At 45.2% G+C, this 57,422-nt stretch carries 58 protein-coding genes (1 of these 58 running past the window's edge); 31 read left to right on the forward strand and 27 right to left on the reverse strand.

The genetic code is table 11. The annotated features are described in order from the left end of the window. Positions 1–62: 62 nt before the first annotated feature. The 6 genes from ACQEXT_RS11315 to ACQEXT_RS11340 all read left to right on the forward strand — a co-directional run bounded on the left by ACQEXT_RS11315 (position 63) and on the right by ACQEXT_RS11340 (position 4,595). Positions 63–1,529, forward strand: a complete 1,467-nt coding sequence (locus tag ACQEXT_RS11315; RefSeq protein ID WP_426952081.1) for a methyl-accepting chemotaxis protein — start codon at positions 63–65, stop codon at positions 1,527–1,529. A gap of 380 nt (positions 1,530–1,909) precedes the next feature. Next, positions 1,910–2,122, forward strand: a complete 213-nt coding sequence (gene cspE, locus ACQEXT_RS11320; protein ID WP_138971670.1) for a transcription antiterminator/RNA stability regulator CspE — start codon at positions 1,910–1,912, stop codon at positions 2,120–2,122. Between the two features lie 372 nt (positions 2,123–2,494). Further along, positions 2,495–2,644 (forward strand): hypothetical protein, encoded by a 150-nt coding sequence (locus tag ACQEXT_RS11325; RefSeq protein ID WP_171052167.1) that lies wholly within the window; start codon positions 2,495–2,497, stop codon positions 2,642–2,644. 13 nt (positions 2,645–2,657) lie between these two features. Beyond that, a complete protein-coding gene (locus ACQEXT_RS11330; protein ID WP_138971672.1) occupies positions 2,658–2,858 on the forward strand; it encodes a hypothetical protein in 201 nt (66 codons plus the stop codon). 299 nt (positions 2,859–3,157) lie between these two features. Continuing rightward, entirely contained in the window at positions 3,158–3,751 is a 594-nt protein-coding gene (locus tag ACQEXT_RS11335) for a LysE family translocator (RefSeq protein WP_426952084.1), read from the forward strand. 19 nt (positions 3,752–3,770) lie between these two features. Then, entirely contained in the window at positions 3,771–4,595 is an 825-nt protein-coding gene (locus ACQEXT_RS11340) for an AraC family transcriptional regulator (RefSeq protein ID WP_426952086.1), read from the forward strand. A gap of 246 nt (positions 4,596–4,841) precedes the next feature. On the opposite strand, the gene ACQEXT_RS11345 is transcribed toward ACQEXT_RS11340, so the two are convergent. Then, positions 4,842–6,680, reverse strand: a complete 1,839-nt coding sequence (locus ACQEXT_RS11345) for a hypothetical protein (protein ID WP_426952088.1) — start codon at positions 6,678–6,680, stop codon at positions 4,842–4,844. Between the two features lie 672 nt (positions 6,681–7,352). On the opposite strand from ACQEXT_RS11345, the gene ACQEXT_RS11350 reads away from it, so the two are divergent. Further along, a complete protein-coding gene (locus ACQEXT_RS11350; protein WP_426952089.1) occupies positions 7,353–8,087 on the forward strand; it encodes a DUF4760 domain-containing protein in 735 nt (244 codons plus the stop codon). Between the two features lie 182 nt (positions 8,088–8,269). Here ACQEXT_RS11350 and ACQEXT_RS11355 read toward each other — a convergent pair whose 3' ends face one another. From ACQEXT_RS11355 to ACQEXT_RS11370, 4 genes are all read right to left on the reverse strand, one after another. Beyond that, positions 8,270–8,563, reverse strand: a complete 294-nt coding sequence (locus tag ACQEXT_RS11355; protein WP_426952091.1) for a hypothetical protein — start codon at positions 8,561–8,563, stop codon at positions 8,270–8,272. Positions 8,564–8,624: 61 nt separating this feature from the next. Then, positions 8,625–8,966: a hypothetical protein gene (locus tag ACQEXT_RS11360; protein ID WP_426952092.1), complete on the reverse strand. Its 342-nt coding sequence runs from the start codon at positions 8,964–8,966 to the stop codon at positions 8,625–8,627. A 24-nt stretch (positions 8,967–8,990) separates the two neighbouring features. Continuing rightward, positions 8,991–9,122: a hypothetical protein gene (locus ACQEXT_RS11365; protein WP_426952093.1), complete on the reverse strand. Its 132-nt coding sequence runs from the start codon at positions 9,120–9,122 to the stop codon at positions 8,991–8,993. Beyond that, positions 9,119–9,538, reverse strand: coding sequence for a pyocin activator PrtN family protein (locus ACQEXT_RS11370; RefSeq protein WP_426952095.1), 420 nt, complete (start codon positions 9,536–9,538; stop codon positions 9,119–9,121). Before ACQEXT_RS11370 ends, ACQEXT_RS11365 begins: the two co-directional genes overlap by 4 nt. Positions 9,539–9,732: 194 nt before the next feature. Here ACQEXT_RS11370 and ACQEXT_RS11375 point away from each other — a divergent pair, with 194 nt between their 5' ends. The 4 genes from ACQEXT_RS11375 to ACQEXT_RS11390 all read left to right on the forward strand — a co-directional run bounded on the left by ACQEXT_RS11375 (position 9,733) and on the right by ACQEXT_RS11390 (position 12,817). Next, entirely contained in the window at positions 9,733–10,425 is a 693-nt protein-coding gene (locus ACQEXT_RS11375) for a helix-turn-helix domain-containing protein (RefSeq protein ID WP_138971677.1), read from the forward strand. A 202-nt stretch (positions 10,426–10,627) separates the two neighbouring features. Next, positions 10,628–11,020, forward strand: a complete 393-nt coding sequence (locus ACQEXT_RS11380) for a DUF4440 domain-containing protein (RefSeq protein WP_138971678.1) — start codon at positions 10,628–10,630, stop codon at positions 11,018–11,020. Between the two features lie 474 nt (positions 11,021–11,494). Further along, on the forward strand, positions 11,495–12,424 hold the full coding sequence (locus ACQEXT_RS11385) for a ParA family protein (RefSeq protein ID WP_140271896.1): 930 nt from the start codon (positions 11,495–11,497) through the stop codon (positions 12,422–12,424). After that, positions 12,425–12,817 (forward strand): hypothetical protein, encoded by a 393-nt coding sequence (locus ACQEXT_RS11390; protein WP_426952098.1) that lies wholly within the window; start codon positions 12,425–12,427, stop codon positions 12,815–12,817. A 36-nt stretch (positions 12,818–12,853) separates the two neighbouring features. On the opposite strand, the gene ACQEXT_RS11395 is transcribed toward ACQEXT_RS11390, so the two are convergent. Together ACQEXT_RS11395 and ACQEXT_RS11400 are read right to left on the reverse strand one after the other, a co-directional pair. Then, the gene (locus ACQEXT_RS11395; RefSeq protein WP_426952099.1) at positions 12,854–13,150 is read right to left on the reverse strand and encodes a hypothetical protein; all 297 of its coding nucleotides are present in this window, start codon (positions 13,148–13,150) and stop codon (positions 12,854–12,856) included. A 165-nt stretch (positions 13,151–13,315) separates the two neighbouring features. Beyond that, complete coding sequence (locus tag ACQEXT_RS11400; RefSeq protein WP_426952100.1) at positions 13,316–13,456, reverse strand: hypothetical protein; 141 nt, start codon at positions 13,454–13,456, stop codon at positions 13,316–13,318. A 145-nt stretch (positions 13,457–13,601) separates the two neighbouring features. Between ACQEXT_RS11400 and ACQEXT_RS11405 the strand changes: the two genes are divergently transcribed. Further along, positions 13,602–13,763, forward strand: coding sequence for a hypothetical protein (locus ACQEXT_RS11405; RefSeq protein ID WP_167489421.1), 162 nt, complete (start codon positions 13,602–13,604; stop codon positions 13,761–13,763). A 335-nt stretch (positions 13,764–14,098) separates the two neighbouring features. On the opposite strand, the gene ACQEXT_RS11410 is transcribed toward ACQEXT_RS11405, so the two are convergent. Continuing rightward, positions 14,099–14,485 (reverse strand): hypothetical protein, encoded by a 387-nt coding sequence (locus ACQEXT_RS11410; protein WP_426952102.1) that lies wholly within the window; start codon positions 14,483–14,485, stop codon positions 14,099–14,101. A 242-nt stretch (positions 14,486–14,727) separates the two neighbouring features. After that, positions 14,728–16,572 carry an ABC transporter ATP-binding protein gene (locus tag ACQEXT_RS11415; RefSeq protein WP_331416797.1) on the reverse strand — a complete coding sequence of 615 codons (1,845 nt, stop codon included), beginning with the start codon at positions 16,570–16,572 and terminating at the stop codon, positions 14,728–14,730. 314 nt (positions 16,573–16,886) lie between these two features. On the opposite strand from ACQEXT_RS11415, the gene ACQEXT_RS11420 reads away from it, so the two are divergent. After that, positions 16,887–17,864, forward strand: coding sequence for an arginine deiminase-related protein (locus tag ACQEXT_RS11420; RefSeq protein WP_426952104.1), 978 nt, complete (start codon positions 16,887–16,889; stop codon positions 17,862–17,864). 100 nt (positions 17,865–17,964) lie between these two features. Here ACQEXT_RS11420 and ACQEXT_RS11425 read toward each other — a convergent pair whose 3' ends face one another. After that, a complete protein-coding gene (locus ACQEXT_RS11425) occupies positions 17,965–18,630 on the reverse strand; it encodes a Crp/Fnr family transcriptional regulator (protein ID WP_426952105.1) in 666 nt (221 codons plus the stop codon). Positions 18,631–18,842: 212 nt separating this feature from the next. Here ACQEXT_RS11425 and add point away from each other — a divergent pair, with 212 nt between their 5' ends. Next, the gene (gene add, locus ACQEXT_RS11430; protein WP_426952106.1) at positions 18,843–19,835 is read left to right on the forward strand and encodes an adenosine deaminase; all 993 of its coding nucleotides are present in this window, start codon (positions 18,843–18,845) and stop codon (positions 19,833–19,835) included. Between the two features lie 80 nt (positions 19,836–19,915). On the opposite strand, the gene ACQEXT_RS11435 is transcribed toward add, so the two are convergent. From ACQEXT_RS11435 to ACQEXT_RS11470, 8 genes are all read right to left on the reverse strand, one after another. Further along, positions 19,916–22,033 carry a TonB-dependent receptor gene (locus tag ACQEXT_RS11435; protein ID WP_426952108.1) on the reverse strand — a complete coding sequence of 706 codons (2,118 nt, stop codon included), beginning with the start codon at positions 22,031–22,033 and terminating at the stop codon, positions 19,916–19,918. Between the two features lie 120 nt (positions 22,034–22,153). Then, a complete protein-coding gene (locus ACQEXT_RS11440; RefSeq protein WP_426952109.1) occupies positions 22,154–23,464 on the reverse strand; it encodes a lysine N(6)-hydroxylase/L-ornithine N(5)-oxygenase family protein in 1,311 nt (436 codons plus the stop codon). 66 nt (positions 23,465–23,530) lie between these two features. Further along, on the reverse strand, positions 23,531–25,294 hold the full coding sequence (locus tag ACQEXT_RS11445) for an IucA/IucC family protein (RefSeq protein WP_426952111.1): 1,764 nt from the start codon (positions 25,292–25,294) through the stop codon (positions 23,531–23,533). Then, complete coding sequence (locus ACQEXT_RS11450; RefSeq protein WP_426952113.1) at positions 25,294–26,211, reverse strand: GNAT family N-acetyltransferase; 918 nt, start codon at positions 26,209–26,211, stop codon at positions 25,294–25,296. Before ACQEXT_RS11450 ends, ACQEXT_RS11445 begins: the two co-directional genes overlap by 1 nt. Beyond that, positions 26,204–27,994: an IucA/IucC family protein gene (locus ACQEXT_RS11455; RefSeq protein ID WP_426952115.1), complete on the reverse strand. Its 1,791-nt coding sequence runs from the start codon at positions 27,992–27,994 to the stop codon at positions 26,204–26,206. The genes ACQEXT_RS11450 and ACQEXT_RS11455 overlap by 8 nt, the downstream gene beginning before the upstream one ends. A 191-nt stretch (positions 27,995–28,185) precedes the next feature. Continuing rightward, complete coding sequence (fhuB, locus tag ACQEXT_RS11460) at positions 28,186–30,180, reverse strand: Fe(3+)-hydroxamate ABC transporter permease FhuB (RefSeq protein ID WP_426952117.1); 1,995 nt, start codon at positions 30,178–30,180, stop codon at positions 28,186–28,188. Then, a complete protein-coding gene (locus ACQEXT_RS11465) occupies positions 30,180–31,076 on the reverse strand; it encodes an ABC transporter substrate-binding protein (protein WP_426952118.1) in 897 nt (298 codons plus the stop codon). Before ACQEXT_RS11465 ends, fhuB begins: the two co-directional genes overlap by 1 nt. Before the next feature lie 18 nt (positions 31,077–31,094). After that, a complete protein-coding gene (locus ACQEXT_RS11470; RefSeq protein ID WP_426952119.1) occupies positions 31,095–31,862 on the reverse strand; it encodes an ABC transporter ATP-binding protein in 768 nt (255 codons plus the stop codon). 145 nt (positions 31,863–32,007) lie between these two features. Here ACQEXT_RS11470 and ACQEXT_RS11475 point away from each other — a divergent pair, with 145 nt between their 5' ends. Beyond that, the gene (locus ACQEXT_RS11475; protein WP_426952121.1) at positions 32,008–33,222 is read left to right on the forward strand and encodes an MFS transporter; all 1,215 of its coding nucleotides are present in this window, start codon (positions 32,008–32,010) and stop codon (positions 33,220–33,222) included. Here ACQEXT_RS11475 and ACQEXT_RS11480 read toward each other — a convergent pair. Then, a complete protein-coding gene (locus tag ACQEXT_RS11480) occupies positions 33,219–33,944 on the reverse strand; it encodes a siderophore ferric iron reductase (protein ID WP_426952123.1) in 726 nt (241 codons plus the stop codon). The two genes, ACQEXT_RS11475 and ACQEXT_RS11480, sit on opposite strands and share 4 nt — an antisense overlap. Before the next feature lie 130 nt (positions 33,945–34,074). Next, entirely contained in the window at positions 34,075–34,995 is a 921-nt protein-coding gene (locus tag ACQEXT_RS11485) for a DUF368 domain-containing protein (RefSeq protein WP_138972660.1), read from the reverse strand. Positions 34,996–35,652: 657 nt separating this feature from the next. Between ACQEXT_RS11485 and gltS the strand changes: the two genes are divergently transcribed. Beyond that, a complete protein-coding gene (gene gltS, locus ACQEXT_RS11490) occupies positions 35,653–36,879 on the forward strand; it encodes a sodium/glutamate symporter (RefSeq protein WP_426952125.1) in 1,227 nt (408 codons plus the stop codon). 60 nt (positions 36,880–36,939) lie between these two features. Here gltS and ACQEXT_RS11495 read toward each other — a convergent pair whose 3' ends face one another. Further along, the gene (locus tag ACQEXT_RS11495; protein WP_426952126.1) at positions 36,940–37,674 is read right to left on the reverse strand and encodes a flagellar brake protein; all 735 of its coding nucleotides are present in this window, start codon (positions 37,672–37,674) and stop codon (positions 36,940–36,942) included. Between the two features lie 500 nt (positions 37,675–38,174). Between ACQEXT_RS11495 and ACQEXT_RS11500 the strand changes: the two genes are divergently transcribed. Then, positions 38,175–39,353, forward strand: coding sequence for an MFS transporter (locus tag ACQEXT_RS11500; protein ID WP_426952127.1), 1,179 nt, complete (start codon positions 38,175–38,177; stop codon positions 39,351–39,353). 17 nt (positions 39,354–39,370) lie between these two features. On the opposite strand, the gene ACQEXT_RS11505 is transcribed toward ACQEXT_RS11500, so the two are convergent. Further along, the gene (locus ACQEXT_RS11505) at positions 39,371–40,294 is read right to left on the reverse strand and encodes a LysR substrate-binding domain-containing protein (protein WP_426952128.1); all 924 of its coding nucleotides are present in this window, start codon (positions 40,292–40,294) and stop codon (positions 39,371–39,373) included. A 211-nt stretch (positions 40,295–40,505) separates the two neighbouring features. On the opposite strand from ACQEXT_RS11505, the gene ACQEXT_RS11510 reads away from it, so the two are divergent. From ACQEXT_RS11510 to ACQEXT_RS11525, 4 genes are all read left to right on the forward strand, one after another. Beyond that, positions 40,506–41,312 carry a 2OG-Fe dioxygenase family protein gene (locus ACQEXT_RS11510; protein WP_426952129.1) on the forward strand — a complete coding sequence of 269 codons (807 nt, stop codon included), beginning with the start codon at positions 40,506–40,508 and terminating at the stop codon, positions 41,310–41,312. Next, a complete protein-coding gene (locus tag ACQEXT_RS11515) occupies positions 41,257–42,162 on the forward strand; it encodes a DMT family transporter (RefSeq protein WP_426952131.1) in 906 nt (301 codons plus the stop codon). The genes ACQEXT_RS11510 and ACQEXT_RS11515 overlap by 56 nt, the downstream gene beginning before the upstream one ends. Positions 42,163–42,292: 130 nt before the next feature. Continuing rightward, the gene (locus tag ACQEXT_RS11520; RefSeq protein ID WP_426952132.1) at positions 42,293–43,291 is read left to right on the forward strand and encodes a succinylglutamate desuccinylase/aspartoacylase family protein; all 999 of its coding nucleotides are present in this window, start codon (positions 42,293–42,295) and stop codon (positions 43,289–43,291) included. 212 nt (positions 43,292–43,503) lie between these two features. Then, the gene (locus ACQEXT_RS11525; protein WP_426952133.1) at positions 43,504–44,601 is read left to right on the forward strand and encodes an ElyC/SanA/YdcF family protein; all 1,098 of its coding nucleotides are present in this window, start codon (positions 43,504–43,506) and stop codon (positions 44,599–44,601) included. 205 nt (positions 44,602–44,806) lie between these two features. Here the strand turns inward: ACQEXT_RS11525 and ACQEXT_RS11530 are convergent, their stop codons facing one another. After that, positions 44,807–45,745, reverse strand: coding sequence for a helix-turn-helix domain-containing protein (locus ACQEXT_RS11530; protein WP_138972669.1), 939 nt, complete (start codon positions 45,743–45,745; stop codon positions 44,807–44,809). 123 nt (positions 45,746–45,868) lie between these two features. On the opposite strand from ACQEXT_RS11530, the gene ACQEXT_RS11535 reads away from it, so the two are divergent. The 5 genes from ACQEXT_RS11535 to ACQEXT_RS11555 all read left to right on the forward strand — a co-directional run bounded on the left by ACQEXT_RS11535 (position 45,869) and on the right by ACQEXT_RS11555 (position 49,161). Further along, complete coding sequence (locus ACQEXT_RS11535) at positions 45,869–46,279, forward strand: rhodanese-like domain-containing protein (protein WP_138972670.1); 411 nt, start codon at positions 45,869–45,871, stop codon at positions 46,277–46,279. 106 nt (positions 46,280–46,385) lie between these two features. Further along, entirely contained in the window at positions 46,386–46,565 is a 180-nt protein-coding gene (locus ACQEXT_RS11540; RefSeq protein WP_138972671.1) for a hypothetical protein, read from the forward strand. Positions 46,566–46,574: 9 nt separating this feature from the next. Continuing rightward, positions 46,575–47,783: an MFS transporter gene (locus ACQEXT_RS11545; RefSeq protein WP_426952134.1), complete on the forward strand. Its 1,209-nt coding sequence runs from the start codon at positions 46,575–46,577 to the stop codon at positions 47,781–47,783. 78 nt (positions 47,784–47,861) lie between these two features. Then, on the forward strand, positions 47,862–48,590 hold the full coding sequence (locus tag ACQEXT_RS11550; protein WP_269375809.1) for a sulfite exporter TauE/SafE family protein: 729 nt from the start codon (positions 47,862–47,864) through the stop codon (positions 48,588–48,590). Between the two features lie 142 nt (positions 48,591–48,732). Next, the gene (locus ACQEXT_RS11555; RefSeq protein WP_138972674.1) at positions 48,733–49,161 is read left to right on the forward strand and encodes a YccF domain-containing protein; all 429 of its coding nucleotides are present in this window, start codon (positions 48,733–48,735) and stop codon (positions 49,159–49,161) included. Between the two features lie 258 nt (positions 49,162–49,419). Here ACQEXT_RS11555 and ACQEXT_RS11560 read toward each other — a convergent pair whose 3' ends face one another. The 4 genes from ACQEXT_RS11560 to ACQEXT_RS11575 all read right to left on the reverse strand — a co-directional run bounded on the left by ACQEXT_RS11560 (position 49,420) and on the right by ACQEXT_RS11575 (position 53,154). Next, positions 49,420–50,286, reverse strand: a complete 867-nt coding sequence (locus tag ACQEXT_RS11560; RefSeq protein ID WP_426952136.1) for a glycerol kinase — start codon at positions 50,284–50,286, stop codon at positions 49,420–49,422. 166 nt (positions 50,287–50,452) lie between these two features. Beyond that, positions 50,453–51,589, reverse strand: a complete 1,137-nt coding sequence (gene nagA, locus ACQEXT_RS11565; RefSeq protein WP_426952137.1) for an N-acetylglucosamine-6-phosphate deacetylase — start codon at positions 51,587–51,589, stop codon at positions 50,453–50,455. Between the two features lie 3 nt (positions 51,590–51,592). Then, positions 51,593–52,456 (reverse strand): N-acetylmannosamine kinase, encoded by an 864-nt coding sequence (locus ACQEXT_RS11570; protein ID WP_269375801.1) that lies wholly within the window; start codon positions 52,454–52,456, stop codon positions 51,593–51,595. Beyond that, positions 52,444–53,154, reverse strand: a complete 711-nt coding sequence (locus ACQEXT_RS11575; protein ID WP_426952139.1) for a putative N-acetylmannosamine-6-phosphate 2-epimerase — start codon at positions 53,152–53,154, stop codon at positions 52,444–52,446. Before ACQEXT_RS11575 ends, ACQEXT_RS11570 begins: the two co-directional genes overlap by 13 nt. 248 nt (positions 53,155–53,402) lie before the next feature. Here ACQEXT_RS11575 and ACQEXT_RS11580 point away from each other — a divergent pair, with 248 nt between their 5' ends. From ACQEXT_RS11580 to ACQEXT_RS11600, 5 genes are all read left to right on the forward strand, one after another. Further along, positions 53,403–54,368 carry a sialic acid TRAP transporter substrate-binding protein SiaP gene (locus tag ACQEXT_RS11580; RefSeq protein WP_269375799.1) on the forward strand — a complete coding sequence of 322 codons (966 nt, stop codon included), beginning with the start codon at positions 53,403–53,405 and terminating at the stop codon, positions 54,366–54,368. Positions 54,369–54,432: 64 nt separating this feature from the next. Continuing rightward, a complete protein-coding gene (locus ACQEXT_RS11585; protein ID WP_426952141.1) occupies positions 54,433–54,942 on the forward strand; it encodes a TRAP transporter small permease in 510 nt (169 codons plus the stop codon). A 9-nt stretch (positions 54,943–54,951) separates the two neighbouring features. Continuing rightward, positions 54,952–56,235, forward strand: coding sequence for a sialic acid TRAP transporter large permease SiaM (siaM, locus tag ACQEXT_RS11590; protein WP_331416820.1), 1,284 nt, complete (start codon positions 54,952–54,954; stop codon positions 56,233–56,235). A 27-nt stretch (positions 56,236–56,262) separates the two neighbouring features. Next, on the forward strand, positions 56,263–57,153 hold the full coding sequence (locus ACQEXT_RS11595) for a dihydrodipicolinate synthase family protein (RefSeq protein WP_426952143.1): 891 nt from the start codon (positions 56,263–56,265) through the stop codon (positions 57,151–57,153). A gap of 199 nt (positions 57,154–57,352) precedes the next feature. Beyond that, positions 57,353–57,422, forward strand: partial view of a MurR/RpiR family transcriptional regulator gene (locus ACQEXT_RS11600; protein WP_426952144.1) — the 5' portion only. 767 nt of this gene lie beyond the right edge of the window; only the first 70 of its 837 coding nucleotides appear in the window; its start codon is at positions 57,353–57,355; its stop codon lies off the right edge, out of view.

Below are 57,422 nucleotides of genomic sequence, written 5' to 3' on the forward strand. Positions count from 1 at the left end.
CTGAAACTCAGTATATTGCTTAATGACCGAACAATCTTGGGCTGCCATGTCTTCCAACCGAATTGAGCAACAAAGCCTACCAACAACAAAGCGAGACTGGCGCATTGAGCACAGAGGAGGCTCAGGCTCGTGCTTTGGAAACCATTTCTGCGATGCGATTTGATGGTGGGAACTATATCTTCGTCGGAGACCGGGATGGATATCAATTGGCGACCGGAGTTTTGTCTCTTCTCGGTAAGAACATCATGGAACTTCAAGATAGTACCGGCGCCTACTTCGTCAAAGAGATGTATCAAACAGCTCAAAATGGTGGAGGTTTTGTCGACTATCGGTGGAAAAATCCAGATAGCGAGACTCTTGCGCCAAAAACAAGTTATGCGGTGATGGTTGAACCATGGGGGTGGATGGTTGGATCTGGGGTTAATATGGTCGCCTTGCAAGCGGTGACTTATCGAGCCGAGGTAACTTCAATCAGTTACGCGATCAGTATTTTAGTCGTGTTATCACTTGTGGTTGGCTATTTCATTAAAACCATTACTTCGCCTTTAAAGCGTACTTTACGAGCAATGAAAACCCTCTCTCAGGGGGAGGGGAATCTAACACAACGCCTACCCGAAGAAGGCAGCAAAGAACTGATTCATTTGGCACGTTATTTCAACCAGTTCGTTGCCTCGATTCAATCGATTATGCTCAATATTAGTGATGCCGGAACACAAGTATCGAAATCAGCCACTCAATTGGCTGACTCGGTACACCATATTGATGACAGCTTGATTCAACAGCAAAATGATGTAGATATGTTGGCGACAGCAATGACAGAAATGCTCGCTACCGTTGAAGAAGTGGCAGGAAGAACGGCCGAAGCGAACGAAGCCAGTCGATTTGCAGCCAAAGAAACACTAAACAGTCATACCATTATTAAAAACAATGTCACCGAGGCGAATGAGCTAGCGGAACAAATCGTCTCGGCCGCCCAAGTTGTACAGAAACTCGCTACCGACGCGCGTAATGTTGACACGGTTCTTGAAGTGATTCGTGGTGTCGCGGAGCAGACTAATCTGTTGGCACTCAATGCGGCGATTGAGGCAGCGCGCGCTGGTGAGCAAGGTCGTGGCTTTGCCGTTGTTGCTGATGAGGTGAGAACGCTGTCGCAGCGTACTCAAGAGTCTACTCTGGAGATTCAAAATATTATAGAGAAGCTACAAGCGGGCGCTGAAAATGTCGTAGTGATAATGAATCAGGGCACAGACAAAGCGAATAAGGCTTCGGCGTTATCCACTCAAGCCGGACAAACGCTCGACAAGATTAACCAAGAGGTTCATACCATTGAAGAGATGGCGCAACATATTGCGACCGCCGCAGAGCAACAAACGGCAACGGTCAATGATATTAACCGAAATGTGATCAGTTTAAGTGACATGGCGGTTTCGGTGTCGAGCGAGTCTGCGCAAATGGCGAGTTCAGGTCAAGAGCTTAGACATGTTTCTGAAAATCTCATGAATATGATCAACCGCTTTAAGCTGGCGTAGCATCTAATGAATTAAGGCGTTTGGCTGAACTCTTCATGATGGAAAGTCAGCTAATCGCCCCTCATCTCGATATCCGTTTTACCGCAATTATTCTGACAATTATGCTGAATTGAAATGCACAGGGCTTAACATCTTGCGTGATTTGATGTGTTAACTCATTGATTTTATTTGATATAAAATTAAATGAAGAAATACATATCTATTATGTGCACATAGTGTATAGTGTCGTCAGCTCAAACGGTGAGCTATTAATAATATATTTAGTTCAAGATCTTCTCAGTTTTTCGATTAAATTCGTCATATCTATCCTGCGATACCTTTTTCTTCATTCCTTATTTAGTAGCTTTCTTTATAATTCATTCAATGTATCGAGATATATTATGTCAAATAAAACAACTGGCTCAGTTAAATGGTTTAACGAAACTAAAGGCTTTGGATTTATCGCTCCTGACAACGGTGGCGCTGATCTATTCGTTCATTTCAAATCAATTGTTAGCGAAGGTTTCAAAACACTAGCTGAAGGTCAAAAGGTATCTTTTGATGTTGAGCAAGGTAGCAAAGGCCCACAAGCTGGTAATGTTACTTTAGTGTAATTTCTTTCTAAAAGATCTCCCTCTTAGTGGAGATCTTTTTTCTTCAAATTCAATAAGGAGTCAGATGACTCGAAAAAATAATCGCAAGACATATTGGTATTATGTTCTTCGTGAACAGAGAACAATCAAAGGACATAAACCTAATTGTTCGTTATAAAATTTTGTCTTCATCATGGTGAGATTTCTTGGTCTTCTCCCATACATCAGTTAAACAGCGATGTACTAAAACGTCATATTCTTCCTAGATTAAATACTAGCGATTTTGACCTGAGTTTTTCGTTTTGTGAACTTGAAAGTTCTGGTCAAATTAAAGATTCGTATGGGAAGGTTTTGGGCGATTTTTATATCCAAAATAGAGAAGGAGATTGAGAATTGAAAAAGCCAGCGAAGGGTACTACCCCCAAACCGGACAAAGGTAAAAGCACTGGTTCGGATGAAAGTTCTAACAATATTCATAAGATCAGAAAAAGAATTGAAAACATATTGCTAGAACGAGAAGAGAAAAAACTTTGGGATCTATAAGGTAAGAAGATATATGAGAAAACCTGTTAAAAAATCAAGCAAAAAAGCACAGAAAAATAACTTCGAAGAACGATTTGCTGCAATGGTAAAAGAGTATCAAGAAGCGAAAGAAGTTCTCGAGTCTATGACGGAAGGTTCTTCGGAGTATCTTACTCATAAAAAATTATGTGATAAGTTATTTGCAAATGCTGAGCGATATATTAATAAAAATTAATCGCTTAAAATGGGTTGATTGTATTCTCACTAAGCCTGCGTCTTAGTCGTTCACAATAGTTAACTTCATCTATGTTTATCTAATCGGGATAATCATTGACTTACTCTTGTCCACAAATCACTTACGCGGCGACAATGACCTGTGTTCGCCTAACATAACCGCCATTGTCAGTTAACGTGTCAGTGATTTCTCATTCAGCTACATCCAGTAGGCCCTTTAGTTTCTTCAGATACTGCAATATCGTTCAATAACTCTCTGGTGCGATTGGTTACCTTGGACAGGTAATAGAGGAGAACACCATGAATAGTGTATTGATCGCGATGCTCGCTTTTGCCTTTGTTGGGGCCGCCACACCGGGGCCAGTAAATCTTTTGGCGACAACCACGGCTGTTCAAAGAGGCAGCAAGGAAGCGTTCAAATTGGTCGTCAGCGCGTCATTGGCTTACGCGCTGGTCGTGTTTTTGTCTGGCAGCGTGATGCACCTTTTAGTCGAGGTGATGCCAGTACTGGAAGTCGTTCTGCGTTGGGCGGGAAGCTTTTTCTTGTTGTATCTTGCCTATCAGATATTTACTGCACCTGTGAGTCATTTGACTTGCACTGAGGCGAGTAGCTCTGGCTGGTGGCTTGGGGCCGTCACCCAAATACTCAACCCCAAAGCGTGGCTGGTTGCGATGTCTGGCGTCAGTTTATATGTCGTCGGTCAGGTAGATCAGCAGCAGTGGTTATGGGCGTTTACTACCGTCTCTTTAGTGTGCTGTTTAGCTGGTGTAGGACTGTGGGCTCTGACCGGCAGTGCTTTTGCTCGCTATTTATCGCAACCTAACAGACAACGCGTTTTTAATCGTACTATGGCGATTATTCTAGGTGCATCTGTTAGCATGATTTGGTATTAGGAGCGCAAAGGAGCTGCGCATGAAGATAGATAAAAGTGCTAACTTCAAACAGAGCACGGTATTACCTTGGATTGAGTTACGTATCGCTAACCAAAGCACCGCCTGTTATGAAGCGCATTCGCATGATGAGTTTTCATTTGGCATCATTCAGCAAGGGCGTGCGGATTATCGTAATCATCAAACAAGTCACCACATTGGTAAAGGTGACATTGTGACCATCAATCCGGCCGATGTTCACTCCTGCAACCCCGAAGCTGGCACCTGGTCCTACAGTATGTTGTTTGTTGATACCAAACAGATGGGAAAGGTTCAGCAAGAGATCCTAGGCCATCACCGGAGTGGTTACAGCGATGATTATACTCCTTTTTGTCATCCACTTGAGCGTGAGCCTCGTATTAAGCAAAGCTACTTAGCCCTGTTTAATGACCTTCAACGAGAAGCGAGTCAGCTTCAGGTTGAGTCGCGTCTGTATGATTTCGTTGCAACTGCATTTGGTACAAGCCTGATCCACAATAAGCAATCACCCTCATTACAGCTAAAACGTGTTCAAGAGAAGTTACTTGATGATGTTTCTTATTCACATCAGTTGGAGCAATTGGCTCAAGAAGCACAGATGAGTCGATACCAGTTACTAAGAGCGTTTAAACATCATTTTGGCCTGTCACCACACGCTTACCTGATGGATGAGAAGATCAAACGCGCTAAGGTGATGCTTAAATCTGGGCAAGAGATTGCGGACGTCGCTTTAGAGCTCGGCTTCTCCGATCAAGCCCATTTCCAACGCCAGTTTAAGAAGAAGATAGCGGTCACGCCGAAGTTTTATCAGTCGCATTTTTTCGATTGAGTGCTGGTAAGATGCTAAGCAATGCGCAAGCATAGTAGTTCCCTGCCGTATGGGAACTACTCACTATTCTGTTCGAAAACTTTCCCCTTCTGAACACTGCAAAAAGTTTCGTTCTGGCGATCACCAGAGAACCATAAAACCGAACACCCCGCGATGTTTATCGATCTTAAGACCTTAGAAGAGTTTTGAGCCAATCGCGGGACAAAGCCAGTCCCGACACTGGATTTTTCCAGTGCCGAGAAATATCTATATTGATTTCGATATCAAATCTGCTTTAAGCAATCCACCCTTAGTTAATAGCTTCGGAGAGAAGTTAGGGTTACGGCGTTGTTTATACGCAGCTAGTATTTTTTGAAGACCACTAGCCTCCAATAGAGAGATGTTGATCTCAGTATCCATATCTGCCGCGTCAATAAAGTCTTCTGAAAATTCTGGCGCAACGATTAACACTTGGGCAACTCGATGACCATTAGTTTCACAGCGTTTAACGTACGCTTTAACTTGTCTTGATGTGGTGGAATATTTAGCAAACTGTCCATTTTTAAATGATTTAGCTTCACCGACTATAACGTCATCATTTTCTAGAGAAACAATAATATCGGCTTTATCTTTCGCTGTATTAATGTCCTTGCGCAGATCTTCATCTACGTTCATTCCTAGTTGTTCTAGTATTGAGCGAGTAGTTTCTTCAAACTTAATTCCGATATCACTTTCTTTAATGTCTATCCCTACGGCGTGTAAGCCCTGTAAGTCGCGGCACGCCAGTAAGTGGTAGTTCTCAATTAGTTTGTCATTTGCGCTGGCGAAACTATCGATAATTTGGCTACGAGGGTTCCCTCTTCTTGGAAGACCCATATCGTTCCTAATCGTTTTTATCTCGTCGTTGCTATATAGGTACAGGATATCTAGTGGAGTGATGCTAAGAGCCTTCAACCTTTCAGGATCTAAGGTCTCTTTGTTTTCTATTTCAAAATCGGCTCTAATGCGTTCTTCGACATTTGGATCTGCCTGCGCTAGTGACTCTAGTAGCTCTTTATAACCACTTACACTTAAGGCATTAAATTCATCTTCTTCTGAAGTTTTGAGATAATCGATCAGCACATCAATTCTATCTTGCAGACGGGTGCCGATTCGAGAAATATCTAAATCCATATCTTCAATTAGCTGCTTGATGCGTTCTTTTCTCTGATTCTGAGTGGCGTCATCATTGTGTATATCAGTCATCAGAATGTTCTTAATAGATAGGCCTGAATGGGCAATCGTAGAGATTTTTTCCTGTCTCTCGATACCTCTAGTCCTGTATCCATGGTGCTTGAGAATGTTGGATAATTCCGCGTCAGAAAGAGACCTCAGAATTCTAAGTACAAACTTATCGTGAATTTCTTTACCGAGCACTTCATGAAGAATTTCTACAACTTCGTCTGCCACTAAAATTTCTGAACGACTACGGTTTATCAAGATGATTCCGTTTTCCCTCAAGTACTCAAGAGCCCCTTCAATACCTAGTTCAGGTATAGGGTCTACAGAATGTTCAATGGCATTAACTTCTTCTCTTGAGAGTCCTAAACGTTGTGATAGCACATTGAGTACACCACGTTCGTCTTCAGATATCTTTGCGGTTCTATTAGCTTTGAGATCATTATTGAAGGCTGTATGCATACAGGCTCTATAGATATCAAGACGAGTTAGTCGGCTATAATCACTAGATTCATGCTCTTCAATTTCTTTGATTAAAGAACAGCTCAAAGTATTAATCTCAGAGTATTCTTTTGCATATAAGCTTTCAATCCAAGGAATGGTGGCAATACAGTTTCCATCGCGCGCAAGAATGTTTATAAGCAAAGACGCTTGCGGTCCTCCAATAGCTACTTGCTCAATAATATGTTTCTTAAAATGCTCCTTCACGAGACTGAAAAGCTGATTGATTTCATTACCAGAAGCAGCTTTTAGCTGTCCATCAATCTTTTCTAGCTGCTTCGCTAGCTCAGGATCTGTCTTGTTGTCTTGGCACAATTTATCGATACAATTTATGAACTTTGAACGTTCTACTTGGTTGGTGTGATTCAATACTTGATTCAGTTTCATAACTGAGAAACCCTATAAAAAATACAGAAATAGTCATTGGATAATAACTCTGAGTATTTTTCTTACGTACTAATTGATATGAAACTGTTAACAATGTCACTGATGGAGTATGAAAACTAGTAACTCTATCCCAAACTCCCCAAATCCAGACTTAGGTCAATGCTTTTGTCGGTCTTGGCTTTGTCTACAATAACTCACATGCATATATATCATATAGGCGGTTACTACCATGATCGTGTTTCGGTAGGGTTAGCGAGTACAGCCCTTGATATATCTACATCAAGGGCTGGTTTAGATTAGGGATTTAGAGATCGTCGGGGATCGTTTTTGTGTGTATTACTCTATTGCTTTGGCTATTTTATGCTAGAATTTTCTAGTAAGGCATATTGTATCAGGCTGCTTCGGTACTTAACGTTTTGTAGCGGTGTAATGTTGACATACGGGTGTTGATCATAGAAACTAGCCATGTAAGCATTCTTACACAGCAATTTAAGGAAATAGTTGCTTCAAGCTATATTAGGATTTCATCAAGGAGCTTTTATATGAAGACTATCTACCGCGAAGAAGACTGGGGTTTCTCACTACCACACTGTGAGTAGAAGCTAGTTTCATGTAACAGATTTAGAAAAAAGGAAGACTGCGGTCTTCCTTTTTTAGGTTTAGGACCATTAGATGACGGATATTGTTCTCTCTGAGTTAACACGAATTTGGAAAGCTTACCCAATGTTTTATGTTGCTTTTGCAGCTTTCCTCGTAGCTTGGAAAACTCTACTTGCAAATGCAAAAGCGACAAAAATTAAAAACTCAATTGATTTTGAAAGCTCTTATAAACATAAGGACTCAATCAAAAAGTCTTCAGACAAGGTTCTAGAGCTAATTACTTCTCATGAAAATACAGATGAGTTGAATCAGAAATTGTTTGAAATATCAATAAAGCAAGATCGTACTTTAGCAGATAGTGACTATATACACATCAATGACTTTTTAAATGAGTGGGAGCGGTGTGCTAATGGTGTTTACTATGGTGTCTATGACGAAAAGTTTTTATATGGTACTTATGCTGGAACACTAACAACGGCTTTCATGAAGCTACTCCCATTTATACTTATGCGGCAAGGAGGAACTCGTGAAAGGGTGTACATAAAGACCGAATGGTTGGCTCTCAAGTGGATCATTAACCAGCATAAGGAAAAAGGGTTAGTACTGGACACTAACCTCGAAAAAAGCTACCGCTTATTATGTTCACATCACAAAGCTATTTATGGTCATCCAATTAAGCGTACTATAACAAAGTACTACCGAACAGCTATTAGAGCCGATTCTCCTTCAGAGGAGCTACATCAGTGTCGAAAATTGATGATTACTTACTTGGTTAAAAAAAATAGCTACTCGACTAGTCCTGAGTAAAAAACTCTAGCCGCTCCAAACATCACCTTTACACAGCTCGGGCTACAGGTCTGGATCAGGTGGCTGGCCCACGGTATCAATGATCCCTTCGACGGACGTCAGTGTGTGAAACCGAATTCAGGGCGGGCATTAGCATCAATTCTCTCCTCGGGCTGTACTCCATATCTTTACTCTTAACTACCTCAACTTGCCGAACTCACGTTGAATGTGAAAATTTGCTCCTCTTTCAAGAACATCATTGCTTCCTGAAGGGTAGGGAAGAGCGCTAACTCCTTACCGTGCGATAGCAGATAGATGGCTTCACAGTGTGCCGGGCTAAACACCGAAATCGCCCAGCCTAAGAAGTCACCCTTGGTATCAGACTTAATGAACACGCAGGGAGGGTGGTGAACCACACTGTCTAATGCGCGAGCAACAGCGCAGAAATCCTTGGCCACTAAGCCTCGCTCGCTGGAATGTATTTTTGAAACTTTCATACCGCTGTAAGCTCCTGTGCATCCATTACAATGTAACCGCCAGCCGATTCAACTGCCGAATCTAACGAGTCAAACTCGCCAAGCGGAGTGACTTCGGGTTCAAAGGTCTGGCTGTGGCGCTTGAGGGCGACATCACCAAATAAACGAAGGGCGAAATCTCCCCTGCGAGAATGGAGTTGTTTAGAGCGCGTTTAATGAAGCTTTCTGCCTCGCTACTTGGCGCAATATGAGCGCTAACCAGGTTAAGCTTGCGTAGCATATCTGCTCGTAGGCGATAGGTGTTGGCTATCTCTGTGAGCTCATTGCGGTGACGTTGGCGAAACAAGCTGCATGTCTTGTTGTACTTATGTTGTACATCCGCCAAAAAGACGTACATTGTTTGGTTTGCTTCTATATCAGACACTCTCTACAACGCGTAAGGGTTCAGTTAGCCGAGCTGAACCATCGCTTCGCGGGCGGCGATTACCATCACCGCCACCATATTGATCAGCGTCTTTTCTCTAGGGGGCGCTAGCGTGACATACGGACAAGCTATGGTGGTCATGAATGGTTGGTTCATAGTTCGTCCCTCTTACTTATTGGAGCGGCATCATTCATTGCTTCCTTACCAAGCTCTTTCTTTACTTCTTTAAGGCGTTTTTTACGTTTATTGCGTCGGGCTTGCCTTTGATTTTGATGGAGCCATTGCCACTTCTGGACAATCTGCATCTCTTCATCGGAAAGTTTGCCTTGAATAGTGAACTCATGCTTGGCAGCGCGAATACGTAAATCAATCAGATCAGCGAGGTCATCAAGGTGAACCATAAACGGGCTGCGTTTGTGATCTTCCATTCGGAAAGTGGGAATAGGTAAAGATTGGCTGTTTGCTTTGCCATTGGCGGTTTCGGCGTTGATATGGAAGAACTCTTCGCAAATATCGCCCAACGCTACAATCGGTGTGCCAAAACGAGCATGGAGTGCATATTTTGTATTCATAATCAGTGCCCTACATCACTACACGCCGAGACGAGCATGTGATACATTGGTGAATCGGTGTTAATCGGTCTAAAACCACATTAAGAATTGCTGTTTAAGTGGATTTTCTCGAATTATCTAGAGTTTTCTCGGATTTTGTTGGAATGATAGATCGGAATAATAAGATTGGTCAATGTCTGTTTTAAGGGTTTTTCGTGCGCGAATGGTTTAAAACTTCGGATTTACAGGGAATAGCTGGGTTTCCAACGACCCCTCAAGGTTTCAGTCAAAAAGCTAAAAAAGCTGATTGGATATCCCGCAGAGCTAGCGGAAGAGGCGCTGGGCTTGAATATCACATCTCAAATTTTGATGAAGAAGTGATTGCTGAACTACGCGCAAAGTATGGTGATGACGTTATTCCTGATAATGTGACGGAAATCGCAAACGTAAAAACCGTGAATGCCGTCTCTCAAATTGAAAATATGTGTGCTGTTCCCGTCTATAACGTCTATGCAGCTTGCGGTTTCAGTACATTGAACGATGCTGAGTTTCAACTTCGCACTGAGTTCCTCCCATGTGAATGGCTAAAGCGTTTCGGATTAACAGAAGAAACCGCCAGAATCATTATCTGTCACGGCGACTCAATGGACGATACCTTAAGTGATGGCGATGAGGTTCTTGTCGATATTCGAAGATTAGAACACCCAGTTAAGCACGGCGTGTACGTCGTTCGTATCGGTAAACATGTCTACATTAAACGTCTGAAGTACAACATTATGGCAGAAGGCTATGAAGTTATCTCAGACAACAAAGAAGAATATGATTCATTTATCGTGAACGAGGACAAACTCAACGAGTTCGCGGTGATAGGAAAAGTCGTCACCACCGTCATGAAGGCGGTGGTTTAGAAACGCAAAGGCGACTTTAGGGTCGCCTTTTTTATCTAAATCAAGTCGTTCGGAGGGGCGTTAAGCTAAAGCATTTCTGCCTCAATCTGATTTATCCCTAAATTTTTGACTAGCTACATAGGCGGTTATTGACCTACTTATTCTAATAGCTAATTATGTGTTTGATAGCAGTTGTTACAGTCTTGTATATTTTGGAGGTCAAATGGATGTTCTCGTAGAGCAAGAGATTGAATTACACCAATATGAAACACGCCAAAATAAAGCGGATATTGAACGTTTAATCCATCCTGGTTTTTCTGAAATAGGTAAGTCTGGGAACTCTTATGACTTTGCTTCTGTCATCACAATGATGACAACAGAAAAGCCGTCAAACACCCGAGTTCATTCGCAGAAATATGAATGTATCCAACTTGAGCCGTCGGTTCAGCTACTAAAGTACGAGTCAGCTTTGGTAAATGAGTGTGGAGAAATTAGTAACTATGCTAAACGTTGTTCCATTTGGGTTTTCACCGGTACTTGCTGGCAATTGAAGTACCATCAAGGTACGCCTTGCTCTCCCTTCGAACTAGAACCGATACAAACCCTTGTCCGCTAGTACACAGCTAGAAAAGTTCGCAGCAAACTCACCTTTGCCCCAAAATCAGTTACGGAGCGAAGCTTGGAGAAAGATCATCGGGTAGATTTGACATATAAAAGCTAATGGTTGGCAAAAGGCAAGACTTGACCCCATCACATTCTGTTTCTGAAGTCCGCAAGAAAGTAGAGCAAAGCTAGACTTCAGCACAGTTGATGCTTTAGCTAGCATATATCCCTAAGTAACAGTTGGTGGACTGGCTACGGTCGTATTTAATCAAGGAAGGGGTTAACTTCGGCGTATCGTCAATGCCTGAGCGTATAACGGTTAGTGTCAAATGGTAGGGTACGTCTGGTGCACTAAGGTTGTTGTGATAAGTGACTGATTTTGTGTTCTGAAGTTTGTTACTTTACAAAACGAGTGGCATATTCATAGTTAAGAACTGTATGACTTACGCATATGGTGGCTGTTTAGACGATGCAAAGGACATGAGTAATGAAAATAATTTCAGTCATTAACTATAAAGGTGGGGTTGGTAAAACAACCGTCACAGCTAACATTGCCGCAGAGTTAGCAAGGCGCAACAAGAAAGTTTTACTTTTAGACATGGACGCTCAAGCAAGCTTAACTTTTTCCTTCATTAGTCCAGACTTTTGGAATCAAAGTTTAAAAGACACGCATACCATAAAAAACTACTTCGATGCCATCAGTCAAGGCTATGCCCCTCCGCAATTATCTAATTTTGTAGTTAGACCACAAAACGTGAACAATAATATTCATCAGCTTGGTTCTACTGGCGTTGTAGATCTCATTTCATCACATTTAGGGCTAATTAACGTTGACTTGGAGCTAGCGACGTTGCTCGGTGGAGCAAATATGAACCAAGCCAAACTCAATTACATTAAGGTGCATGGAAAACTAAGAGATTCAATCATTGAATACGCCACCGGAAACTACGACGTTGTATTGATTGATTGTCCACCAAACTTCAATATTGTTACAAAGAATGCGCTTATCGCCTCGGATCAAATCTTGATTCCAGCTAAGCCAGATTACTTATCAACACTTGGCATTGACTATTTACACAGAAGCGTTACACAGTTGATTCGAGAGTTCAACGAGTTTGCTGCCATGGATCCTAGCGTAACGCAATCAAACCCTCATATGCTGGGTGTTGTTTTTACAATGATTCAAATATATGCGTCGCAGCCCATTGGATCGCAGCAACAATTTATTACTCAAACTCAGCGACTCGGTATTCCGACGTTTTCAACGTATTTTAGAGAGAATAAATCAATTTTCGCATCTGCTCCACAAGATGGTATCCCTGTAACACTACACGAGTACAATAGAGGTACGTATTCGGACGTGGTGACAGAAATTAATGCTTTCGTTGATGAATTTCAAAGGGTTGCAGGTGTATAAATGAACGCTAAAATTTTTGCCAAGCTTTTCCATGAGCTTGCTAATGAACTGGAGAATCTCTCAGAATCAGATATCAAGAAGTTAGAGAGTGGAAACTATTCATTGGGATTGAAAGTACTAAAGAAAGCAGGGTCTAAAGCAGCGACTCATAGCTTAGATGATAACGTTATTTCAGAAGTCCTCAATCAATTAAATGGTTGCGAAAGTCGAGAGCTAGGACTAGACGTTTTAAATAAGTACTTCAAAAACAAGAAAGAATTAGAATGGTTCGCTAAACAAATAAATGTTTATGTCATGAAACAGGACAAAGTTGATAAGGTAAGAGAAAAAATAATTGAAGGCACAATTGGCGCAACTTTAAGGTCTAGTGCCATTCAACGAAATGAATCTTGATTGCTAGGTGTATAGAAAAGCGAGCAAATGCTCGCTTCAACCTTCTTCACCCAATATCTTATCGATAGCTTGTTCTATCTGCTCAAATGAGCCATTCATTCGCGCCTTTCTTAAAGCCACTAAATCAGACAACTTGCCAAGTGAACTGTTAAGAATTGAAGTGGCATCATGCTTTAACAAATCATCGGTAAAGTCAGACACATCCATTTCTTCTTGAACTCTATCTAGTTCAAATAAGGCATTAAAGACAGCAAGTTGAGTAGCGACTTTCGAACCTAGTACAGACTTCTTGGCGACATCACGCGCTAGGGTGCTCGGGGTCAGGTCTTTCATTTTGCCCTAGCCAAATTTATCCGAATATCTGGCATTCATAAGAAATCGCAACACGGAATTGTCCATACTCGTGGTACACCAAACTGTTTTGGCGCTGTGATCACCAAGCGATTCTGTCGTACCTTTCCTTGAAAGGACACATGCTTAAAAGGACACACACCTAAATCAACGGCGTTCCATAAAGTCCTTTAACTCTCTAGCCCCTTGATAATCTAACGCCATGTCTTTGTAGAGGTGGATGTGGTTGACGATATCAAAGTCACCATCGAGGTGGGATTGGAATTGTTTGAGGTTTTGTTCCATCATCGCTCGATGTCAGTGTGATAAATAACCAGTAACGTTGACAGCGTCGTCAGGAGCAAAGAAAATTAAGGCGTTTGCAAGACTCACTGATAGGAAGTGAGAGCAGGCAGAGACGAGAGTGACCATTTTAACCGAAAGGGTATCGATAATGGCAATAAAGAGTAGTACATTTGGGCGACTAGAGCTTTCAGGTGAAGATGCTAAGCAATTTGCAAAGCAGGTTCGCGAAGCAAAAGTTAACCCACATGCCAAGAAAGCGCTAGCACGTGGTCGTGAAGCCTTAGCCAAAATGCGCGCCGCGCAAGCATAGTAGTTCCCTGGCGTATGGGAACTACTAACTATTCGATTCGAAAACTTTCCCCTTCAGATAACTGCAAAAAGTTTCGTTCCGGCGATCAAGCCTTCGCTCCTTTAAAGACCTTCCTACAAAAACAAGCTTGTAACTTTCAAGAGTCAATGATTGGCATTAGTTATGTCTGCATTGAGCTTGGATAGATCAAACAGCTGAGCTGTTAGGATGGCCACCTTAGCATATTTCTCGAGATCACTATTTCCAGAGCTTTTCAGCAACTTAAACACTAAGCGCAACGCATAGTAAAAATGCTAGGCGTTGCCCCCTTCTTGAACTGTTTGCTATTTGATTTTTTACAGGCGTATTGTGCGAACTGGATTGCTATTATTCCACGTTACGAACTTAGCCAACTCATCGGAATCAATATGGCAAGGATCCCTGAAATAAATATTAATTCGTCCCTCAAGCTCTTCATGTGGCTCAACATCGACAATACTTCCGACTAAAGCAACACCTTTGGCATTTGTCAGAACCACAAAAGAAGAGTCTCTTGCGTTACTGATACTGGCTTTAAAACCATGAGCTCTTAGCTTAAATGTGCTTTCTTGAATACTATTTTTTTCTGTTAGGTCATCATTTAATCGTACAACAATACAATTTTTATTGCGCTCACCAAAAATAGGTTGAGCTAGCCGACGCTCAACTTCTGCCAACAAAGATTCTTTCCTTATTTTATTCACTATCTTTCCTTTTCTATAGGACTCGCTGAATGCATATGTTAATTAAACTAAAAATCAATAGCTTAATCTGTTCGGGAGGCTTAATTTGATGTGACTTACTATGCCGTTTGGGAGTGTGTGAAATGCGCATTGCCTGAGCATGTTCCAAGTGGCGACAACTGTCAGTTAACCTCGGTTTTTGTCGGTTATTGTCAGTAAATCGCCACTATTTAGTTAAGCTGGTTTGTAATTAAATCAGCTAGTTACGCTACCTCAGTCTCATCTGCGATAAAACCACCCGTCTGATGAGCCCATAACTGGGCGTAGATACCGCCACTTTCAACTAGCTCTTGGTGGGTGCCTTGTTCAACGATTTCGCCTTTATCTAACACGATTAAGCGATCCATTGCAGCGATGGTCGATAGTCGGTGAGCAATCGCAATTACAGTTTTGCCTTGCATAAGCTCGTTAAGACTCTCTTGGATTGCCGCTTCTACTTCCGAGTCGAGAGCAGAGGTGGCTTCATCAAGGATAAGCAGCGGCGCATCTTTGAGTAGCACGCGAGAGATTGCGATACGCTGGCGTTGGCCACCCGAAAGTTTCACGCCTCGTTCACCTACTTGAGCATCGTAGCCCGTGTTACCAAACGGGTCACTGAGCGCTTGAATAAATTCATCAGCATGGGCTTGTTTAGTCGCTTTTAGAAGGTCTTCTTCTGACGCGTCAGGGTTGCCATACAAGATGTTATCGCGAATCGAGCGGTGTAGCAGGGACGTGTCTTGCGTCACCATACCAATCTTGCTACGTAGGGAATCTTGAGTGACGTCTGAGATCACCTGACCATCAATTTTAATCTTGCCGCTTTCAACATCGTGGAAGCGCAATAGCAAGTTGACTAAGGTGGATTTGCCCGCGCCCGAGCGACCCACTAGGCCCACTTTTTCACCCGGCTTGATATTGAGATTTAAGTGGTTAATGACCCCTTTCTTTTTATCGCCGTAATGAAAACTGACGTCCTCAAATTCAATACCGCCTTGCTTAACTTCCAACGGCAGAGCGTTTGGCTTATCTTGGATATCAATTGGCTTCGCCATGGTTTTCATGCCGTCCACTACCGTACCCATGTTTTCGAACAGCGCACCGACTTCCCACATGATCCACATCGACATACCGTTGATACGCAGAGCGAGGGCGATCGCAATCGCGATAGCGCCGATACTGATTGAGTTGTCCATCCATAGATAGATCGATAGGGCACCAATTGAGAAGACTAAGATGTAGTTAGTAATTTCAACCGCGACATCAAAGCCAGTGACCAGTCTCATTTGGCGATAAACAGTGTCAAGGAAACCCGTCATGCCTTTTTCAGCATATTCAGTTTCCCTTTTGCTGTGTGAAAACAGCTTAACAGTAGCGATGTTGGTGTAACTATCTACGATACGTCCTGTCATAGTTGAACGGGCGTCTGCTTGTTCCGACGCGACTTGCTTCAGCTTTGGTACAAAATAAATTTGGATGCAGATATAGCAAGCTAGCCAGATCACCATTGGGATCATCAGACGCCAGTCAGCTTGAGCAAGTAAGACGACGATAGAGGTAAAGTAGACCGAAACGTAGACGAACACATCCATCGACTTCATTACCGTTTCTCGCACCGCAAGAGAGGTCTGCATGACTTTCGTTGCCACACGACCAGCAAAGTCATCTTGATAAAAGTTGAGACTCTGTTTGAGCAGATAACGGTGTGTGAGCCAACGAATCGACATTGGGTAGTTACCCAGTAACGTCTGGTGTACCAAAAGTGAGTAACAGACAACAAGAATAGGCATCACTACCAGAAGCAACATTCCGTAGAAAATGAGCGCGCTCTGGTTATCTTGCCAAAATGTCTCTGGGTTACTGTTTGACAGCCAGTCAACCAGATTGCCCATTGCGCCAAACAGGGATACTTCGACGATCGCAACAATGGTTGACATGATCGACATGATAATCAGCGGGATTTCAAACCCTCGAGTATAGTGACGGCAAAAGGCAAAGATGCCCGTTGGCGGCTGATCTGGCTCCTGTTGTGGGAAAGGCTGAGTAAAGCCTTCGAACTTCTTAAACATATGTATTTCCTAAACACGCAAATAAAGCAGAAGAGATGCCGTAAGGCACGAGCGTTCGTCCATAAATAGGAAGGGTTCGGTTATGGTATACCCTCGTTCTATGAAATGTAACCAGTTTATTATTCTTTCCCTTGCATAATATTCATCGACCTCTGGATGAGTTTTGTTCTGGCAGTAATTTTAACTGTTATACGTGGATGGCTCAGTTAAACTTACTGAAATGAATGCATAATAACAGGTCAATTCAGTAATCTTTCGTTTAACAATATGTCTACAATTGGCGTTAGTGAGTGAGATTAATTGAGTTTGTCACAATGTTGAAACAGCAAGCCATACTAAAAACTAAACCATCTTCAGTACAGAACGCTAACTGCGTGGTCATGGTTCCACCTAAAGAATTTGCGTTTAATGCTGAAACGGCAAAAGACAATGAATTCCAGCATCAAGTGTCGGAATCGACCAGTCAAGTGCGTGAAAAAGCAATGCAAGAGTTCGAGACTATGGTCGATACGTTGCGCAAAGCGGGTGTTCAGGTTGTGGTATTTGATTATCCGCTCGGTGGTGTCGAAACACCTGATGCCGTGTTCCCAAACAATTGGTTTAGTACCACCGCAGACGGAACGCTTTACACGTTTCCTATGGCTTGTAAAAACCGTCAGCAAGAAGTTAAGACCGATGCTTTGGTTGAAGCGTTAGAGTTCGCGGGTCGCCCTGTTTTAGGTCAGGATAGCCTGACTTCTTACCTAGCTCATGATGCTCATTTAGAGAGCACAGGTGTCATGGTGAAAGATCATGTTAATAAAACTGTCTACGCGGCGCTATCTCAACGTTGTGATCGCGAAGTTCTTGAAGACTACGCACAACGTATCGGTTATGACCGTGTGGTCTCTTTCCAAACCGCGCTGCCGTCAGGTAAGCCAATTTATCATACCAATGTGATGATGGCGATTGGTGAGAGCTTCTGTGTCGTTTGTGATGAAGTGATCCCTGAATTTGAGCGTCGTTTTGTGATTAAGTCGCTGGCGAAAGATAAGCAGGTGATTTCAATCTCGATTGATCAGATGAACCAGTTCTGTGGCAACATTCTTCAGCTAGAAACGGTCAACGGTGAAAAAGTGATTGCGATGTCTCAGTCTGCATACGATGCATTTTCGCCAGCGCAACGTGCCCAGCTATCGAGCCATGGTAAGCTGTTGCCATTCAACGTAAAGACGATTGAAAACATTGGTGGTGGTAGCGTTCGCTGTATGCTGGGTGAAGTGTTTTTACCAAGCCGTACCCATCAGCTTTAAGCTGGGAACCGCAAATGAAACAGACAAAATCGACGCTTATAGGGCGTCGATTTTTTGTTTTTCTGGCGGACGAATGTGCTTCGGATACTGAGTGTTCGTACTACTGGTAGTATTTTTCAAGATAGTCGCGCAGTACGTCAATATCGACGGGGACAATCCCGCCTTTATCAGGCCCTTTAGCCACTAATCCTTCGCTGATCAGTTCATGGATAATACGTGTATACGCTCTTTCGGTGCAGCCAAAGCGTTGTGCTTCCTGATACATATAGGTATGGCCGGATGAACGGGCGCTGTTACTGTATCGACTGACGAGATCTTTGATGATGTTAAATTTAAGCGGATACAGCGAACGCTCTATCGCAATATGCATAGTATTGAGATAGATGTTGGACATTCTATGTGTCATCCAAAATGCGACACTGCCGTCAGAAATCAGCAGTTCAGCAAACTTATCCCGTGGGATCACGATCAGTTGTGCATCTGTGGTGGCGATGACGCTGAATGGGCTGGGGGCATCGGAGAAAAACTCCATCTCACCAAAAAAGTTATCTTCAATGTAATAGTCACCCAAACTGAGTGTTTTGCCATTTTCAGCGGTGTGCAGAACAGAAAATTGTGCCGCCTCTGACCAATAGACATCATTGACTTCGCTATGCTGACGTATGATGTGGTCGCCTTTTTGCACTTGAATAGTTCGGTATTGTTCATCTTTCACTAACTGACGGATTTTGTTCAGTCCATCATTTAAAATCTTGTTCTTATCCATAGTGAATTTTCTTTATTCAACAAAGTGTTGAATGATTTAGCCTCTGACCGGACAATTGTCGTGTTACTTATGTTAGATAATCATATAACATGAATTTTATTGTAATCAAAAACAAAGGATAAAGTGTGTGAATCACGATTATTGCTATAGTTGCAATAGCGTGTTGTTTTACCTCTTTATCGTATAAGCAGTGAAAGTTAGGACTGAACCCGATGAACTATTTTGATCTCCCGAAAATTGATCTCCATTGCCACCTTGATGGTAGCCTTCGCCCACAAACGGTAATTGATTTAGCTGCCGAGCAGAACATCGAGCTGCCAAGTACCGATGCGGATGTCATCAAAGAGATGATGGTTGCTCCAGAGACTTGTCCCAACCTGCAAGAGTACTTAGATCGTTTTGCACTGCCAATTAAAGTGATGCAAACAGCCGAAGGTATTGAGCGTATTTCGTTTGAACTGTTCGAAGATGCCGCAAAAGAGAACGTAAAATACTTAGAAGTGCGTTTTGCGCCACACCTTCACATTCAAAATGGTCTTAGCCATGAGCAGATTATTGAAAGTGCAGTAAAAGGTATGAAGCGTGCGGAAGCGCAGTATGACATCAAAGGTAACTACATTTTGTCTGCGGTTAAGTTCCTACCTTCAGACACAATCCCTCCAGTATTGGATGCGGGTGAAAAGTTCCTAGGTGATGGTGTTGTGGCGTTTGACTTGGCTGGCAGTGAGTTGGACAACTTCGCCCACGATTATGTGACTTACACTCAATATGCTCGTGACAAAGGCTACCGCATTACTATTCACGCGGGCGAGCAGGGCTGCGGTCAGAACGTTTATGATGCCATCGAATTGCTAGGCGCTGAACGTATTGGTCACGGTGTTGCCATTAAAGACCATGCGCAAGCTTACCAACGCGTTAAGCAAGATGCAGTGGGTCTGGAAGCGTGTCCAAGCAGTAATGTGCAAACGAAAGCGATCTCTGAGCTTAAGCTTCATCCGCTGAAAGATTTCCACAAAGACGGCCTACCAGTAACGATCAATACTGATAACCGTACGGTTTCTAATACCACCATGACTCAAGAAGTTGAAAAAGTGATGGAACTGTTTGAGCTAACGGCAGAAGACTATGCGCAAATCTACCGCGCAAGTGTTGAGCAGTGTTTTGCTAGCGAAGAAGTGAAACAGAAGCTGATGCAGTACATCTAAACGCTGAGGCTGCAAAGTGAACATGAAAACCGCCCAAAACAGGGCGGTTTTTTTCTTTTAGGTGATTAGAACTTAGGTGATTAGAACTTCACTTGGTAGTTTAAGGTGAATGTACGACCGCGACCTTTGTACTGATAAAGGGCATCGCTGCCTGTGTACCAGTATTGAGCACGTTGACTCCAAGTTGTGTAGTAGTCTTCGTTAAATAAGTTCTTGATCCCGAAGCCAAGGCTACCCACTGGAAGCTGATAAGCGCCACTAAAGTCAACCACGGTGTAACCATCGAGCTCACGCTGATCGGTATCTTTGTAATCAAACATAGTCAGGCTTTGTAGCTTCAAGCTGTAGTCATTGTCATACCAGCCAACCCAAGCCCCAGCTTTAGAGGTACTTGCTTCCATCACTTGGTGATCTTCCCATCCTGCATCGGTTTTGGTTTGTGTTACGACATAGTGGCCGGACAAACCAAGTTGCAGCATGTCTGTGGCCCAGTAGCTGACTTGAGCTTCTGCACCGTAGACACGTTTAGGATCGGCCAGTCCAGAGATAGAGAAATCATCTTCGTACTGAACTGTTGCGCTAGAGTGTGAGTAGTAAATCGCTGATTGCAGTGACAGATTATCTAGGTCATTGCGATAACCGATTTCGTAGCTGTCTGTTTTGATTCCTTCGAGTTTAGATGCCGCGACATCTTGCGTCGCACTCTTGCCATAGTAGCGATACAACTGAGGGATATCGAAACCTTGCGAGAAGTTAGCCCAAACTTGAGATGTTGGATCTAAGTGATAAATCGTACCAAGGTTGAAGAGACCTTCAGCGTAGTCGGTTGAACCACCAGGAACAAACGTCGAGCTTGGTGTAGCTTGAAAATCGGCAACATCAATGTCCATGTATTGGTAACGGTAGCCCGTTTGAACAGACCAGTCGTCGGTAATTTGGTACTCCGCTTGAATAAAGCCAGCGAGAGATTGGCTGTCAATGCCAGGGTAACGGCCTTGGATGTCATTGATGACATGAACTAGGCCGCCGGTCGCTTCGGTCGTGGCCTGATCGTAGACGGCTTTGTCGCTATCGAATTTATCTATGTAACCATCAACACCGTAGGTCAACGTTAATGAGCCTAATGATTTATTCAGCGCCGCTTTCATCGCCAAAATATCGGTGGATTGACGAGAAGAGTTGGTTGAGAGTGTGCTCTTACCGTCGGATGTGTACGGCATGAACGTATGGTCTTCGGTTCGGTAGGAAAGCTCGGCAATCAGCTGGTGGCTCAAGAAACTGTTATTGGTGTATGCCGCACTGAGCATTACACGCTCTGTCCCCTGCTGACGCTCTGCTGAGTATCCTTCTCTAACATCGACAAACTGAAACTTGCCGCTACCGTCTTTTTCAAAGTAGAGGCCGTAAGGAGTATCTTGCTGGCTATCGTAGTATTGCGCCAACAGATTTAGCTGCTGACCAGGTGCAAGATTGATTTGCAGGTTGCCCAACAGATCGATGGTTTCGTTGAACTGTGTTGATCCTTGTGTAATGTCGGGGGTAACGATTTTGCCATCAGCATCAAAGTAACCCTGAGTTTTGGTGTACGCGACCGACGCTCGACCTTGAACTTTTTCATTGCCACCTGCGATTGATTGCGCCAGTTTGTAGTCAAAATCTTCGCTGGATGAGAAGCCAGAAGTACCGCTGACAAAGGTTTCAAACTCAACGTCGTCACCTGAGGCTTTCTTGGTCACGATATTGATGACACCACCTGCCGAGCCCGCTCCATAAATCGACGTTGCGCCAGATAGAACTTCGATGCGTTCGATGTTGAATGGATCAATGGAGTCCAACTGACGGCTTAGTGAGCGGACAGACTGAAGCGACACGCCATCAATCATCACCATCAGGCTTCGACCACGCAGATTTTGCCCCGAGTGCGTACGGCCACCGCTGCTGACATCTAGCGAGGGAATTGTGGCAGCTAGAATCTCATCGAGGCTCTTGCCACCACGGTACTCCTGCTCGATGGTTTGTGAATCGATATACCAGACCGTGCCTGGAATATCGCTGATGGCTTTTGGTAGATGGCTTGATACCACGACCATCTTCTCATTGCTGGTGTATTCTTGGGCTTGAGCGGCAAATACCGTAGTCGCAGCAGCAACAGCAATAGCGACAGTAGATAGTGGAAAACTTCCTTTTTTAACGTTCATTTTTTTCTCTATGTTTAATGTATAGGCGCGACAAGACGCTATGTCTTGTTCAATGGCCTTAGTTTCTTGCTTTGATAAATAGGTCTCGATCTACGCAAAGAGACCAAGTACCTAAATGGATCAGATCGTCGATGCCTTGCTAACAGAGCTCGGGCTAAGCCAATCGATCATCCCGCGACCGGAATCGGTCTCAAACAGTGTGTCTCCAGCCAGACTATTGATGATCCTTGCGCTTCTCCAAGCCATCAGACTGAGCTGCGGCTCAGCAATTCCGTGGCTGTGCATGCCTGCGTTGACGGCAAAGATTTTGTTGTTGTGCTGACCTTCCCATTTCAGTTCGAAATCGGCACTCATCTGATAGCGGTTATCCTCATCCATATCGAGTAAAGGCAATATGTCGCGCAAACAGGCTGGATAGGGCGCTTCAAAACCGGTCGCGAGAATGACAACATCCGCATGATGTGTTTCAAGGTTTTGCCCCAGAGCATTGTTGGCGGCTAACCTGAATCCATCAGACTCGTTGTTAATGTGAGTCACGGTGCGATGAGGCAGTAGTCTTACCCATTTCTCTTCTTTCAGAACGTCGAAGCGTTGGTAAAGCTCTTGATAAATGGTCAGCAGCGCTTTTTGTGTAATGCCGTCAGAGGTGAGTTTCTGATTGGCAATCTCTTTGTGTTTGACTGCTGGAGAGAGGTTGATAAATGCATCCACATAGTCTGGAGCGAAGAACTCATTGGTAAACGATGCCTCATCAAGTGGTTGGTAGTTTGACCGACGTGATAACCAGTCTAAAGATTTAGGCTTGCCCCATTTATGTTGCAGTGCGTTGATGAAGATATCGGCACCGCTTTGTCCTCCGCCAATGATCATCACACGCTTGTTGGTAAAATCTCGCTGGCGAAGACCGATTTCAGCAGCATGGAAAACACGTTCACCGATATGCGCTTTGGCACAGTCAGGAATAAAGGGTACTTTACCTGTACCGATACACAAGTTGTCAGCTTGATAGACACCTTGGTTGGTATGGAGATGGAAGGTTTTGCCCGTGTATTCGACTTGCTCAACGCGAGTGGAGAATTGAACGTTGTCCATTTGATGTGCCGCCCATGCCAAATAGTCCGAGAACTCATGACGACTGATGCACTGGAGTTCGGCCGACAAAAAGCGATAGAACTTTTTGTTTTTGACCAGATAAGAGAGAAATGAGTAGCGGTTTTCTGGGCTGATTGCTGTCACTAAATCTTTGAGAAACATGGTTTGCATGTTGGTGTTATCGAGTAACAACCCTGGATGCCACGCAAAGGTATCTCTGCTTTCGAAGAAGCGTGACGTTATTTGAGGTTTTTCAGTCAATAGAGCAGCAATACTGAGGTTAAACGGCCCAACACCGACACCTGCTAGATCGAGTTTGACGTTGTGAGTGTGTTCCATGATCACAATCCTTTTCTTGGTTTACTTTATGCGGCTTAACTTGCCGTTATGTATTGTTATAAGTCTTTAAATTTGGTGTTCTGCTCGCAGTGCTGTCACCAGTGGGTTGTCAAGCATGTCATCCATATCGGGTAGCATTCTTGATGAGCTGGCATCGGTACTGTGGCGGAACTTGGCTAAGTTAAGTCCGATACGCAATATGCGTGGTTTGAATAGATCGAACTTGGCGAATCGGTGCTGATAGTCAGGATGTTGTGCCATGTAGGCTTTGATACGTTGGCCTAACAGCGCGTAAAACTGACGCTCAGAAAAACCGAGTTTGGCGACTAAAGGTGAGATAAAACGTAGCGTCGTTACGAAGTGACCGGTTTGCAGATCATGAATGATCAACGCTTCGTCGAGTCGCACGGTGACCTCTTTTACCCTTGGGTCAAGCGTTGACTGTTCTGGGTAGTCATTTGAAACAAGACGCATGTCACCTTGGAAGTCTTTGAGTAAAATTCGTTTCGGCAGATCGTTTTCTAATACTAAGGTGACGTTTTGCCCGTGAGCGATCAGTGATACGCCATAGACACACAGCAGGTGGTAGTAAGGTATGACAACCGCATCAAATAAATGCGTTAGCCATGTCTCTACTGAGACGCCTGAGCGGTTTATGTACTCACTGATGAGTGAGTTGCCCTGATTGTCACTTTCCATCAGCGCGGCCATTAAGCTCGCCTGCTCGCCCTGTTTTAGCTTCGATGCCGCTGATTCACGCCAGATAACCCCAAGCAGTTCATGGTAGCGATAAGGTGCATGCTGCAAGGCGTGGTAATCGGCTTGAGCGGCGAACGCAGCCGCGGGCTCCTGAAGAACCTCGGCTTGAGTCTTGATCAACACCTCGTCATGGCGAAATAGAGATTCAATCCAATCGGATGCGATTGGGCCAGCAAGAATGTAGCGACCAGGAATTCCCCTGTAGCAGGAGGTGTTCATGATGGTTAGCGGCAATTTGATATCGTAGCTATCCGGTCGAGTGACGTTACTCAATGTGCGTAGAGAGAGCTGTGGTAGGAACTGATCACCAAACTCACCGATGTAGATCAGCTTTTTCTCACTCAGTTCACGAACAAAGAGCAGCGATAACTTCTGGCTCCATTGCCACGGGTGAACGGGCAAATAATGATAGTCTGCGATGTCTACGCCATAGGATGTGACGATACTGTCCATCACTCTGCGCTCCGACTCGCTGATTGAGCCATTGAGCAGATCTTGCCAACTGACTCTATTGTTCGTTGCGAGTTGCAGTATTGAATGCTCGACAGCAACCCAACCGAGTTGGAAAACTCGTTGGGACTCGGGAGCGTAGCGTTTGAGATCATCGCTTCCCCAGCCGCGTCGCCCTTTGTTGAAAGCAAACTTAGGATGTCCGTCAAAGTAGGTTTGTTGCTGTTCACATGGCATTAGTGACAAATCGAGTGCGGATATCCCTTCTTTTTTGAGCATCAATTTACAGTCGCCTAATAAGGTCGCATTCAGATCTTCTAGGTGCTCAGCAAACGCATCGTCCGACATATTGAGAAGCGTCTGTAAATCGCGCATCAATAGAGCTGCGGAAATGGTATTTTCCGGCTGGCGGCAAAGCGTTGTTGGCTCGATGACGACCTGTCCCCAGATGTTTTCAGAGCCTTGGAATCGGTAGCTAACACCATTACTCAACGAAAGAGAATAGCCCGCATCCTCTTGGTTGAAACGAAATGCCTGTTCATACGCAAATTCACTGATGATCTTGGCGACGAGTTTCTGGTTAGCCAAAGGCCAGTATTTATGTAGTGCTATCTGGTCCATTACCACTGCTCCGAGAAGAAACGATCACGGGTCAACATCAGTAACGCAGAGCGTTTGTGAGGGAAGTTGAACTCAAAACACTTTTCATAGCCGAACGGCAAAATTCGATTGAATAGTCGCTGGTTATCCGATCTTGGTTCGAGAACCAGTCGTTGAGTGCGCACATCATCAAGGAAAAGATAGTGGCTAATCGCTTTCATCCACGCATTGAAGTGCTGAGGTCCACGAAAGTCTTGCTCGCCAACGAGAAGATGAATACCACGGTCATAGTCTTGTACGTCGTAGTAAGGGCTCAGCCTGTCTTCGGCGACCCAATAGACTTCAACGTAGCCAAAAGGTTGGCCGTTGAACTCTCCAATCAGTGGAATAATATGTGGGTCAGCCATACGCTGATGAAGGAATTCAGCCAGTTTTTCCTCACTCCATGCTTGTTCCCAGAAATGGGCGACGCGCGGGTCGTTCATCCAGCGCGTAAATCGAGCTAGATCCTTGTCGATATCGACGACACGGAAGCTGACTTGCAAGTCTGCGTCCTTGTCATGTCTCTGATAGACGCAACCTTCTGGCTTTGACGGCCTTAAAGGGTGAGGTCGGTATTGGTCGTTCGACTGAACTAAACGCTTTGGGAAATGAGTTGACGTTTTGTGTCTATGCCAAAGCAGTGGTAACTGGTAAAAACTCTTTCGGTGCAGCTCTCCATCGCTTAAAGAGAGCTCTTGAGTGACTTGCTGCTTAAGCTGTAGGTCATCAATCATCAGTGTCAGCGATTCAAGCTGTTTGTTGAGACTAAACAGTTGGTCGAGTTCGTTAACGAAGGTCTCGAACAGCGTAGGTTGATCGAGGTCGCTGGCTTGGAGAGTGACACGCGCACTTGGTGTAGGGTTATCTTGATAGATAACCGTTTTAAAATCAGACATGTGCAGTTTCCTTAACGCAAGCAAGAGGATTAGGAAGGTCGAAGTAAATCACCGCAGGATCGGGGATAGAGTTTTCGTTGAAGTTTTGCAAGTAGCAGAAAAAGTTACCTTTACAGCACAGCGTCTTACTTTCTAAAACATAGCGCAAACAGCGGTCATCATTGACCCCTGTTTCGAGTAGTGCAGTGAGCTTTTTATACAGAATCTCGACTAACTGTGACTCTTCAAGGTCGAGGTTGGTGCAAATCGCTGAGATAACATTGAACGTTGAATTGATGATTAGGTAATACGCAAAGTAACGTTCGACCTTCTCTTGGCTCCAGTAGTTCTCTAACGTGTCGTCTTCATCTCCTAATCGATCACCAAAGCGCTGCAAGGCGAGATCCGTGTAGCCAGTTCCCTGACAGTCACGATAGTACATACCGACAGGGAAGCCTTGTTCCAATTGCATTACGATATTCTGCTGGTGGGCTAAGAACACGATGCCGAAGTTGGCTTGAAGGTGGAAGAGAGATATCACGCAATGAGTACAATAGGCTTCAAACCATTGTTTTGCCGCTTGTTGCTGCGAAAGTTTGTTTTGCTGAGCGTAGTGACGAATTCGGGCGGCCACAAGGCTTTCACCGCCATAAGGATTCTGCTGAGTTAGCGTGGCGAGTACGACCGCTTCCTGCTGTGGTTTGTGTTCCAGCGGGTTGTCTCTAAATGCCACAAGACTCTCGTCAATGGTGTGGCCGTCGATATCTTTTAGGCCAATATACGCTGGCTCTTGCATCAGTTGGAAACCAAAGCCTTTACCCAGTTGCTGATCAAGCATGTCTTGTTGGAAGAGGTCGTTCAAACGTGTCCCGCGAATCACTTCTTTGAGTGATAGGTTACGAATTGAATTGGTCAGCTTTACACTGAGTGAGAACTTCAGCATATAAGGTAGCGACGGCGCATATAGCGAACGGGTTGATGAGGTCGGGTACCAGTTTACGCCGAATTGACCGAGATTATCGATTTGTCCTTTGTCTAGATAGTGAGTAATGGAAGGATTGTTGGTCATCACACGCCATTGCCAAGGGTGAACGGGGAGCAGACACTTGTCTTGGAGTTCTGCGTCAGCGAGTGCCTGTGTGAGTTTGGGGTCATGGGCGACTAAGTCCGACATACGTTGCTGGCATGACATATTGGCAGAACTGCCTTGAACGATGAGCTCTTTGTCTACGCTGAGCCAGTAAAGCTGGAATTGCCCGCCAAGCTCTGGGGAATAAACCTTGGCATCTTCCAAGCTAAATTGTTCGCGACTCTTGGGTGCTGGGTGGAAGGAGTGCCCAATCAGCAGTCCCTGTTCTGCGGTCTTAAAATCAAGAGCGTCGCTGAAGAGTTTCGCTTGGTATGGGGAGTGTTGCACGCCTTGGCTCGTATTACGTTGACTCTCCAGTACTCGAGTGGCAAAGATCTGTTTTTGCTCGTCACTAATCAATCCGACAATCGCGGGTTCGCCAACAATTAAATCGATAAGCTCGTTGACTGATAATGCGGTCAGTGAGTCACCGTTAACCAGCAGTGCTGGCAGTTGGTATTCGTGACTTCCTAGCGATGAATAATAGCTAAGTGGAATATGAATAGATCGGTCACAAGACAGTGTTAAATGATAGGTGATGCTGTTCTCATGTGAATCGATGTGAACGGCTTGGCTTTCTCGGGCAAGCGAATTGAGAAAACATGCTAAGGCGGGGTCATTGTTGGTGACCTGTTGATTTGAAATCTCGCGGTTGAGCGAAGCGCTGGGATTCATTTTCTTTCTCGAATTATTATTAATTAAACTGACACCGCGAATGCTAATTATTATCATTCTCATGATCAACTGTTTTTTAATAAATTATCGAATTTAGTAACAAGCTGGGTAAGTGTTGGTTTTATCAATAATTATATAGTATGGAATTCTATTGCTAGAGCGCCATACTATCGCCATGGCGCAGCTACGCGTTATTTCCTCATCAAATAGAGGAAGTACCCCCCACCAATTAATGACGCAAGTAACCCAGCAGGGAACTGCCACGGGAACCATAAGGTGCGGCCTATCCAATCTGCGCTGACCATGATAGTTGCCCCCAACAGAGCCGCCGTGATCATTTGCGGCAGAGCCCGGTATTGGTGTAGTGACCGTGCCATGTGCGGAGCGAGTAAACCAATAAAACTGAGTGGGCCAATAACGATGGTGCAGAGGGTGGTAAGTGCCGCAACAACCATCAGCAGTACGAGCCTGACCATGGTTGCGTTTAGGCCGATGCTGTTGGTCGTGACTTCACCGAGAGTGATCAATGTGATCCAACGCTGAAGCGAGAACGCTATTGCTCCCATCAATAAGACACCAGCCATCAGCAACCACATATCTTCACGACTGACCAGATAAGTGGAACCCGATAACCAAGTAAGCAATGCGGCTGCGTTGTCGTGTCCTGAACTCATCGCGACTCTCAACAGAGCATCGAGTCCTGCACTTAATGCAATACCAGTCAGTAAAGTGTGGGTTGGCGCGAAGTTGTGTTTTCTCCCCATTAGCCATACCAGACCTGTGACCGACACTGCACCTAGCGTGCCGAGTAGCATTTGTTGGTCTCGCTCTATCGCTATACCGCTTAGTGTGCCGAGTACCAAGGCTAAAGCCGCTCCAGAGCTTATACCGAGCACTTCGGGACTCGCCATTGGATTGTTTGATAACCGTTGGATGATGGTGCCTGCAAACGCGAGCCCAATCCCAGCGAGAAGTGCAACCATAACCCTTGGAAACCTGAGCTCAAATAGGGACTGGGTCAATGTTGCGTTCCAACCGATGGGAGTTCTCCCAACAGTAAGAGCAATGATGGTGGTGGCGAATAACATGCCCAGCAGTAAAGCGACAATCTTTGTTGGATCGACAGCTTTGTACTGGCTATAAGATTCGTTTCTCGCTTTAAGGTCTGACTGCAATTTGGTTCGCTGTAATAACCATAGCAAAAACGGCGCGCCGATTAGAGCGGTCATGGCCCCGGTGGGTAGCAACTCACCGCCAACACCAGAGAAAGGCTGAACGACGAGATCGACGATAAGTAGGAGTGTACTGCCGACTATTCCACTGACTAGGATCTGTTTCATCAATGAACGAGCGCCTAACATTCTCGCTATTGCTGGTGCCACGATGCCGACAAACCCGATCAGCCCAACCTCACTAACGACCGCCGCAGTGATAAAAATGGCCAGTGATAGGCAGGCAAGCTTAATTTGTTTGATATTCACGCCTAACGAGGTCGCGATATTGTCACCAAACTGCAAAACCGATAGCGGCCGTTGCAGGACTAACAAGAGTAGCGTGGGTAACGCGATAAGCGGCAGCAAAAGTTGCGCACTCGTCCAGTCATTTTGGTTGAGTACGCCCGCACCCCAGACAAAGATGGTCGTGAGGCGTTGTTCATGCAATAACAGCAGCATGGTGTTTACTGAACCAAGAAACAGGCTGACGACCAACCCCGCTAGTACCATATGCAATGGCGAAAAACCTCTGCTGGAGCTGAGAGTAAACACCAGTCCTGTCGCTAAACAGCCACCAATAAACGCTGGGATAAAAGTAGCAATCCAGGTCGTGCTAGGCAGCAAAAGTAGCCCCATCACCATGCCAAACTCTGCCCCAGATGCAACACCGAGCGTCGTGGGCGAGGCGATAGGATTGCGCAGGACAAACTGCATAACGCATCCAGCAACCGCAAGGGCAAATCCACACATTACCGCGACAGTTAATCTTGGTAGATAGGTGTAATGGGTAATAATGTGCTGATAGTTTGTCTCATCAAAATGAAACACAGTTTGCCAGAGTATGCCAATCCCTTGTGAGTATGGCGCCGTAATCTGTAGCAGACCGCCAATCACCACCATACAGGTGACAGTTAGGAGCAAATAGCCGCTATTTGGGTATTCTCTGGTTTGTAGAAGCTTGGTCGCGTGCATTAAGGATGAACAAGTTGTTGGGTAATGTGGTCACTGAATCGTTGGGCGGCGATAAGACCACCAAAAGTCCAAATTGCAGGAAGTTCGTAGACTGAATCAGTACGAGTAAATGTCATTGCCTGCCAAAGTGGTGATTGAGCAAGGAGTTTGCGTTCCTTCTCTTTCAGAGGACCAAAGAGAAACAGATGGGTGTTTTGATGCTCGGCTAGCTTTTCAGTCCCAGTGGTGGTGAACCCCCACATATTGGTTGTTTCTTGCCAGTTATTACGCAGTCCCATAGCTGTAATTGTGTCTTGCGCTAGTGAACCTTGGCTGTGAATACGTAGAGTCTTGTCGTTGATAAAGCGTGCAAAGATAACCGGTTTATCAGCTAAGCCTGCCGCTTGAATCTTAAGTCCGTTGTCTGTCAGTCGTTGGTGCGTCTGATCAATAACATGCTCAGCTTGTTGCTGCTTGTCTAACAGTTGCCCTAAAGAACGGGTGATGGATTCCGCTGATTTAAGAGGCTGTTTGTCCTCGTTGTAGATGGTAAACACTAACACGGGTGCAATCTGACTGAGCGGTTGGTATGCCGCAGCCATATGTTTACTGATAAGTATCACGTCTGGTTTGAGCTCACTGAGCAGTTCAAGGTTAGGTTCTCTGCGTGAGCCGACGTCTGTCGCTGACGCATTTAAGTGAGGCTCTTCTACCCACTGTTGATAGCCTTGAGGATTTGCTACGCCATAGAGATCGACACCTAAACTCAAAACGGTTTCCGTTAATGCCCAATCTAACGCCACCACTTTCTTTGGTGGTTGGTCGAATGAGCTCACTCCCATCTCATGAGTAATGTCTATCGCGTGACTTTGACTAGAGGCGATGGCAAAAAACAAGATTAAGAAAAATTTTTTCACTATTCGTTCCTTTGTGGTTTAGGGGATATAACTGATGGGCTGACCCGTATCGGGGTGGGGGAAAAGAGCTAGCTCCATACCGTATATCTGCATGAGAGTCTCTGGTGTCATCAAATCTTTTGGGGTACCTGACGCAATCACTTTGCCTGAGTGGAGAGCGATCAAGCGGTCGCTGAATTTGGCGGCCATGTTTACGTCGTGCAACACCATGATCACCGTGATTCCCAATGACAGGTTGAGTTCACGAATTAAAGCGAGCAACTCGTGCTGGTGGGCGACATCCAAAGCGGAAGTGGGTTCGTCAAGTAAGATACATTGGCTTTGCTGAGCAAGTAGCATGGCGACCCATGCTCGCTGCCGCTCACCACCAGATAGGGTAGCGACATAGCGTTCAGCGAGCGAGGTCAGCCCCACTTGTTCGATTGCCGAATCGACGATAGCGTGATCTTGTTGGTTATAGCGACCAAAAGCGCCTTTCCAAGGGTAGCGGCCAAAGCAGACAAGTTCGCGAATGGTCACTCCATCGGTGAGTGGAGGATGTTGTGGCAGATACGCAACTTGATGAGCAAACTCTAGATGACTGAATGAAGCCACAGGCGAATCTTGGAACAAAACTCTACCGCTACTGGCACTGTATTGTCGGCTTAGTAATTTCATCAGGGTCGATTTCCCACAACCGTTATGACCGAGTAAGGTGGTTATTTTTCCTTGCTCGAAATCGAGATTGGTTGAGGAGAGTATAGCCTTGCCGTCGATTTCAAACGACGCATCGACAAGTCGGTACATAGTAAATATCAAGTTGTGTTATTGATTCCGAGTCAGTAATGTTAACATATCGAAATATAAATGATAATTAATTTCATAATCATTTGGTTTGTGACGGTCTTTATGACTACGTTATGAGCTTGATTACGTATACAGTGCCTTCAATATGTTGTCAGTTACACAAAATAAAACCGCCCAACTGGGTGTTGTTGGCTTAGCGGCCGCATTAATGGGAATAGGTCAGAATGGCCTGTTGGTGTCATTGCCTTTTCTGGTTGAGCAATCTGCGTTTAGCTTGCCGACATGGTCGATACTCATTGCGGTTGGCAGTCTGCTGTTTCTACCATCGGCTCCTTATTGGGGAAGATATAGCGATAGATATGGCCCCAAGACCGTGGTGATAAAGGCCCTTGCGGGGATGGCGATCAGCTTTTTACTCCTGACTCTGTTCGCCTTCTTGAGTAAAGGACAAGAGACTTGGCTTAGCGTGTATTTAGCGGGGCTTTTGCTCGCGCGGATTATCTACGGTTGCACTGTGTCGGGTATGGTGCCTGCCAGTCAACATTGGGCGATTATCTTGTGTGGTAAAAATAACCGTTTACAGGCTATCACCTCAGTAAGCATTGGATTAAGTACGGGAAGATTAATTGGGCCACTTATCTCAATTCTGGCCTTGAAGATGTCGCCTTATGCTCCGTTAATGGTGATGGTCGCCTTGCCTTGCTTCGCTCTGCTGGTTGCCCTCTATCTTCCAGCCCCCAAGGTCGATCCAAGCACAGGCTCTAGTGAGAAACCGCCCTTAGCTTGGTTTCCAGAAAAGAAACTGCTGCCTTTTTTAACCAGTGGGTTACTGCTCTGTGCTGCCATTGCGTTACTACAATATAGTTTTTCGCCTTTGATCAGCACAATCACGTCGTGGACAACGGCACAAATCAGTGACGCAATCGGTGTTTTACTGACAGTTAGCGCCGCCTGCACGTTTGTCACTCAGGTGCTTGTGATTAAGAAGAAAAAACTGTCACCGCTAGCTATGTATCGAACGGGGGCTCTATGCTTAGCGTTCGGATTCATGCTTTTTCTTACTGAGAACATATGGATATTTGGGATAGCGATGACGATAGTGGCTTGCGGTGCGGCGTTGCTTGTCCCTGCCTACACCTGCTCTGCGACCGAACAACAGCAGGATTCGCCGGGTGCTGTCGCTGGGTACATTTCGATGTTTCATACCATCGGATATGGGGTCGCTTCGTTGCTTGCATTTAGTGCAACGATATCCGCCAATTATCCAATATATCTTTGCGTCATGTTCGCTATCGCGATCGGCATCCTCGCCTACTTCTTTACGGGCAAGCGACGGACTGAAGAGCAAAAAGCGTATTAGCGTTTGTTGTCTGGATGCCTAGGGCAGTCGCTGCACAGTTGGCGTCCACTACATTTATAAACTAGGCAGCAGCTGGTTCTGGTCAGTTTCAGCTCGCGAGATTGCGGTAGGTATCGAAGTGAGCACAGCAGCTTTTCAGGTAGCTCACAAGCTTGTAACCAAAGTCTAGCTTGCTGCATTAGGTACTCTTCACCCAACTCAGGGGCAGACTGATGAAGTTTAACGATGCATCCAAGCACGCCATCGGCAAATAGATGGCGAGTAAATCCGGGTCTAATCCGTGTCCATTGACTCATTTCATCACGGAAATAGTTGAACAGCTCAATCAGTTGTTTGCCCGCATGGGTAATAAGCTCTGATTCATTACCTTGTCGATAATCTAATGATTCAAACTGATAGCCACTGACAAAAGTGGGTTGAAGTTTTTGAGCCATTGAAGTGAGGTTGGGTAAGCCACGACAGGCGTAGATTGAGATAAAAGCGACGTAAATGGGTTGCCAGCAGAGCAGTGTCCAAGTTCGTGTTAACCAGTAGGCCGATCCCGCTTCGGGATACTCTTGCTTTAGGCTTAAGTAGAGTTCTCGAATCGATGGTGAACTGGAGCGAGCAATATGAATGAGAGAAGGGTCACTCGTGAGCAAAGGGGCTATTTGTCCGTCAAGATACGGCGTGACCTGTTTAGAATGTTCGAACAGACGCTCAAAGAACGCATAATCACTCATTAGGTGGTACTTATCTGTGCTGATTAACAAAGCGACAGGATAAAGATTAGCAAACCTAATTGCAATCAATTCTCATTAAGATTTGGTTCGGTGGGAAAAGCGGCTCTGCATCAAGCCGCTTTAAATTCGATTACAGATCGCGGTTCTCGGCGAATTTTTCTAGTCCGAGAACTAGTCCGATCGCACATAGCATTAGAATGATCGCGATACCCAGTTGCGCAGGTTGGGAGGTGAGAGCTTCAAAATCTGACGGGGAGAGGTTGTGCTGAATTAAAGGAACCTGTTCTCCTTTGGAATTAACACGCCAGCTGATGGTCTCTTTCCATGGCCAGATCTTTGGCAATGTACCGAGCATGAGGCCAGTCAAGAACACCAATGTAAGGTCGCGGAAGCGCTTTAGCAGCCAAGAAAGAACGTGAGAAAAGCTCAGAAGGCCAATCACACAGCCAGACAAAAACAGCAGTAGGATTGGCAGATCAAAGGATTTTACCGCGCCGAGTACTGGGGTATACATCCCGATCAGAAGCAGGATAAAGCTGCCAGAAATTCCCGGTAGGATCATCGCACAGATAGCAATGCCGCCTGCGAAAAGGACGTTGATATTGGTCGGCTCTAACTGAAGTGGATTTAACACCGTAATGCTGTAGGCGAATGCTACCCCTAACGCGAGGAAGACTAAGCGGCTTAGGCTACGTTGTTCGATCTGTTTGAGCATATGGAACACAGAAACCAGAATCAGACCAAAAAAGAATGACCACAAAGGAATTGGATGAGTCACCAACAGCCAAGAAATGAGTTTTGCCAATGTCGCAATACTGGTCAGTACCCCACCAAACAGTGAGATAAGAAACAAACCGTTAATATGTTGGAAAGCCGCTTTGAATCCATCTCGCTTCCAAATCCCGATTGCCGATGGGTTAATGCGTCGAATGCTCTCAAGCAAGGTGTCGTAGATGCCAGTGATAAACGCAATCGTACCGCCCGAGACTCCAGGTACAACATCAGCCGCGCCCATCGCGATGCCTTTTAGAAAAGTCGTTAGATAGTTCATTATTGAAGGTTAACTAAATTTTGGTGCAGAGAGTATATCGGCTAAGAGATGAAAAAAGTATGAAAAATCATACTAGAGTCAAGTATTGATAAGAGTGTAGTTTAATATGCATTTGCAAATTATTGCAAAATGCAATTTTCATTTTGCATTTTGAAATGGTTATTTGGGCAAAAAGTGTGCTTTAGAACAAAAAACAACGTGCTTTTAAAGTTGGCACGTTAAGTGCATATATTAGAGTGACCCTTCTTAAGCCGAGGGTCACCTAGCCAACTGACGTTGTTAGTGAATGTATTTTGTTCACACTATATATAAGCCAATCGCACTATTGCGGTTGGCTATTTTTTTGCCTGTTTTGTCAGTTTTTCCTGCATAAAGTGTTATTTTTATTCCCGTTTTTACCTAAGTTTACATAGTCACAAAGTGTGAATTTTGCGTCTGCACTCGACAAGTAGGGGCAATATTATTAATAATGTGCGCTTTCATTTTCAAAACCCGCGTCGTTTTCGTTGGGTTAACTGTTGAATCGAGCATCTTGAGGCTGTTTGAATAAGGACAAATTTCAATAGAAAAGTTGAACCATTGAGCAATTGCTCCTCAGAGTCAAATAGGGCTCTGTACTCGTTAAGGAAGATGAGTGAATAACTAAAAAGAGGTTATATGAATCAGATAATTTCAGTTGGACCGCTAGAATCTTTCTTAATCGCAATCAGCGTTTTATTCCTAGGGCACTTTGTAAATTCCAAACTTCCAATCTTGAAGAAGTTTAATATCCCTGAGCCGATTGTTGGTGGTCTTATCGTCGCAGTTATCATCACAATAATGCACTTCAATGGCATTAATCTCGAGTTCTCTCTGCCGTTGCAGAAAGTCTTTATGCTAATGTTCTTTAGCACCGTTGGTCTCGCTGCCAATTACACTCAGTTGATGAAAGGTGGAGCGAAGGTATTTATCTTCCTAGCAGTCGCTTCGTTTTATATCATCATTCAGAACGGCGTTGGTGTCTCGATGGCGACCGCGCTAGGCCTAGATCCTTTAATGGGTCTTATTGCTGGCTCGATTACTCTGTCTGGCGGACATGGCACTGGTGCCGCTTGGTCACAAACCTTTTCCGATAACTACGGCCTGACTAATACTCTCGAAATCGCGATGGCTTCAGCCACTTTTGGTTTGATTATTGGCGGTATTATTGGTAGCCCAGTTGCGCAGAAGCTGATCAATAAAAATGGCTTTGAATCAGAGTATGGTTCAGGTACACAGACTCACGCACGCTTTCCGGAACTCGTGACATACAACGAATATGAAGAAGATAAAGTGACGGCCAAAAAGGTCATCGAGATTCTTTTTATTCTGCTAATTTGTGTCACTGGTGCCAAGTATTTGGAGCAGTGGGTCGTGAGTTTCAACATCAGTTGGCTGATGATACCTGACTTTGTTTATGCGCTGTTTATTGGCGTGTTTATTACCAATGTATTGGAAGTGAGCAAAACCCATAAGATTGATGCTGAAACCGTTGATATTTTGGGTACGGTTTCTCTGTCACTGTTTTTAGCAATGGCGCTGATGAGTCTGAAACTATGGAACATTTTTGACCTTGCGATTCCATTTTTAGTCATTCTCGCTGTGCAGTCTGTGGTGCTAGGGTTTTTCTCTTATTTTGTGACCTTTAAAGTGATGGGCTCTAACTATGATGCGGCAGTAATAGCTGGTGGACATTGTGGCTTTGGTCTTGGAGCGACACCGACCGCGGTAATGAATATGGGGTCTTTGGTCAATAAATACGGTCCATCGCCACAGGCATTTATGGTGGTTCCAATTGTTGGAGCGTTCTTTATCGACATAGTGAACTTAATCATTCTACAAGGCTACATCTCGTTTATCGGTTAAACAAATCGGTAATTAAAAAACGCCCTGCTAATTGAGCAGGGCGTTTTTTTATATGAGAGATTAGCGCAAGGTTAGTTTGGTGCCATTGAACTTTAAGTGGCCTAGGAGGATCTTGGCATTGTTCTTCCCATCATCAGTGAATGCGACACCATAGCGTGCGTAATGGAGTGAACGTTGGAGGTTACACACCTTGCCAAATAGGGGCTCAAAGCGTGGGCCTTTGGGAGTATTTAGCTGAACATGAAGAGCAATCTCTTCGCCAACTTGAAAAGGTCGACTTAACGGCGCCGTGATAAAGCGACAACCGCCTTTCGACAAGTCTCGAATTTCGCACTCTAGCCTGTGAGTGTTAGCTTCGACACGTGCTGAAAGATTCACTTCGAAACGAGGCTCTTTGCGTAACTGTGTCACTTGCATCGTTTTAGGTACAGACAAAGCGACCATCGGCACTGGAGCCGTCAGCACATGTTGCAGTTGTCCACGGAAATGCACGATAGCGCCTTCACCGCGAGGTGAGATCGCACGTACAGTTGCCCAGAAACCTTCTTGAAAGAAATACTCTAAGTCATCATCAGAAATCTTTGGCAGTTCTGCTAACACAATGTTGTTGGAATGCGTGCCAATAAAAGAGGTTTTACAACGAAAGCTTGTACCAACAGGCGTTGAAATCCCGATCGTCAACTCACCACCATGTTCAATCATGGCTAGCGCATCGGTACTATTTAAAATAGAAACATTCTTATCGTTTGAGGAGCGAACTGTATGCTCCTTATGCGCCACCGCTGAGTTATTCATCTAGCCTCCATTGCTCCCACAATCATTATTCTTTTTACGTGTGGGTCTTTTTTAGTCATCTGACCTGTGAATTTTATACGGTCGGATAGAGTCAATTCTATGTGTGGTTTGCTAATTGTTCAAACATCAAATCTGACAATAAATTAGACGTGCGTATCATTTTTGAGAGATTCATCCAGCCAAAAGTGCAAGTAGTATGAATAACACTCACAGTTTTTGCGTGGATTAAGGGAGTTAGTCACGACAAGGCTTACCCCAAAGGGTAAGCCTAAAGTGTATTTACGCTTTAATTCGCGCCATATAGTAGGTGTCGATTCGTTCACCATAACGGGATTTAGATTCGTGATAAAGGCTTGTTTTAACATTTTTTTTTGATAGACGATTGAGGCTGACAAGTACTTAGAGACGGGTTTTGAGCCCTAAAGTAAAATTTGCAAATCTGATTGTTTCTTCTCTGCAAGCGATCTAATGTAACAACTTGTTTACTTGAGGAACCCGTCATGAATCAATCTGCGAGTTGGAAAACACCGCAAAACTTCCTGCTACTTATCTCGATTGTTGTCCCCATTGCTTTTTCTAGCTGGATGGCCTTGCTGAACAACTTCGTTATTGAAAGGGCGAATTTTGACGGTTCAGATATTGGTCTTTTACAGAGTGTACGAGAGATCCCAGGTTTTCTAGCCTTCACCGCAGTCTTTGTGTTGCTGTTTATTCGAGAGCAACGTTTTATGTTGCTGTCACTTGGCGCTTTGACTATCGGTACCGCGATCACCGGATTTTTCCCTTCGGTTTTTGGTCTGTTGTTGACCACGTTGCTGATGTCTACGGGTTTCCACTATTTTGAGACACTCAAGCAATCCCTCTCTTTGCAATGGCTGAGCAAAGAGGAGGCACCAGAGATGCTTGGTAAATTTATCTCTATCGGTGCACTGGCTTCATTGGTGACTTACGGCGCACTATGGATTTGTCTAGAAGTTTTGGTGATGGACTTTCAATGGGTCTATCTCACTTTTGGTGGGACGGGTTTCTTACTGGTGATGTGGATGGCATTTGCTTTCCCTCAGTTTGAGACGCATGTCCAGCAAAATAAAAAGTTAGTACTGCGTAAGCGATACTGGCTCTACTATGCCCTGACCTTTATGAGCGGTGCTCGCCGCCAGATCTTCACTGTGTTTGCTGGCTTTTTGATGGTAGAGAAGTTTGGCTATTCAGCGGCAGACGTAACCATGTTATTCCTGATTAACTATTTGTTTAACTTCTTGTTTGCCAAACGGATTGGTAAATTTATCGGTCAGGTGGGTGAGCGTAAAGCACTGATGTTTGAATACACGGGCTTGATTTGTGTGTTTGTTGGTTATGCGTTAGTGGAAAGCGCAGAGTGGGCCGCCGCTTTGTACGTGGTTGATCACCTATTCTTTGCCCTGGCACTCGCAATAAAAACCTATTTCCAGAAAATCGCCGATCCGGCGGATATGGCATCGACCGCTGGGGTTTCATTCACCATCAATCACATCGCTGCTGTGTTTATTCCAGTCACCTTCGGCTTTATTTGGCTAGTGTCACCCGCAGCAGTCTTTTACATTGGTGCGGTAATGGCTTTCGTTTCATTTATACTGTCGCTCAACATTCCTAAGTGGCCGCAAGAGGGCAACGAAGTCCGTATTTTGAATTGGAGTTAAACAGCGATGGAAAGTATCTAACTTGATGGTTCTTGGTTAAATCTCGTTTGAAGATAGTCTACAAACGCTTTGATCTGCTTAGGAATGAACTTTGATTGGGCATATTGTGCGATAACTTGTCCCTGATAATTGCCGCCGATACGCCACTCTTCGAGCAGTTCAACAACTTGACCTGAGTCGAGGTATTCTTGAATCGCAAATTCGGGAAACACCGAGATCCCAATTCCCCTCAATACCGCCTCGCGACGAATTTCACTGTGGTTAACCGCGAACGAGCCTCTAGCGTTGATCGAATACTTTTGTTCACCTTGGGTGAAATCCCATACACGGTCACGAGGGTTCTCCCCTAAGCACAGACAGTTATGAGCGTGTATATCTTCTGGATGCTCAGGGATGCCATTTTTTTCCACATAAGCCGGACTTGCACAGAGTATTAGACGGCACTGAGTCAGAGTTCGTGCTACCAGGCCTATGTTGGGTTTATCCGTAATATGGATGATGACATCGACTTCATCGCCAATGGGGTCGATATAATGATCGGCCACTTTGAGCTGTAAACTGACCTTGGGATACGCCTCGATAAAGTCGAGAATCATTGGCATCAAAATCTGACGGGAGAGCGCTTTGGGGGCGGCAATTCTCAGTACGCCAGAGACTTCTGATTTGTCTGTTTGCGCCGCAGACACGGCCATTTTGGCCGAATACATCATATCGGCGCAAAGACTATACACTTCTTGTCCCGTTACGCTCAGACGCATCTGACGTGTTGTCCGCTCCAGTAACTTTTCTTCCAGTGTGTTCTCTAGGCGTGTAATCGAACGGCTGACCGAAGAAGGGGAGACGCCAAGTTTCTTCGCCGTTTTGGAAAAGCTGCCAGACTCCACTACGTTGACGAAGATGGCCATTTCCGAGAGCAGTGGAATAAGCTTATTTGTGTCCATGGTGCAAAAATCCTTTGCAATGCAGCCATATTGTTTCACTTAAGTTACTTATGGATACTAGTGTAGTCAACAATGAAATCCCACTTATGGAGCGACATTGTGGACAGGTTAACGACTTACTCAGTGATCAATTTTTCAGGCGTTGTGTATCGCCTGATGCGGGTAAGGCTAGGGTTGTCAGGGCATCAAGCCTCTACCGAGAATAAAATTGGTGGGGTGTGAGATGGATACAGATCTATTTGAACGCCACTTGATGGCGATTGCCGGATTGCTTGAGCATCACCACTACGTTTTCATTAGCGGTCGTCAAATGACTCATATGCTGGAAACGAATGTTGATGAGGTCATCCGTTTTAAGAAATGTTGGGACAATCTAGAGCTGGATAGGTATATCTCAGGTGGCGCAATGTATCGTCATCGTCGATACGGTCAGTTTACAAAGCGCGCGACGCTTGAGGAGCTTACGCTACTGCCGCATCAACCCTTCTACCAGCCTACGTGTTTTAACTCGATCAGCGGAGGGATCGAGCGAACTTTTGCCCCGTTGACGCAAACATTTGTTCAGTCACCAGTCCTAAACAAACTCTTACTATTGCTGAGCGTTATTTTTGATTTAGCAGAGAGTAAACCAACGGATTGGGTGATCGGAGTACATCCTCAGCGAATAGTGGCTGAAGGAGTCAATCAGGGGTTATCTACGCCAGAGGGACTTCATCGCAACGGAGTAAGTTATATCGCGTCCATGCTGTTAAAAAGAAACAATGTTGTCGGTGGGGATACGACAGTTACCGATAGCAAACACAATCTGTTGGAGTGCCTCGCCTTAGATAATCCCTTAGATATGGTGTTGGCTGACGATAGACATACCATGCATGAGGTGTCACCCATTACCTCATTATGGCGAGAAAGATGCGCGTACCGGGATGTACTCGTAGTGACCTTTACCAAGATGGAGAATAAATATGACAGCCACAACGGATCAACTGAAAAAAGGAACTTTCAGGCTACCGTTAACTGAATTGATGTTGCTTCTTGTCGCCATATTCTGGGGAACCAGCTATGGTCTGACGAAAAGTGCTCTAGTGTATACCAGTGTTTTGGTATTCATTTCTATCCGTTTTTCGATCACTTTTTTATGTATGCTACCTGTAGTGATTCGAGACTTTCGCCGAGGGTTGAATAAAGACTGGAAGATCGCCCTCCCCACCGGTCTTATCCTGTCGGCGATTTTTTTCTGTGAAGTGTTTGGGGTTTCACAAACCTCAGCATCCAATGCGGCGTTTTTGATCAGTTTGTCGGTGATATTGACGGCATTTGCGGAGCTGGTCATTAATAAGAAAAGAGTTAGCAATACTTTATGGCTACTGACACTCTGTAGTGTTGTAGGTGTACTGCTATTGACCAGTAATCAAGGTATAGAATTATCGCTAAACAGTGGCGATTACTTTATTCTGGCTGCCGCTCTATTGCGTGCCTTGATGGTGACATTGACTAAGCGTTTTACTGAAGGTAAAGAGATCACCACCAGTACCTTAACCTCCCTTCAATCTTTGGTTGTTGCTTGTGTGGCTATCGTCTGCGCGGTGACGTATTTGCCCGCCTCTGAGTTTGTGATTCCGACCAGTCCTGAATTTTGGATGACAGTGGCATACCTTGTCTTATTCTGTACACTGTTTGCGTTTTATGTGCAGAACTATGCTGTACGTCGAACTTCGCCAACGCGAGTCTCGCTACTGATGGGAAGCGAGCCATTATTTGGTGCGATTTTCGCCATGGTGTGGTTGCAAGAGTCTTTAACCACTTTGCAAGTGGCTGGTGGGTTACTGATCTTATTCAGTGTCATCGTGACGTCGACCAAAGAAAGCTAGTCCTCTAATATTCAGGAACAAAAATTCAGCGTTGATGACTACTCTATTACATGATTCCATATTAAAGTAGTCTCCAATAACAAACATAAGGCGTGCACTGGATGTACGCCTTTCTTCGCTGAGGATGAAAATGACCAAACCGCTGAACGAATGTATTGTGCCTATGTATCCAACGATTCAGGCTTTAGATGTCAATGCGCTTGAACCAGGAGAGCATAAGTTCTGGTTTGCGGTTGCTACGGATGCGATTGGTCATCCACAAACCCTGCCTGTTCGGGTCTTTAAAGGGACCAAGCCGGGTAAACGTATCATGATCACAGCGGGCGTTCATGGCGATGAACAAAACGGTATATTGACTGCGCAGAAGTTAGCTCGCGAACTGGAGGGACAAGAACTTTCGGGGTGCGTGACGATTGTACCTGCGGTTAATTTATCGGGTATTGCTCGCCATAGCCGCGATTTTCATTCCGCTGCACCAGACAGTTCATCAGCCAACCTCAACCGAGTTTTTCCCGGTAACCCTCATGGTGATGATGCTAGCCGTTATGCGTATAGCCTGTGGGAAAACTTGCTAAAACCCAATGCGGATCTGGCTATTGATCTCCACTCTCAAACCAGTGGTAGTGCTTATCCTCTTTATGCTTTTGCCGATTACCGTATTGAAGATGCTATTCGAATGGCACGACTCATCAACCCTGATGTGATTCTCAACGATCCAGGCGATCCTGGCATATTGGAAACGGTTTACAATCGCGCTGATATTCCATCCATTACCATTGAAGTGGGAGTGGGTCGGTACACTGATCTGGAGATGGTAGAACGTGCCACGACAGGTGTGCTCAATGTTTTGCGTTGTTACCAATTGCTTGATGGTGATGTTGCAGAGACAAACAGTGAGTGCGTGGAAGGCAATACGATTACCAGTGTCAGAGCAGAACAAGGGGGATTTGTAATTTGCCATGTTGAGTTGCTGGAAGCGGTCATACTCGGTCAAAAACTCGCGACTCAATACAACAGTTTTGGTGATGAAATACAGACCTACTACTCACCAACAGCGGGTGTGGTCATTAGCCATAACGTGGAATCTGTGCGTGCGCCAGGTTCTCTGGTCGTTCGATTGATCCACTAAGTTGGGGATGATAGTGCCGACCTTCTTCAATTCACTGGATAAGGTCATCTTTCCCTCCACTCTGTCACTTTCGTGATCCTAATTCTGAAGTTTACCAATAGTAGAAAATCACCAAGCTGAGTTGAGAGTCCTTTCACAGTTTATTAATCGTTTGAATTTAAGCTACAAAATCACCTGTCTTACTATTCAAAAATAAAACCTAGGATTTCTCTATGAAGAAACAACTCCTTGCCCTCGCTCTTGGTAGCGTCATTTGCTTAGCTTCTGCCCCCCACACTTTTGCTGCTAATGATAGAGCAATTGTCTCTGACAGTGACTACGCCCAACTCATCACTAAACGCCAAGTTGTAGACCAACTACTCAATGACGCAGTACAGGCGTTTAAATCCCCAGCCCGTATTTCTCATGCTGGGTTCACCGCCAAAATGCCAAGCAATATGGAAACCGTCACCGACCGTTTACTAGAAGCTTACCAACTGGAACCGTACCGTACTGATTTGCTTATCTCGGCAGCGAATGCGCAGATCTACAACAAGAATGTAGATAAAGCGATTGAGCTATTTGAACAAGCGCTATCCGTTGCGCCACAAGACGTCGACCTGCACGCTTACCTTGCGGTTTGGCAGCGCTTTAACAACAATCAAGCTGAGTCAGAGAAGCACATGGAGACACTCGCTAAGTTAAATGCAGGCAAAGCATCAGACATAAAGCGAATCTTTGCAACCGTTGAGCGCGTGTTAGCTACCCCGCTTAAAAAACAAGCCAACAAAGGTCAACTAGGTGATCATGGTGCTATTGTCACATTAGGTTATGCATTGAACCCAGATGGCTCTATGCATCAGATACTCATCGAGCGCCTAGAAACGACATTACAAATGGCGAAGGACAACCCAGACGCCTTAATTATATTGACCGGTGGCGTGCCTAAAAATCATAAGACTGAAGGTAAGCTAATGGCTGACTGGTTAATTGAAAAAGGCATCAAGAAAGAACGAATTATTGAAGAAAATTACGCGACCAGCACGGTGGGTAATGCGCTCTTTAGTAGCTATGCACTAGCGCGCCACAATATTCAGCATGCGACTATTATTAGCTCCGCGAGTCACGTTCGCCGTGGTCAAACTCTATTTGAGATTGCTAGCTGGCAGACTGGGCCACAAGACATTACTTTTGATACGGTCAGTTACCCAGACAAGCCACTTAAAGAGCTTGAACAAGCCAGTAACAGTGAACTCCTTGGAATCTATCGCGACGCTTTAAGAACATATGGTATGTGGAGCTATCGTTCATACCCACTTGAATCACGTTAAGCTGCACGGACGCTAAAGGAAAAAACCAGCCTCTTTCGGCTGGTTGTTTAATGCCCATACGCATAACGCTACCCCCTTTGATAATGAACTGAGTGAGAAACTCTGCCGCCTGGGGGCAATCTCTTCAATACGCCAATCTTGGTAACCCAGTCCACTCTGAGTTGATTTACTTCAATTGAACACGCGACAGAGGACTTAGTGGCTGCTACTTGCCATTGAACTGTGCTCGATACTGTTGTGGTGACACTCCAACAAGACGACGGAAGTGATGGCGTAAGGTCGTCGCATTTTCAAATCCAGACATGTTCGCGAGTCGCTCGATGGAATGTGCCTCTCCCTCCAACAGCCCTTTTGCGCGCTCGATACGTTGTTGAGTTAGCCACTCTTTAGGCGATAGGTTGAAGCTGGCGCGAAACTTACGGTCAAAAGTGCGTCGTGACATATTGGCTTTGTCAGCTAGGGTGTCAACCGTGATGCTTTTATCAAGCTGACTATTGGCCCAGTCGATTGCGGCTGAAAACTGATTGGGTACTTCTAACATAGGGGTTTCGACGAACTGTGCTTGTCCACCTAAACGGTGAGCCGAGATCACCAGTCGCTTTGCCACTTGATTGGCAATGTTATAGCCGTAGTCGCTACGAATTACAGCGAGGCCAAGGTCGAGTGCTGCCGCGCTTCCCGCAGAACATCCAATGTTGTCGTCAAAGACGTAAAGCACATCTGGCTGATAGTGAACAAGAGGGAATTGCTGGCGAAACTTCTGCTCGTACATCCAATGTGTGGTTGCAGTTTTTCCATCAAGCAAACCTAATCGTGCTAGTAAGAATGAGCCAGAACATAGTGTGAGTACTTGCTTACCTTCTTGTATGAACAAGGTGATTTGTCGTTTGATTCTATCAGGAATCGGGTAATCCCAAGTGGGCCATCCAGGAATGATCAGCGTGTCGTAAGATTGCAGAGATTCAACGTATTGAGCGCGAAACAGCAAGTTTCCAGTGGTCTGAATGTCGCTGTCTTGTAAATTGACAACGTCCGTCTGGTACCAGTTTTCGAACTCAGGTCTTGGTAGAGCAAACAATTCTATCGCACACGACATTTCGAACAGAGTGACATGTGTATGGGCGAGGATCGCGACTTTTTTCATCTTCATTCCTTGAGATAACCAGCTTGGCTGAAAATTAACGATAACTGTCTTTTACGCCAATGTCACCTACTACGATTTGACGGCAAGATAGTATTGTCATCAATCACACAAGGAGTACGTAATATGTCGAGTGCAGTATCAAGAGTGGCGGCGGCGAACAGCCAAGAGGCGTTGGCTCATTTTGAGCAACGACTAAAGTTTGAAACAGATTGCTGGGATGTGCACCACGCGTTGACCAATGGATTACAGGATTTTGTCTTAGTCGATGTCAGAGCGGAAGTGCTGTTTGAACAAGGGCATGTGGACGGGGCGATCAACATTCCGCATCCAAGGCTCAATGAGAAGCGCTTGGCTGAGTTTCCATCAGAGACGTTGTTTGTGGTCTATTGTGCAGGACCACACTGCAATGGGACGGAAAAAGCAGCGATACGATTGGCTAAGTTAGGACGGCCGGTCAAGAAAATGATTGGTGGTGTTACGGGGTGGCTAGATGAAGGGTTTGAACTTGTTCCCTGCTTGGTTGAACAGCAGTAACCATGCAGCCAATGCATAGTGGAATTGACCGAATGTCATTTGAGTCATTGCGCGTCGAACCCTACACTTCGCGCTCTTTGTTAAACCCACGCTGAGAATTTGGATCATGTTTTCTCAATCACTTTTCGCTCAGCTTGTGAGAATGAGCTTGTTGCTAATACTGTCCCTGATTGTTGTTCACCACTCTCCAACTTTGTTGGATCTGTTGGCACAACAAGCCGTTGATAGTGGTTGCCACCAGACGTTAGGCGATCAAGCCAGCCATTCTCATGATCATCATCACTAAGGTACTGCGATGAGTATTTTTCGATTTCCCGTTATGGTTTGGCTAGGTATTGCCATTCTGATTATCTGTCTAGGGATTAGACAATCTTTCGGTATCTTTATGATGCCAATTTCTGAACATTTTCAGACAGGACGCGAATTTTTTAGTTTTGCTATTGCGTTGCAAAACCTATTATTTGGCGTGTTTCAACCGGTTGTTGGCATGGCATCAGATCGATATGGTGCTAAGCGCATCATTATCCTTGGTGCCATCGCCTATGGCTTAGGTTTATACCTGACCTCTATCGCTATGGAGCCTAGCTTGCTTTACCTTTCTCTTGGGGTATTGGTGGGCTTAGGTTTAAGCGCAACCAGTTATGTGATTGTTTTGGGGGCTGTCGCTAAAGTCGTGCCTGCTGAACATGCCGCTAAAGCGTTTGGCCTGACTACGGCGGCGGGTTCATTTGGTATGTTTGCCATGATTCCAGGAGCACAAGCTTTGCTAACGGATTTTGGTTGGCAAACCGCGCTTCAAGCTTTCGCTCTTTTGTGTAGCACTATGATCGCGTTTGCACTGTTTATGAAAAACAGTACGCCGAAGCAAGCTACGTCCGTCGGCAGTGTTGAAGAGAATCAGACGCTGAAACAAGCATTGCAAGAGGCGTTTTCTCACAAGGGGTATTGGTTGATCCACCTTGGCTTCTTTGTTTGTGGTTTTCACGTTATGTTTATCGCCACTCACCTGCCAAGCTACCTTGCTGACAAGCAATTACCGGCTTCCGCAGCCGCAATGGCTTTGGCGTATGTGGGTATATTTAACATCTTTGGCTCCTATTTTTGGGGAGTAATGGGTGACCGATTTAATAAGCGTCATGTAATGGCTGCGCTGTACATCATGCGTACCTTGGTTATCGGAGCTTTTGTAACCTTGCCTGTTACTGAACATACTGCCGTTATATTTGGTGGGGCAATTGGCTTTTGTTGGTTGGGAACCGTGCCTTTGACGTCGGGGCTAGTGCGCCAGATCTTTGGAGCCAAATATCTCTCCACCCTGTACGGCTTGGTATTTTTTACTCACCAAGTAGGGAGTTTTTTAGGGGCTTGGGCTGGTGGCCGTATTTACGATTACTACGGATCCTATGAGCCAATCTGGTGGTCGACTGTGGTATTGGCTTTTGCTGCGGCGCTGATTCATCTGCCAATTAATGATAAGCCAGTACAACGTTATGCCGTTGCGTAATAAATGAAAATAGTGAGTCCGTTTTAATCAAACTTCGATTATGATGGACTCATTCTAATTCTCATCTTTGTTATTTATATGTTCGCTGAATGGGTCTCGTCAGAGGCATTGATTGCTGCTTTTCTTATCTTTTTGGGGTCGTTTGTTCAAACGGCGATAGGATTTGGTTTAGCGATTGTTGCTGCGCCACTGTTGATTTTAGTTTCACCTGATTATGTCCCCGCGCCTATCTGTTTGGTGGCTCTGTTTATTTCAATACTCAATGCACTTAAACATCGTGCGAGTGTCGAGATTGGTGGTCTAAAAATGGCGTTGATAGGGCGAGTTCCGGGTTCTATTGCTGGTGGCGTATTGTTAGTCATGGTGTCCACTGATGTGATGACACTCTGGCTCGGGTTATTGGTGTTGTTCGCGGTGGTGGTGAGCCTGCTCCCATTCCGTATCGAGCCGACGCCAATGCGAATGGGCGTCGCTGGCTTTTTCTCCGGTTTTTTTGGCACGAGTTCAGCGATAGGCGGCCCTCCAATGGCATTATTGCTGCAACATCAGGAAGCGAATCAACTACGAGGCAATCTTTCTGCGTTTTTTGTCTTTAGTTCGTTTATCTCATTGCTTATTCAAATGCCGGCAGGGTTTTTGACACTCCATCACCTCTGGATCAGCGTGCCACTCATCCCAGCGGCTTGGATCGGTTACAAGCTCGCTCAGTTGACGACTCACTCATTGCCAAAAGAGAAAATTCGTTTTGGTGCGCTATTGTTGTGTAGTATCAGCGGCGCAACCGCAGTCTGGCAGGGTTTGTCTTAAACTGTTCATGTTAGGTTAAGGAACGATCCTGATACTGGTCGCTAGTAAGGAAGGCACGTTCAAGCTCATTTTATACACCCTTCCTAGTACTGAAGTACGATGATTGCTCAGTGGCTAAGGTTTTTCACAAAGGAGAGAGTCAGTGTTAAGAACACTTGGAAACATAATTTGGTTCCTGTGCGGTGGTATCGTCATGGGTTTAATGTGGTGGTTTTTTGGATTGCTGGCGTTTATCAGTATTATTGGCATCCCTTGGGGACGAGCGTGTTTCGTTATGGGCAACTTCTCTTTCTTCCCGTTTGGGCAAGAAGCTATCGCTCGTGATGAGCTGACTAATGAGACAGATATAGGTACCAGCCCGTTGGGACTGGTGGGTAATATCATCTGGTTTGTTTTCGCCGGTATTTGGTTGGCGATAGGACATATCATGTCCGCAGTGGCCTGTTTTATTACCATCATTGGTATTCCTTTCGCGCTCCAACACTTAAAGTTGGCGTACATTTCACTCGCGCCAATTGGTAAAACAGTGGTGCCGAAAGAGCAGGCTGCGTTAGCAAGATACTCTAAGTAGCAATTAGCCTGTTGATGGCGTCATTGAAGAAAAGATCCCTAATGGGATCTTTTCTGTTTTTGGCGATTATTAGGCGAAAAGTCGAACCAGAAACCGCTCAAACTTTATTCATTCAGTGCGGGGGATGAGCTAAGCAAATGATTGCTTAGGTTTTTTTATCGCCAAATCTGAGCAGTGGATACTATCTGTTGCTGCCCAAGCATGAAGAGAGTACACGCATCACGCATCAGGTTGATTGGCTGGCACAGTGAGCGACGACTAATACGCCTTGATACCAAAAGGTTTTAGTTTAGCTGGCAGCACTTCGTCCAGCTTGTCTATCTCATCAGGGAACACCTCTATTAGTGCAAAATGATGCTCCTCATAGATGGCTCTAATTTTATGCTGCTGTTTTTCTGGAGTTGTCGCGTTGTCGTCACCCCAATACTGAAGATAGACTTTTCCGGTTGGCAGATAAAAATCACTCAGTACATCTTGTTCAATCGGTAGCTGACGGTCATAGGCATGGACGACACCATTCATGTAAAGCCAATTATCGATGATCAGTTCTGCTTTAGAGCGCACATAGTGCCCGTCTAGCGTGCGATGCTTAGCTTCGAACTTTTGCCTGAAACTCGACAACGATTTGTCCGTAGCGTGCGCTTGGGCATCTTGTCCTGAGAACTCAATAACTGACTGTCTCAAACGTTTGTTGCGAACAATCGAGTCATGCCAAACGACAAAGTGTTGTTCACGCTCTTTGTCTTCGCGCTGATAACCGCCTACAGTGAGACCAGACGCAGTGACATGCCAGCCATTGTCGCCTTTGGTGATCCAACCCAATTCCTGTAGTAACTGATTGACCTTTTTCGCGTTGAGAGAAAAGCGTTGACCAATTTGGGTGGCGCTCATGGTTTTACCGCTGGTGGCGGTGGAATCGATAAGGAGGTTTTCTGGCCAAACAATAAACTGGCCAAATTTAGTATGATCGATGTACTCACCACCAAATTTAATCCCAAGCTCTGTCAGAACCCAGCCATCATCTGAGCGATTGATATAGCCTGCAACTTTAAGGTCGCTAAACAGCTTCTTAGCATCCATTTCACGTTGTTTTGCCAAGGCGGTGGTAGAGATTTTGTCTGACATTCTATTCTCCTTATCATTGGTGCTATTGTTAAATCAAAGCCCCGTTTAATCAAGAAGATATAGGAAAATAATAGACTTGCTGTCGACAATGTAGTGCGCTGAAAAGTGTCGGTTAGAGCCAGATGGGAGTTGAACAGAGCCAAGGAGGAGAGTCCCTCCTGACTCACTATTGATAGAGTATCCCGTCAACCATTACGGCCTGGCTTTGGTAGTCGTCATCCAGTATGGTTGCGGCTGCACGGAAATGGGGCTGGAGCATTCCAAGATCGTCGCAATGAAGCGCTTGAGCTGGGTAGGTTGCGGCCATTTTTAACGCTTCTTCTTCGTCAATTCCCCATCGGATGACATTCGCCACCGATTGATCCATACCAATATGGGCACCCGCCAAACTGCCGCGACTGTTAACTAGTTTATTGTTAACTACCTTGATCGTTTCTCCATCGAGAACAAACTGATTGGTTTTGCTACCCACTGTCGCCATTGCGTCCGTGACGATCAGCAGTTTCCCTTGTGGTTTTGCCTTGTGGGCAAGCATTACGTTTTGGGGATGAACATGGATCCCATCAGTAATGATCGAGCACCAGCTGTGATCTGAGTAGAGTGCTGTACCAACCACGCCAGGTTCGCGACCTTCTAGGGGAGACATCGCATTAAACAGATGGGTAAAGCCATCGATAAGCAAGCGTTTCTCATCTGGCAGTTGATCCGCTTTGGCGTTGCTGTGACCACATGACAGAATAACTTGATGCTCTTTCATCCACAGCAGTGCCGAGCGGTCGATATTTTCTATCGCGGCGGTGACCAGAACCTTGCCTTGTTTAGGCCATTGGAATGATTCGAGTTGCTCTACTGTTGGTGAGTAAAACAAGTTGGCATCGTGCGCCCCTCTCTTCTCTGCGTTTAACCACGGTCCCTCTAAATGAACACCCAGTACACCTGCAACCGATTCTTCTATCGCCTGTTGTGTGGCGTTGAGGGCATGTTGAATATTTTCAGGTGTCGAGCTAATGAGTGTTGGCAGTAAATAGGCAGTACCATGTTTTCTATGGGCTTGACATATGGTTGCCATCCCGAGTGTTGTGATGTCATTGTTGAACATCACATCGCCACCACCATTAACTTGTATATCGATAAATCCAGGGGCGATTAAACCCGTCGGGAAATGTTGATGCTCTATTTCATTAGGCAATTCACCAATAGGGAGTATCGAGGCTATCTGGTTTTCCTCCCAGACTAAGGCGCAATTATAGTGGTAGTGGTTTCCATCGAAAATTCGTGGTGCAGATATCGCTTTAAGCGTCATGATTTACTCTCCAAACTGAAATGCAGCACCAAGTAAGCAGGCGTCATAATCGCCTTTGGCTGCCACAACAGGTACTTGAAATACCGCTGGACGACGTTTTATCGCTTGATCGACACGAGCAATATAGTTTTTTGCCAGCCCGATGCCGCCCCCCAAGACAATGACATCGAGATCCAAACATGCTTTTAAGTTACAGCATAGTACCGCAATGGCTTGTGCGCTTTGGTCAATGATCGCTTCGGCGTCGGCATTGGTCTGCGCTTGTTCGAACAGTTCAATGTTTGATAGTGGTGAGGAAAAGCGCTGTTCACTCGCTCTTTGGATAGCGGTTCCGGAAGCGATAGCTTCAACACATCCCATTTGACCACAACCACATTTAGGACCGGTTAGAGATACTGACATATGTCCTATATGCCCAGCGAGTCCAGACTGACCTTGATGCAGTTTCCCATCGATAATAATCCCACCACCCACACCGGTTGATACAGTAATGAACGCCATGTTTTTTACTTGATCATCCAACTGAGTATATTCGAACCACGCGGCGGCCTGGGCGTCATTCAGCATTTGAACAGGTAGTTTGACGTGTTTTTCTATCGCCTGAACTAAAGGAAAAGGAGCGGGAAAGGCGAGGGTATCTGGATTAATGGCACTTATTCCCTGCTCAGTCACTAAACCTGTGGTTGAAATTCCGATATTGTCGCACTCTTTTAGCCAATCACTGCTGCTCGTGAGTAGAGTGTGGGCAAAGATATCGACATCGTTGACGACGGGGGTCGAGATTTGTCTGCGCTCAATTAACACACCTTGTTCAACCAGCCCTAAGGCGATTTTTGTCCCTCCGATGTCGATTGCTAATGTGCGCATTCCTTTGCTCCTGCTGCCTGAGTGGCTGAGTTAAACCATTGAGTGACGATTTCAAGACGAGTGATCGCTGAACCGACCGTCACCGCCGTTGCGCCACACTCAATGGCTCTAGCCGCTAACTCGGGTGTGTTGTAACGTCCTTCTGCCATTGTAAAGAATCCAGCTTGTGAAAACTGTTTGACTAACTGCAAATCTGGTTCTGTCGGTTCAGTCTCTCCAACATAACCTGATAATGTTGAACCGATTATTTCCACTCCTTGCGCATGAGCCCAGGCACCATCTTCAAAACAAGAACTGTCAGCCATTGCGATACAACCTGAATTTTTGATGGCTTGAGCGATATGTTCTCTGCTTTCAGGACGTGGTCGATCCGTGGCGTCGAATGCGATAATCGTTGCCCCAGCGTTAGCTAAATCATCAACGTCACTGGCAAAAGGTGTGATGCGGACAGGACTGTCCTGCAAGTCACGTTTCACTATTCCAATAATTGGTACACTGACGGCTGCTGAGACTGCTTTGACATTTTTTACACCCTCGATACGAAATGCTTTAGCCCCGGCTTGTTCAGCTGCAACCGCCATGGCGACGATAAAATCGGTGTTTTCTAAAGGACTGCCTACCACTGGTTGTATCGATACTACGGTTTGACCGAGCAGAGACTGCTTTAATTCATTGATACTTATACTTTTTGTGTTCACAACGGGCCTCGTAACTTGAGTAATGCTAGTGCGGAGTGAAGGAGAAAGAAACCGTCACAATTCGTCCAATCAGTGTGCCAATTGATATGTCTGGCGAATTTTTGTCCGCGATCACATTTTGTAAAAAGTTGATTTGAAAATAATCTTCATGGCAATAATAATCCATAACGAAGATTTTTTTCAAACAAAATGAAAGTTTTTTTTGAAAATGGTGAAACCAGGTATAAATCGTATAAAAAGGGAACAATATGAAAGCCATCAATAAGATTACTCTCGCTCTGCTGACCCTAAGCTGTGCCACTAGTCTACAAGCCGCTACAACACTGAAAATGGGGATGCAAGCCTCAGTCGGTTCTGTGGAGTACGCTTCAGCTAAACTCTTGGCGGACACCATGGAGGAGATGAGTAAAGGCGAACTGAAACTCGCTCTTTATCCGAGTGCACAGCTTGGTGATGACCGCGCGATGCTGCAGCAGTTAAGCATGGGTGATTTGGACATTACTTACGCTGAGTTTGGCCGCATGGGTCTTTGGATTCCACGTGCTGAAGCCGTGACACTGCCTTATGTTGCCCGTGATTTCGAACACTTACGCCGTATGTTCGATTCGGATTTTGGTATTGGAATCCGTGAAGAGATGCTGTCCAAGTTCAACTGGCGCGCTCTCGATACTTGGTACAACGGCACTCGCGAAACCACTTCTAACCGTCCTCTTAACTCAATTGAAGACTTCAAAGGTCTGAAATTACGCGTACCTAATGCTAAGCCAAATCTAAACTACGCTAAGTTGTCTGGGGCATCGCCAACACCAATGGCGTTTTCGGAAGTTTATTTAGCCCTTCAAACGAATGCGGTAGATGGTCAGGAAAACCCACTACCAACGATCAAAACCATGAAGTTCTACGAGGTTCAGGGCAACCTTGCGATGACCAATCATATTGTCAATGACCAGATGGTGATCATCTCTGAATCCACTTGGCAAAAACTGTCTGACAAAGAGAAGAAAATTGTCGAAGACGCGGTGATGAAAGCTGGTGAAGCGCATACGGCTTCAGTTAAGAAGCAAGAAGAGGAACTGGTTTCATTCTTTGAAGAGCAAGGGGTGAACGTGACATATCCCGATTTAGCGCCTTTCCGTGAAGCGATGCAGCCACTTTATGCTGAGTTTGAAGATAAGGTTGGCCAGCCTATCGTTAAGAAACTCGCGGCTATGTAAGAGAGTAGCGTGAGCTATTCTCATCTGTTCGGGCTGGCCAGTTAGGCCAGCCATGGAGCTCAAGATGTTACGTAAGATAATTAACAATATTGAAGAGATCATAACTGTGCCGTTGATGGCTGCCCTGTTAGTGGTACTGACTTGGCAGATAGGGACTCGTTGGTTGTTCAATGATCCTTCGCTCTGGAGTGAGGAACTCGCCCGAGTTCTGTTTATGTACATGTCGTTGATCGGTTGTGCGATAGCCATTAAACGCAGCACGCATGTCAACATCACTTTCTTCTCAGACAAACTGCCAGAAAAGGCTCGCTTGTGCTTAGTGTTATCGCTGGAACTCGCGGTTCTGGTGTCTATTTTTGCCATTATTGTATTGGGTTATCAGCATGTTCAGCGCACGGCTTTCTTTGAGTTGATCACACTCGGAGTATCGAGTAGTTGGATGAACTATAGCTTGCCACTAGGTGGCGTATTTATGGTGTTCAGACAGCTCGAAAAAATGGTCGGTATTGGCAAGCAACTGTTCTGTGGCAGTCAATCCGTGTCTTCAACAGATTCACAAATTGCTGAAAGGTAGGGATTCCATATGGCAGGTTCAATTTTTGGCTGGTTAGGGCTGCTGTTTGCAGGCATGCCAGTGGGTTTTTCTCTTATTTTTGTTGCTTTAGTGTTTTTGGTGTTGACCAACAGCACCGGGATCAACTTCGCGGCTCAGCAGATGCTGGGTGGTATCGACAACTTCACTTTATTGGCGGTGCCTTTCTTTGTTTTGACAGGGCACTTAATGAACAGTGCCGGCATTACTGAGCGAATTTTCAATTTTGCTAAATCCATGGTCGGTCATATAACAGGTAGCCTTGGTCACGTAAATATCATGGCAAGCTTGTTGTTCTCAGGTATGTCAGGGTCAGCATTGGCAGATGCTGGTGGCCTAGGACAGTTAGAAATAAAATCCATGCGTGATGCAAAATATCACGATGACTTTGCCGGTGGTCTTACGGCGGCTTCTTGTATCATTGGTCCATTAGTTCCCCCTTCTGTCCCTTTGGTGATATACGGAGTGGTATCCAATACGTCCATCGGCGCTTTATTCCTCGCAGGTGCTATTCCCGGTCTATTATGTTGTATTGCGCTAATGACGATGAGTTACTTCATCTGTAAGAAGCGTGGCTATATGACGTTGCCTCGCGCGACTCGAAAAGAGCAGCTGACGTCATTCAAAGAAGCTTTCTTATCACTACTTACTCCGGTAATCATCATTGGCGGTATCTTTTCAGGTAAGTTCACTCCGACGGAAGCCGCGGTAGTCTCTTCTCTGTATGCGCTTTTCCTTGGTACTGTTGTTTACAAGCAGCTTACCCTGGGTGGTTTTGTTGAGATTCTTAAAGAGACGGTAAACACGACTGCAGTTGTCGCTCTAATGGTAATGGGTGTGACTGTATTTGGTTGGATCGTTGCCCGTGAACAGTTACCGCAGATGTTGGCTGATTACTTCCTGACAATCAGTGAAAACCCGTTGGTGCTGCTGCTACTGATCAACTTGCTACTACTATTCCTTGGTACCTTTATCGAGTCATTGGCGCTGTTGCTACTCTTGGTTCCATTCCTTGTTCCGGTTGCTGCGGCGGTTGGTATTGACCCAGTTCACTTTGGTGTAATGGCAATCCTGAACCTGATGATCGGCATTCTTACTCCACCGATGGGCATGGCACTTTACGTGGTATCCCGCGTGGGAGATATCCCATTCCACGTTCTGACTCGCGGTGTTCTACCGTTGCTGGTTCCTCTCTTTATCGTATTGGCGCTTGTTGCTGTATTCCCACAATTTACTCTGCTGTTGCCTGAGCTAATGCTTGGTTACGGACAGTGATGACAATTTGAAGTTAAGGTAATTAAGATGAAAAAACTAACTGGCCTGATTGCTGCTCCACACACTCCTTTTACCGTGGACAACAAGGTGAACTTTGCTGCAATTGATCAAATTGCTCAACTGTTAATTGAGCAAGGGGTAAAGGGCGCTTACGTTTGTGGTACTACCGGCGAAGGCATACACTGTTCAGTTGAAGAACGAAAAGCGATCGCAGAACGTTGGGTTAAAGCGGCAGATGGCAAACTTGACCTGATTCTGCACACCGGCGCTTTAAGTATCGTTGATTCCATTAACTTAACAGAGCATGCTGAAACGTTAGATATCCTGGCAACGTCAGCGATTGGTCCGTGCTTCTTTAAACCAGGCAGTGTTGATGATTTAGTTGAATACTGCGCTCAGGTTGCAGCTGCTGCGCCGTCAAAAGGTTTCTACTACTACCATTCAGGTATGTCAGGAGTGAATCTGGATCTTGAGCAGTTCTTAATCAAGGGTGAGCAACGTATTCCGAACCTGTATGGTGCTAAATTCAACAACGCAGATTTGTACGAGTATCAACGTTGTGTTCGTGTCTCAGGCGGCAAATTTGATATCCCGTTTGGTGTTGATGAGTTCCTTCCTGCCGGTTTGGCTGTCGGTGCTGTGGGAGCGGTTGGTAGTACTTACAACTATGCGGCGCCACTTTACCTGAAGATTATTGAAGCCTTCAATCAAGGTAAGCATGAAGAAGTGGCGGCATTGATGGATAAGGTTATCGCTATTATCCGTGTGTTGGTCGAGTACGGTGGTGTTGCAGCTGGCAAAGTCGCAATGCAGCTGCACGGTATTGACGCTGGCGATCCGCGTCAGCCTATTCGTGCCCTGACCGCCAAACAGAAGTCTGATGTTATGGCTAAGATGCGCGACGCTGACTTTATCTAACTTCCACAGGGAGGTTAGCCTCCCTGCCTTTATCAACCTTCGCTTCTGTTAGACCCGGACGCCAAACAGAAGATAACTGACAAGTTTGAAACGTTTGATTTCAATTAGTTTATTATAGCGAGATAGTTCGATTGTTGGTGTTCAAGAGACACTGAGTCTGATACTTTTATCTAAGCCAAATAAATCTGAAGAGGCCGTTGTGAATTCGCCTAAAAATCTAATGGTTCGATTACGTTCAAATATCGAACCTTTGAGTAAAAAATTGAGAC

This window comes from Vibrio sp. TRT 29B02 (genome assembly GCF_050113655.1).
Lineage (GTDB): Bacteria > Pseudomonadota > Gammaproteobacteria > Enterobacterales > Vibrionaceae > Vibrio.

Coding starts and splice junctions, on each gene's coding strand:
- ACQEXT_RS11545 (WP_426952134.1), top strand. CDS start 46,575: ATGAGTATTTTTCGATTTCCCGTTATGGTTTGGCTAGGTATTGCCATT.
- ACQEXT_RS11530 (WP_138972669.1), bottom strand. CDS start 45,745: ATGAAAAAAGTCGCGATCCTCGCCCATACACATGTCACTCTGTTCGAA.
- ACQEXT_RS11550 (WP_269375809.1), top strand. CDS start 47,862: ATGTTCGCTGAATGGGTCTCGTCAGAGGCATTGATTGCTGCTTTTCTT.
- ACQEXT_RS11435 (WP_426952108.1), bottom strand. CDS start 22,033: ATGAACGTTAAAAAAGGAAGTTTTCCACTATCTACTGTCGCTATTGCT.
- ACQEXT_RS11455 (WP_426952115.1), bottom strand. CDS start 27,994: ATGAATCCCAGCGCTTCGCTCAACCGCGAGATTTCAAATCAACAGGTC.
- ACQEXT_RS11505 (WP_426952128.1), bottom strand. CDS start 40,294: ATGGACACAAATAAGCTTATTCCACTGCTCTCGGAAATGGCCATCTTC.
- fhuB (WP_426952117.1), bottom strand. CDS start 30,180: ATGCACGCGACCAAGCTTCTACAAACCAGAGAATACCCAAATAGCGGC.
- ACQEXT_RS11540 (WP_138972671.1), top strand. CDS start 46,386: ATGTTTTCTCAATCACTTTTCGCTCAGCTTGTGAGAATGAGCTTGTTG.
- ACQEXT_RS11525 (WP_426952133.1), top strand. CDS start 43,504: ATGAAGAAACAACTCCTTGCCCTCGCTCTTGGTAGCGTCATTTGCTTA.
- ACQEXT_RS11420 (WP_426952104.1), top strand. CDS start 16,887: ATGTTGAAACAGCAAGCCATACTAAAAACTAAACCATCTTCAGTACAG.
- ACQEXT_RS11570 (WP_269375801.1), bottom strand. CDS start 52,456: ATGCGCACATTAGCAATCGACATCGGAGGGACAAAAATCGCCTTAGGG.
- ACQEXT_RS11585 (WP_426952141.1), top strand. CDS start 54,433: ATGTTACGTAAGATAATTAACAATATTGAAGAGATCATAACTGTGCCG.
- ACQEXT_RS11370 (WP_426952095.1), bottom strand. CDS start 9,538: ATGAATACAAAATATGCACTCCATGCTCGTTTTGGCACACCGATTGTA.
- ACQEXT_RS11500 (WP_426952127.1), top strand. CDS start 38,175: ATGAATCAATCTGCGAGTTGGAAAACACCGCAAAACTTCCTGCTACTT.
- ACQEXT_RS11380 (WP_138971678.1), top strand. CDS start 10,628: ATGGATGTTCTCGTAGAGCAAGAGATTGAATTACACCAATATGAAACA.
- add (WP_426952106.1), top strand. CDS start 18,843: ATGAACTATTTTGATCTCCCGAAAATTGATCTCCATTGCCACCTTGAT.
- ACQEXT_RS11365 (WP_426952093.1), bottom strand. CDS start 9,122: ATGAACCAACCATTCATGACCACCATAGCTTGTCCGTATGTCACGCTA.
- ACQEXT_RS11330 (WP_138971672.1), top strand. CDS start 2,658: ATGAGAAAACCTGTTAAAAAATCAAGCAAAAAAGCACAGAAAAATAAC.
- ACQEXT_RS11520 (WP_426952132.1), top strand. CDS start 42,293: ATGACCAAACCGCTGAACGAATGTATTGTGCCTATGTATCCAACGATT.
- ACQEXT_RS11340 (WP_426952086.1), top strand. CDS start 3,771: ATGAAGATAGATAAAAGTGCTAACTTCAAACAGAGCACGGTATTACCT.
- ACQEXT_RS11390 (WP_426952098.1), top strand. CDS start 12,425: ATGAACGCTAAAATTTTTGCCAAGCTTTTCCATGAGCTTGCTAATGAA.
- ACQEXT_RS11400 (WP_426952100.1), bottom strand. CDS start 13,456: ATGATGGAACAAAACCTCAAACAATTCCAATCCCACCTCGATGGTGAC.
- ACQEXT_RS11425 (WP_426952105.1), bottom strand. CDS start 18,630: ATGGATAAGAACAAGATTTTAAATGATGGACTGAACAAAATCCGTCAG.
- ACQEXT_RS11350 (WP_426952089.1), top strand. CDS start 7,353: ATGACGGATATTGTTCTCTCTGAGTTAACACGAATTTGGAAAGCTTAC.
- ACQEXT_RS11415 (WP_331416797.1), bottom strand. CDS start 16,572: ATGTTTAAGAAGTTCGAAGGCTTTACTCAGCCTTTCCCACAACAGGAG.
- siaM (WP_331416820.1), top strand. CDS start 54,952: ATGGCAGGTTCAATTTTTGGCTGGTTAGGGCTGCTGTTTGCAGGCATG.
- ACQEXT_RS11560 (WP_426952136.1), bottom strand. CDS start 50,286: ATGTCAGACAAAATCTCTACCACCGCCTTGGCAAAACAACGTGAAATG.
- ACQEXT_RS11470 (WP_426952119.1), bottom strand. CDS start 31,862: ATGTACCGACTTGTCGATGCGTCGTTTGAAATCGACGGCAAGGCTATA.
- ACQEXT_RS11595 (WP_426952143.1), top strand. CDS start 56,263: ATGAAAAAACTAACTGGCCTGATTGCTGCTCCACACACTCCTTTTACC.
- gltS (WP_426952125.1), top strand. CDS start 35,653: ATGAATCAGATAATTTCAGTTGGACCGCTAGAATCTTTCTTAATCGCA.
- ACQEXT_RS11335 (WP_426952084.1), top strand. CDS start 3,158: ATGAATAGTGTATTGATCGCGATGCTCGCTTTTGCCTTTGTTGGGGCC.
- ACQEXT_RS11535 (WP_138972670.1), top strand. CDS start 45,869: ATGTCGAGTGCAGTATCAAGAGTGGCGGCGGCGAACAGCCAAGAGGCG.
- ACQEXT_RS11450 (WP_426952113.1), bottom strand. CDS start 26,211: ATGTCTGATTTTAAAACGGTTATCTATCAAGATAACCCTACACCAAGT.
- ACQEXT_RS11445 (WP_426952111.1), bottom strand. CDS start 25,294: ATGGACCAGATAGCACTACATAAATACTGGCCTTTGGCTAACCAGAAA.
- ACQEXT_RS11475 (WP_426952121.1), top strand. CDS start 32,008: ATGTTGTCAGTTACACAAAATAAAACCGCCCAACTGGGTGTTGTTGGC.
- ACQEXT_RS11405 (WP_167489421.1), top strand. CDS start 13,602: ATGGCAATAAAGAGTAGTACATTTGGGCGACTAGAGCTTTCAGGTGAA.
- ACQEXT_RS11515 (WP_426952131.1), top strand. CDS start 41,257: ATGACAGCCACAACGGATCAACTGAAAAAAGGAACTTTCAGGCTACCG.
- nagA (WP_426952137.1), bottom strand. CDS start 51,589: ATGACGCTTAAAGCGATATCTGCACCACGAATTTTCGATGGAAACCAC.
- ACQEXT_RS11580 (WP_269375799.1), top strand. CDS start 53,403: ATGAAAGCCATCAATAAGATTACTCTCGCTCTGCTGACCCTAAGCTGT.
- ACQEXT_RS11345 (WP_426952088.1), bottom strand. CDS start 6,680: ATGAAACTGAATCAAGTATTGAATCACACCAACCAAGTAGAACGTTCA.
- ACQEXT_RS11440 (WP_426952109.1), bottom strand. CDS start 23,464: ATGGAACACACTCACAACGTCAAACTCGATCTAGCAGGTGTCGGTGTT.
- ACQEXT_RS11395 (WP_426952099.1), bottom strand. CDS start 13,150: ATGAAAGACCTGACCCCGAGCACCCTAGCGCGTGATGTCGCCAAGAAG.
- ACQEXT_RS11495 (WP_426952126.1), bottom strand. CDS start 37,674: ATGAATAACTCAGCGGTGGCGCATAAGGAGCATACAGTTCGCTCCTCA.
- ACQEXT_RS11480 (WP_426952123.1), bottom strand. CDS start 33,944: ATGAGTGATTATGCGTTCTTTGAGCGTCTGTTCGAACATTCTAAACAG.
- ACQEXT_RS11385 (WP_140271896.1), top strand. CDS start 11,495: ATGAAAATAATTTCAGTCATTAACTATAAAGGTGGGGTTGGTAAAACA.
- ACQEXT_RS11485 (WP_138972660.1), bottom strand. CDS start 34,995: ATGAACTATCTAACGACTTTTCTAAAAGGCATCGCGATGGGCGCGGCT.
- ACQEXT_RS11355 (WP_426952091.1), bottom strand. CDS start 8,563: ATGAAAGTTTCAAAAATACATTCCAGCGAGCGAGGCTTAGTGGCCAAG.
- cspE (WP_138971670.1), top strand. CDS start 1,910: ATGTCAAATAAAACAACTGGCTCAGTTAAATGGTTTAACGAAACTAAA.